We start from the raw sequence: 57,671 nt of genomic DNA on the forward strand, positions 1-57,671 counted from the left end.
CAAACAAATTCTAATTATAAATCATTAATCAAATGGTGTTGCACAAGCAATAACCGATAAAAGTCAGAATAATGAATTTATTTCTAGCTCTTTTAATCTGGGTATAATTTCTTTATGTTCGGTTTAATCATCAATTGTTAATTTTTAAACGATTGAAAATATAGCGCCCGTGCATTTAGTTGCTAAAGAACAACCTCTTCATCCATAAAATTATTGAACATACTTTTAAACACTAACTGATTATTTATCGCTTAGATTTGCTTAGTGAATTAATGCGATAGCCCATTAGTTAAGTAAAAATAAGGCGAGGGCACAAAAGGAAGATGATACATGGCAATTAGTCATGACCAATTAACGAAACAAGACAAGTCAGGCTGTAGGCAAAAATAGGCTGGTGCGCAAGAAAGTTGTAAAAAGATGAAATGCCTAAAATAGCATTTGGAAAGTAACTAACTATATGATAAATATTTAATTCTATTTTAGATAGCTAACAAAGAGATCGCCTAAAAAAACAACAAAAAAGTTGGTGGAATTTTACACTTTGCTATTTTAATTAATAAACAATAGGTTATAATTAGGGTGTTCCCTGTATACACAGGGATAAACCGCATATTCATTTACTGCAATTTTCTAAATCTATGTGTTCCCTGTATACACAGGGATAAACCGACGACCGAGGCGATCGAGACTGTTGCCAACGCGTGTTCCCTGTATACACAGGGATAAACCGCAAACACAATTCACAGTTGGAAAAGACGCGATGTGTTCCCTGTATACACAGGGATAAACCGCCCGATTATTGTGATTGTAGATGGAAATGAAAGTGTTCCCTGTATACACAGGGATAAACCGTGTTAAAAGAACCTGTTCCAGACAAGGACGTCGTGTTCCCTGTATACACAGGGATAAACCGATTTCGTTGACGCAATGATTAGTGTGCGTGATGTGTTCCCTGTATACACAGGGATAAACCGGGCATTTATTGGTTATTAGCTGGTGTATTTCGGTGTTCCCTGTATACACAGGGATAAACCGCATCGAGGTTTTTATAATCACCGCTACTTGTTGCGTGTTCCCTGTATACACAGGGATAAACCGGAATATGGAATAATAAAGAAGCACAGATTGAAGTGTTCCCTGTATACACAGGGATAAACCGCTCACAACATTACAAAATAGAAAATTGCGCCAGTGTTCCCTGTATACACAGGGATAAACCGTTAGATCAGTATGCATTACCATACATAGCGTAGTGTTCCCTGTATACACAGGGATAAACCGTGGCTAAAAGAAAATCTAAGCGAGGCTCAGGCGGTGTTCCCTATATACACGTAGGGATAAACCGAATAGAATTAAACGCCGAAATTCTTAGATGTGCGTGTTCCCTATGCACATAGGGATAAATCGTTCCCCTCAAATAGGGCTATCTTTAAAATTATCGTGTTCCTTAAATGTATAGGGATAGCCATCATTTTCAAAGATCTAAAAATTAACGCTTTGTTCAAACTCCTAATTATTTCTTCTGTTATCAAACTTCTAACTATTGTTATAACGTCAGTCTGCGAATTAATGGTTATAACATTCGGCATAAAGCCGAATAAAACAAGAAGCTAAAGGTAAGAGCAATATAAAGTCGTTCGTTAAAATCATCTAGCGAAAAAGTAACATGTTATCTTGTTCTCAAGAATTGCTCGGTGCGCAGTAAAAATTGCAAAAGAGTTTCCGTTAAAAAAACTCCATGATTGCAAGTAAGTATATGATAATTATAAAATTACATTCCTAATGTGTATTAAACTAAATCGCCTAAAAAAACAACAAAAAATCGGTGGAATTTTACACCTCCCTATTTTAATTAATAAACAATAGGTTATAATTAGTGTTCCCTATACGCATAGGGATAAACCAGACGGCGTCGCTTGTGTACCAGTTGTTAGATTAGTGTTCCCTATACGCATAGGGATAAACCGCAATGGGGTCTAACTGATGCTTCAATCTATTTGTGTTCCCTATACGCATAGGGATAAACCGAATTGTAGTCTGGATAAGGGTTTTTTCGTAGTGTGTTCCCTATACGCATAGGGATAAACCGAAATTAAATCCCATCTAAGAATTTTATAAGCTGTGTTCCCTATACGCATAGGGATAAACCGGAGTCTGATTTAATTGCGAGTGATGATCGTTCGTGTTCCCTATACGCATAGGGATAAACCAGATGTTCATATTCTTTTTTTAGCTCATCATATTGTGTTCCCTATACGCATAGGGATAAACCGTCGATTGTAACGTGTTCCACCACGTTGCGATCGTGTTCCCTATACGCATAGGGATAAACCGGCCATAGCTTTGCGTAAAAATCTAATTGCTAAAGTGTTCCCTATACGCATAGGGATAAACCGAGGATTACAGCCAAACAAAAATCGAGCAGATAGTGTTCCCTATACGCATAGGGATAAACCGACATGACGCCAATTACCCGAGGAGTGGCAGCTGTGTTCCCTATACGCATAGGGATAAACCAAATCGCACTAATTGTGTTAGCAGATAATTTGGTGTTCCCTATACACATAGGGATAAACCGCTTTCACGCCCTGTGAACGATAAATACCCGCCGTGTTCCCTATACACATAGGGATAAACCGACCGTGCTCATCAATTAACTCGTTAATTGCTGGTGTTCCCTATACACATAGGGATAAACCGTTACTGGAATACATGAATTTGCCAATTATTTAGTGTTCCCTATACACATAGGGATAAACCGGAGTAAATAACTAATGGAAATTAAAAGTACTAGTGTTCCCTAAACACATAGGGATAAACCGTAATTGCGTTTACAATCACCGCTAGAGGTGCAGTGTTCCCTATACACATAGGGATAAACCGGGCTCGGACGCCGGCGCGTGGTCGGGATTACAGTGTTCCCTATACACATAGGGATAAACTGTTCGCATGCGAACAAATATGGATAATCGGTAAGGTTTCCTTTATTCTTAAATAGTTCCAAGCAGGCATTTTGTGAAAATCCCTGCTTGGTGGGCGTAGATAGATGCCATATGGTTTTAAAACGTCTAAAAACTCATTTTTTGACAATGGCGTTTCTGCAACTTGTCGTTTATAATCCTTATTTTTTAAGTTTAAGCAATCTTAATGCATTGGCTGTGACAATCGCTGTTGTTCCCGAATCTGCTAATACGGCGAGCCAAAGTCCTGTAATACCAAAAAGGCTAGTAATTAAAAATATCAACTTAATGCCTAAAGCAATTGTAATATTCTGTTTGATATTACGGTTAGCAAAGCGCGTTAAACGTATCAATTTTGGTAAACTCAATAAACTATTTTTGGTTAAAGCCGAATCGGCTGTTTCGAGTGCGACATCTGTTCCGCTACCCATTGCAATACCTACAGTAGCGGCTTTCATGGCAGGGGAGTCATTAATACCATCGCCAACCATGGCAATAGCGGTTGTGGTTCTTATTTTTTCAATTTCATTTAATTTATCGGCCGGTAAAAGTTCCGCTCGGTAATCAATATTGAGTCGTTGGGCAATAGCTTTGGCTGCTCGTTCATTATCGCCTGTTAACATCAAGGTTTTTAAGCCTAATTGATGAAGTTGATTGAGTGCACTGACCGCATCTTGGCGAAGTACATCTTGCAAAGCAATGATACCCAGTAATTTTTGATGAGATACCACAACGACAACCGTTTTCCCTTCAGTTTCTAGCTGTTGTATAAGCTGTGTATCTTCTTTTGTTAATTGGGTTGAAAGGGTATCGAGCCTATTCGGAGCTACAACGTAAAAAGTCTCTTGATTGATATCCCCTTGAATACCGACCCCAGCAATCGCTTTACGATTATTGGCTTCAGTAAAAACAATCTTATTTTGTTTAGCATAGTCAAGGATAGCTTTGGCTAACGGATGATGTGAGCCACTTTCCACCGCAGCAACAACAGTTAACAAGTGTTCGGTTGTGATGTCACGATTGATAACATCGGTAACTTGAGGTTTGCCTTCGGTCAGGGTTCCGGTTTTATCAAAAGCAATCATTTTGATTGAACCTATATGTTCTAGGGCTGCACCGCCTTTAATTAAAACACCATATTTAGCCGCACTCGATAACGCAGAAGTAATAACAGCCGGTGTTGAAATCACTAACGCACATGGACAACCTATTAGTAATAACGTTAATCCACGATAAATCCATGTGTACCAATCAGTCTGAATCAATAGAGGCGGAATAACCATTACTAATAGCGATAATAGGGCAATAGCAGGGGTATAATAGCGACTAAATCGATCAATAAATCGCTCTATCGGTGCTTTGCGTTCTTCAGCATCTTCAATAAGTTGTAAAATACGGTCAACAGCGTTTTGTCCTGTTTCTGAGACAACTTTTAATTGAATGGTGTTATCTACTACTAGTGAGCCAGCTAAAATTTTATCACCATATAAATAGTTGACTGGAATCGATTCCCCTGTTAGTGCGCTTTCATCAATGCTGGCTTGCTCACTGATTAAGATCACATCTGCCGGTAATCGACCGCCTGATGATATTTCGATAATATCGTCCGGTTTAAGACTGTGACTTGCCACCGTTTTTCGATTTCCGTCAACAACAATCACGGTTTCTTCTGGCATTAATTCAACCAGTGAGGAAATCCCTTTTTTAGCTTTATTGCTGGCAATCCCTTCAAGCATTTCGCCAATCATAAACAAAAAAATCACCATGGTGGCTTCTTCTGCGGCACCGATAAATAGCGCACCAATAGCCGAAATACTCATTAGCGTTTCAATGGCAAAAGGAGTGCCGCTACGGGTTAATGTGATGGCTTCTTTGGCTATTGGAATGATGCCAATAATAGCCGTAACAATGAAGGCATACTTACCTATATCATGATTGATTAACAGGATGATATAACTTATTACAATTAAGATACCCAGCGTCACTAAAGGCAGTAGCGCTTTTTTATCCAAACTGTGTGAATGCTCATGATGATGATGTGGCGAAGATTCAAAAATAGGGGTATAACCTAATTCAACCACTTTATCTTCAATGAGTTTGATAATTTCTTTATTTTTGTTGGGCACAAATACCATGAGTTTTCCAGTTGAAAACGTCATTTTTATTTGATTGATATCGGGTAACGTTTTGATTCCATTTTCAATTTTTTGGGCGCAATGCGCACAATCCATGCCTTGAATTTTCCATGTTAATTTGACAGTTGGGCTTTGCTGGTCAGGTTCATCGGGTGGAGGATCAAGATCATTGGTTTGCGTTTCAATATGATCATGATTTTCACGTCCCAGATTGGATTGATGGTTTTTATTAATATTACGGGCATGAAGTGAATTATGTGCATGATTATGTGTGATGTTTTGGCAGCTATCATGGCAGTGATGATCAGCGTGCTGATGAGTGGATTTGTTATTATATAACATAACGTTACCTCGGCTAGTTGATGATTTTTATTGTACGCTTGTATCATTAAAAATAAATCATTTTTTTAATGATATTTGTCAAGGTTTGGTTTGTATTAATTAAAAAGGATTGAAAACAAGTCATGCGGGATTAAACCCGTATGCTTAACATGTTTTTTGTTATGCTTATTTTCAGTATATAATTATTTCATTCTATATACAGGAAATCACTATGCCGAGTACTTCATCTTTTCGACAATTAAAAGGGGTAATTTTTACTGCTTTTCTTGTTACTACTTTCATTATCGGAATCGCAGGCGCTTTACAATCTCCGACATTAAGTCGTTTTTTAACTGATGAAGTCAATGTTGATCCCATTCTTGTCGGTCTTTTTTATTCAGTCAACGCGATTGCCAGTATTGTGGGGAGTTTCTTATTGGCGAAATATTCGGATAAAAAAGGGGACAGACGACTCATTGTCATATTCTGTTGTTTAATGGGGGTTTTCAATAGTCTGGTTTTTGCCTTTTCTCGGCACTATGTCTTTTTGATTACGTTGGGCGTGTTATTTGCGGCATTATCCTCAGCGGCAATGCCACAAATTTTTGCGTTAGCACGAGAGTATGCGGTTAAAACGGGTCGTAATGTTGTGGCATTTAACTCACTTATTCGAGCTCAACTTTCATTGGCTTGGGTTATTGGTCCACCTTTGTCATTTACTCTAGCGATTGAGTATGGTTTTACTACCATGTATCTAAGTGCAATGGGGATGTTTTTTGTTGCGATGATCTTTGTTGCCATTTTTTTGCCTTCAGTCGAAAAAAATCCGGCTACACAGCAAACTCAAGCTATGAATCAGCAGGAGATAAATCAACCGTTATTCCAAAATAAAAATGTGGTTTTTTTATTTTTATCAACCGTATTTATGTGGACGGCGAATATGATGTATATCATCGATATGCCATTATATATAAAATCGAGTTTACATCTGTCGGATTCCTTGCCGGGTCAGTTAATGGGACTTGCTGCAGGAATCGAAATTCCGGTTATGCTAATTGCCGGTTTTTTAGTACCTTATTTAGGAAAACGTAATCTATTTTTTATTGCAATTGGCTGTGGTGTTCTGTTTTATATTGGCATCATCCTGTTCAAAAATGAAGTAGCACTATTTTCATTGCAAATTTTTAATGCACTTTTCATCGGTATTGTGGCGAATATTGGAATTATCTATTTCCAAGATCTTCTTCCTACCCGAATGGGCGTTGCTTCAACGCTTTTTAATAATGGTATAACGTGTAGCGTTATCATTGCCGGTCTGATTCAAGGTTTCGTCTCTAAAGCATTTGGACATGAAATGATATATTGGATCGCTTTAATTATGGTGACGGTTTCTTTCCTGTTTTGTGCTTTTGTTAACGAATCAAAATCAAATCCTTAATAGTCTTTGTACGTCTTTCGATATAGGAAAGACGTACGCATTAAGCATTAGTCAAAATTTAACGCATTTTGCAATGTGTTAAGACTAGGATAATGTGTTCTTTCATAACTCATAGGCGTGATTGCAACGTAGCCACTGTTTGCTATATCCAGTTCTTTGTCTTCATGGCAAGCGGTTTGATTTCGTTTAGCTCTGAACCAAAAATAGTCATGTCCTTCTGGATCTTTAGTCGGGGTGAGTATCAGTTCGCTTACATCCGGTTCCCCTTGTTTGGTGAGTTTATATCCTTTTATTTGATCAGCATTACAATCTGGAAAATTGACATTAAAACAGATGTTCTTAGGCATTGATAACCCATGCAATTTTCGAATGACGTTTTCAGCATGGTGAATGGCACAATGCCAATTTGTCGGTTGATTATCTTCACTGCTCACTTGGCTTAATGCCATTGCCGGTACGCCAAGGGTCATCGCCATTATGGCTGCCCCAACGGTACCCGATAAAATCGTTTCAAAGCCAACATTAGACCCATTATTAATACCGGATAAGACTAAATCAGGTAATTGGTCTGTCATTAGATGTTTTAATGCAAATAACATGCAATCTGCTGGCGTACCATAAACGGCGTATTCGGTATGAGAACGTTTAGAGACTCTGAATGGGGCTTTTAAACTGACGGAACAAGAAACGCCGCTTTGATCTATAATTGGCGCCACTACCCAAACTTCATGAGCCAGTTTTTCCGCCACATTTTTTAATATTTTGATACCTTGGGCATCGATGCCGTCATCATTCACTAATAAAATACGATTCACTAATTTGACATCCATTTTGTTTCCTTATATTGTTCGTTACTCAGTAAAAGTGTCACATTGTTCAATTGAACCACTATCAAACCCTCTTTTAAACCAAGCGTAACGTTGTTTCGACGTGCCATGAGTAAAACTATCGGGTACTACATAGCCATCACGTTGTCGTTGTAGGCGATCATCACCAATGGCTTCGGTTGTGTTCAGTGCTTGCTCGATATCACCAACTTCAAGTAAGTTCTGTTTTTGAACTGCATTTCCCCATAACCCTGCATAGCAATCGGCTTGCAATTCTAATCTTACTGATAATTGATTATCGCTAACATCGGAATATTGTTTAAATTGTTTTAGTTGATTAAATGTGCCGAGTAGATTTTGCACATGGTGACCGATTTCATGGGCAATGACATAACCTTGCGCAAAATCACCGCCACCGCCTAGTCGCTGTTTCATCTCTTGATAGAAAGAAGTGTCCAGATAAACCGTTTGATCAATACTGCAATAAAACGGTCCCATAAAGGTTTGACCGGTACCGCAAGAGGTTTGCGTTGAACCTGTATAAAGAACTAATTTGGGTGGGATATAAGTTTTGCCGAGACGTTTAAATTCCTGGCTCCAATAATCTTCGGTGCTGGCTAAAATGACCGACGTAAATTTCGCTGCTTGCGGATCATCAATCGCATACTCAGCGCTGTTTTGTGGAGTGCTATTAAGATCAATAACATCAGAATTGAGTAAACCCGTTAAATCAACGCCATAATAGCCGGCGATTAAAACAACAATGAATAGAACAACTCTACCTTTACCACCAATAGGAATTCGCGTTCCTAATTCACTTCCTGATTGTGAGCGGCGATCTTCAATATTATCACTCTCTCTTTGGTCTCTCCAGCGCATAGGAATTACCTCATCAGTTTTAGTAACGTCATTTTAAAGGATTATTTCATGGGATACTAGGTAAAGTTAAATTTGTTACAGGTGAACGATTTAGAAAAGAGTAGAACAGCTATTTTAAAAAAATTTAACCAGAATTGTGTCGAATATATTGACGTGAAACTTTCAACTATCAGATTGGTTGTAATTTTACAACCTGATCTTATGTTGCTATAATTAAAGCCTATTTTTTGTCAAACTAAACGTAATTATCAAACTTAATTGATTGATAGTAATAACGATAAATCGTTTAATTCTTTTTCTGTTCCTTGTATATCTTCAAAATTTAAGTAATCAATAAACCATTTGTTGTCACTAAAGCACTATAGCAAGTCTTTATCAAAATTGTATTCAACTTATTCCATAATTTGCATGAAAATAGGCGGTTTTTTATGAAGAAGGCAAAAAAGTCAATTACAAAACCTTTGAATATTAATGATATTACCATTATTGATGATAGTAAGCTTAAAAAAGCCATTACGGCTGCTGCACTCGGTAATGCGATGGAGTGGTTTGATTTTGGTGTTTATGGTTTCTTAGCCTATATATTAGGGCAGGTGTTCTTTTCAAATGCATCGCCCAGTGTTCAAGTTGTCGCTGCGTTAGCCACTTTTTCAGTCCCTTTTTTAGTGCGTCCATTGGGCGGTGTGGTGTTTGGTTTATTAGGTGACAAATTAGGACGGCAAAAGGTGCTGTCTATGACAATTGTGATTATGTCGTTAAGTACCTTTTGTATTGGCTTAATTCCTTCTTATGCAACTATTGGGATTACCGCACCAATCTTATTGTTACTGGCAAAATTAGCACAAGGATTTTCAATTGGTGGTGAATATTCTGGAGCGGCAACCTTTGTGGCTGAATATTCGCCTGATCGTAAACGAGGATTTATGGGGAGTTGGCTGGATTTTGGGTCAATTGCAGGCTTTTTAATTGGGGCAGGGTTGGTTGTCATTTTATCTACTTTATTAGGTGATGCCAAATTTCGAGATTGGGGATGGCGTATCCCGTTCTTTTTTGCGTTACCTTTAGGGGTAATTGGTCTGTATTTGCGTCATGCGCTTGAGGAAACGCCCACTTTTCAGCAACAATCTGAGTCTAATGAACAACGGTCTGAAAAACCAACTAAAATTACGTTAAAACAGATTTTAACCCAATATTGGAAGAGTTTTATGGTCTGCGTGGGCTTAGTGATCGTGACCAATGTTACCTATTATATGTTGCTGACGTATATGCCAAGTTATTTATCGCACGATTTAAATTATCATTCCGATCATGGTGTATTACTGATTATTGCGATAATGATTGGTATGCTATTTGTTCAACCTATGATTGGCTTAATAAGTGATAAAATTGGGCGAAAACCCTTTATTATTGGCGGTAGTGTGGGGTTACTTATTCTTGCTTATCCGGCCTTTATGATGATTAATAGTGATAATATTGGTTTAATCTTTTTGGGATTACTAATACTTGCCATTCTACTTAATTGCTTTACAGGTGTGATGGCATCTATTTTACCCGCTATTTTTCCTACCAATATCCGGTTTAGTGCGTTAGCTATCGCTTTTAATATCTCGGTATTAATTGCCGGAGCAACCCCAACAGTGGCAGCTTGGCTTGTCGAAGAAACCAATAACTTATATATGCCTGCATACTATTTGATGGTTGTAGCAATTGTTGGATTAGTCACTGGTTTAAAAATGCGAGAAACCGCAAATCAACCATTAAGAGGCGCCACACCAGCCGCTTCAAATCGTCGAGAAGCAAAAGAAATTTTATCGGATCATTTTGATTCAATTGAACAAAAAGTTGAAGATATTGACGAACAAATCGAGAATCTGCAAGAACAGCGTCAAGATTTGGTGGATCAGCATCCTAAACTAGATTAACGACGATAAACATTCGGATGTCAATCAGACTTTTTAAATAAGTGGTTTTGCTAATATTGAACACGCTCAAATCAAGAGAGGATAAGATAATCTTCTCTTGATGCGCTCATCTTCCCAAAAATTGAAAATTGTTGTTGACGATTTTACAAGTGATAATTGTCAAAGTCCCATTGCCAAGTATTGTAAGTGTTTATTTGCTTTGGGTTTGGTGGATACTTGCCGATTGTGGTCGTTCAATTCTCTTACTGAAAGTTTATTAAAAAGGAATTGTCATGATTGGATTGTAAACCCAAAAAATTAAACAGAATTTGATTTAAACATATAAGGTTGAGTGAGGCTCTCTTTAAATTCACATATATTTTTTAAATAAATAATAAGCCATACCGCCTAATAGTATGGTGATTGCATAGAGCTTCCATAGACTTTGCCAGATGATTGAAAAATTGACGTTTTTTAAATAAATCTGTTTAGTCAATTCGATAAAGTGACGCACTGGATTGATTTCAGTTAAATACTGTAAGCAGAGTGGCATGTTTTCGATTGGCGCAATAAAACCAGATAGTAAAATAGCAGGCACCATAAAGGTAATAATACCGATAAAGGCCTGTTGTTGAGTTGAGCAAAGTGCTGATATAAATAATCCAAATCCCACTAAAGAGAGTCCGTAACTCATCATACAGAGATAGTACCAAATAAACGAACCTTGAAACGGGATTTGATAAATAAAAATACTGGCAATAAGTACTATTGTTCCTTGTAATGTTGCCACAATGATTGCCGGTATCGCTTTACCAATAAAAATTTGCCATGTCATTAAAGGTGAAATACGTAGTTGGTCAAGCGTACCTTGTTCACGTTCTCTCGCTACTGATAACGAGGTTACGATCATAACGCCAATGGTGGTAATAAGTGCAACCAGCGAAGGTAAGATAAAATGTTTATAGTCTAAATTACTGTTATAACGGTGACGAACGATTAATCCGCCCTTATCTTGATTCATATTTTGTTGCTGATATTGCATAATAATTTGTTGAATATAGTTAGCGGCAATTTGGGCACTATTCGATTTACGACCGTCTAAAATTATTTGGATTTGTGGCGATTGTCCATTCAGTAACTTGCGAGAAAAATCAGCAGGAAATTGAACAACCACCAAGGCTTTTTGATGATTAATCGTGTCAGTAATGGCTTGCTGTGAATCTAATATCAATACGTTTGAAAAACTGCTGGCATGGGCTATACGATGGATTAACTCCGTCGTCGGTTTATCAATCGTGGGGTGATAAACGGCAATGGTCGCATTATTGACATTCAAGGTCGCAGCAAAGGGAAAGATAAAAATTTGTAGCAATACTGGCACGATTAAGATAATGCGTGTCTGTTTGTCTTGCCAAAGTAGGGCTAACTCCTTTTTGATTAGAGTTAATGTGCGGTAAAAGGCGATAGTGTTGAAAAATTTTAACATAGTATTACTCCTTTACCTTAATCTAATTGCATTCGGGTTTTTTTGGAAATCACCACAAATAACAGCAATAAACACATCAGTAAAAAGCCTGCATTAATTAGCATGACTGAAAAAATATCGCCCGCTAAAAAGAGGGTTTGTAGAATATTGACATAGTAACGTGCAGGAATGATATAAGTAACCAGTTGAATGATAGCAGGCATACTATTGATTTCAAATACAAAACCTGACAGCATAACCGCAGGTAAATAGGCCGCGTTTAACGCTATCATTGCGGCATTAAATTGATTCCGCGTAAGCGTGGATATTAATAAGCCAAGTTGCAAAATCACCAATAAAAATAGACTGCTGAGTAGTAACAATAACGTAAAGGATCCACGAAAAGGGACATGCATAATGCCTACGGTGACAATAAAACAGATAATTAAGGCTATTAAACCGATTAAGTAATAGGGAATCAATTTAGATAATAAGAACTCCAACTTGGTCATCGGGGTAGAGAGCAATGCTTCCATTGTGCCACGTTCCCATTCTCGAGCTATGACTAACGACGTCAATATCGAGCCAATTATCGTCATAATAATGGTTATTGCACCGGGCAAAATAAAATTTTTGCTGATTGCTGCGGAGTTAAACCAAACGTGCGAAGTCATGTCAATCATTGGTTGACTACTCATTAATTGTTGTTGACTGCGCTGCTGTAACCAGATTTGCCACACGCCGGTTAAATAACCTTGTACAAAATTAGCGGTATTCGGCTCACTTCCATCGGTAATTAACTGAATAGTAGCCTGTCGATTTTGCACTTGTTGAGCAAAATTAACTGGAATGATAAGCATACCTCGAATTTCGCCAGCATTTAATTTTGCCGATAATGCTGAACGATTATCCAGATATATGGGTTCAATATAAGGGGAACCATTTAATACTTGGACAAAATCATGGGCAGGTTGACTTTTTTGTTCAACTAATACCCCAACACGGATTTTATTGGAATCTAAACTAATACCATAGCCAAATAAGAAGAGTAATATTAATGGAATAATAATTGACATAATCCAACTGCTCGGGTCACGAATAATCTGTTTCATCTCTTTTTTACACAGGGTTAATGTTCGAGAGAGTGAAAATATCATTTTGTTGCCCCTGAGTTAGCGTCGTTCACCAATTTAATAAAGGCTTGCTCCATGGTGGCGTTGCTTGCGACCGATTGTTTAAGTTGGTTGGGGGAGCCTAAAGCAATCAACTTACCTCCATTAATTAAAGCAATACGATCACAATATTCGGCTTCGTCCATAAAGTGAGTGGTGACCATGACCGTAACCCCTTTTTCGACTAAACTGTTGATATGGATCCAGAACTCACGACGAGTGATAGGATCGACGCCAGATGTCGGTTCATCAAGAAACACAATATCGGGTTTATGCATTAATGCACAGGCTAAAGCTAATCGTTGTTTGAATCCTAAGGGGAGTGATTCTGGTGTTTTGTCTAAAATCGGCTCAAAATTAAATGCGGTTATCATCTCATCCATGCGCAGTGTTTGTTCACTGCCCATTAAGCCATAGATGCCCGAAAAGAAGTTTAAATTTTGCCGTACGGTTAATTTGTCGTATAAAGAAAACCGTTGAGCCATATAGCCAATGCGCTCTCGCACTTGAGTAACACTTTTTTTGAGGTCAAATCCCAATACTAATGCCTGCCCACTACTAATCGGTAATAAACCGCACATCATTTTAAATGTAGTGGATTTGCCGGCGCCATTGGGCCCTAATAAACCAAATATTTCACCACGCTTTATGGCAAAATTAACATGATCCGTTGCAATAAAATGACCAAAAGTTCGGGTAAGATCTTTTGCTTCTATGACAATATCGTTTAGCAGACCGGCAACCTGCGGCATAATTTTAGTTAATATTGATTCTTTTTGAGTTATTCCGCCTAATCGATCAATAAACGCATCTTCAAACCGTCCTAAGGTAGGTTGATAAGTGATGTTAAGTGTCCCAAGTTTTGCTATGACTTGTTCAATGGCGTGATTCGGCTTGAGTATTAAGCGAATACGATCACCTTCAATCACGCCGTCGCTGACTTCAGGGAGTTTTAAGGCCGTTTGTAATAACCGACGATGTGAAATTGGCGAAGTGAGCAGGTAAACTCGATCTTTGACACGTTCAGTTAAACATGAGGGTTGACCTTGAAAGAGTAATTCACCTTGATTCATCAGTAAAATTGTTTCACATTGCTCGGCTTCATCAAGATAAGAGGTGCTCCAGATAATTAACATCCCTTCTTTGGCTAGTTGATGAACCATGTGCCAAAGTTCTTGGCGTGAAATAGGATCCACGCCAACACCTGGCTCATCAAGTAATAATATTTGTGGATCGCCAAGCAAAGTACATGCTAACCCCAACTTTTGCTTCATTCCCCCCGATAACTTGCCCGCCAAACGTTGGGTAAATTTAGTTAAATCGGTGAATTTTAGGAGTTTGGCAAAAATTTGTTGACGTTCTTCTTGTTTGATATGTCGCAGATCAGCAAATAAATTAAGGTTTTCAATAACCGTCAAATCCTCGTAAAGACCAAACTTTTGAGGCATATAGCCTAAAATTGCGCGCAATTGATCCCGATCTTCAGTCGGATTATATTGCGCAACATTAATTTGACCTGCACTTGGCGAAAGCAAGCCTGCCAGCATACGCAATAGTGTTGTTTTCCCTGCACCGTCAGGGCCAACCAATCCTGTCACACCCTGTGCAAAAATTGTTGTCGATAAAGGTTTTAGTGCGACAGTGACTTGCTGATTTTTTTGCTTAAACACTTTGGTCACATGAGTGAGTTTGATTTGCTGGCGATTTTGTTTAGTCATAGCGATTATTCTGCAAATTTAATCGTTACCGGCATGCCTTGGCGCAACATATCATCCGCTTGACCGTCACCAGTTTGACGTATTTGAATACGTAAGCGGTAAACTAAATCTGTACGTAATACAGGGGTTTCGACGGTTTTAGGTGTAAATTCGGCCGTAGGCGATACAAAACCAATCTGTCCAATATAAGGTTTATCTGGCTGTGAATCGGTATAAACATAGACAGTTCTACCCGGAATGGCTTGATGTAAATTGACCTCGTCAATATAAGCACGTACCCAGACAGGTCTATCTATAGATATAGCATAAATAGGGGTTCCTGCGGTTAACATTGTGCCAGATTCTACTGCTCGAGTTAAAATGGTGCCGTCGGTTGGTGCATAAAGTTCGGTATCCGATAAGTTAAGTTCCGCTTGGTCTAACTCGGCTTTAGCCGCTTGCACGGTGGCTTGTGCAGCTTCAATTTCTTCTTTTCGGTAACCATTAGTAAGTTGATCAAGTTTTTGCTTTGCTGTTTGTAAATTAGCGTTAGCTTGATTACGTAAGGTTAAACTGTTTTCAAGTTGATCTTTAGAAATGGATGATGATTTCATCAATTTGACCATGCGCTGATAGTTATTCTCAGCATAATCATAACTCGCTTGGTACTGTAAAACTTGTGCTGCTGCTTGGGCAACTTCTTCTTTACGATATCCGGTTATCATTAAATCAAGTTGCGCCTGCTTTACCATTAGATTCGCTTTCGCTTTATTTAAAGCGATTTGATAAGGTTTTGCATCCAGTTTAGCCAATAGATCGCCTTGTTTAATCGAATCTCCTTCTTCGTGATTTAATTGTATTAAGCGTCCTGATACACGAAAGCTACTGTTTACCGTTCGGATATCCACATTACCATATAAAATCAGCGATGAAGGACTTTTATACATGAACCAAATCGCCCAAATTACTGCAATAATAATTAATATTAATAGGGCGATAAGCCCTTTTTGTTTCATGGATATTCTCATTTAGTTTACTCGGCAAGATGTTTTAAAAGTTTAGATAAGATTGTGCGTAACTGTTGACGTTCTTCTTGGGTAATAACTTGCCAAGCTTGAACCACTTTTTTTTCAATGGGCGGTATTTCATATTGAAAAAAATTGATGCCTTTTTTGGTTAAAATTAAGCAATGTGAGCGACGATCATGCGGATCAGCTTGGCGGGCGACTAAGTCATTTCCCACCAGTGTATCAACAAAACGGGTAACTTGTACGCGAGTAAAATTGGTTAATTCACTGATTTTCGATGGTTTTACCCCTTCAGGGTGAAAGGCGTTAATCACTAATAAAACCGCAGATAATTTATCATCTAATTGATAATGTCGGTAGGTTTGATTCAAATTTTCTAATAGTGCTTCGGTACTAAATTGCAATAAGCGACTTAAAAAAATCTCGTCATAGTTTGAAGAGAGTCCACGAGCTTTAAATTTTTCAATCAGTTTTTCAACGGTTGCTATCGGGATTGCCATCACATCACCTTATTTAGATAATTTCATTTGAAACTATATCAAATGAAATTACTTTTTACAACCATTAATTTAGTTAACTAGTTTTGTTGTTATCCGTCATCGGTAATAATTTACTATGATATTGGCGACGGTATTCGGTAGGGGTACGTTCAGTTTTTTTTCTGAAGATTCGACAAAAATAGTGACTATCTTTGAAACCTGATGCTAAGGCAATATCTTTGATATTGAAATCATAGTCTCTAAGGCGAGTTTTTGCATATTCCAGACGTACATGGGTAAGATATTCATTCAAACCTATTTTACCTTCTCGCTGGAATAGGTGAGATAGATAATTGGGTGAAATATAGAACATTTTAGCGAGAAAATCTCGGGTAATATCGTCACGAAAATGGCTATCAATATATTGCCGAATTGCCTCAAATAAGCTAGCTGTTTTGCTTGAGGTTTCGACATCAACATTCAGTAAGTCGAAGGTATGACTTAATAAGCTTTGAATAAGATGACAAGCGGTAGGAGCATGCTCGCAAGGCTGATGCTGCCAAGTTAGTTCAGCTAGCGCTTGAATGATAAACGCCCCAATACGTGCTCCTCGCCTAGGCACATTAATTTGATCATAAGATGTCAGTGCTTGACCGTCCCACTGGTTGATAGTCATGCTAATTTGTTGTTTATCATACAGGATGCTTAATGTGGTGAAGGGGGTTGTATAAGCGGGCTTGCTCCAACTTTGTGCTGTGATATATAAAAGATCGCTAGGAAATAACGTTTTTTCAATAATGTTTCCCTGATAGTCTGCCCATTGTATGGATTGTTTTCCCTCTATCATGATTTCTATTCTGGGTAAACTGACTTGATCAGCAAGTAGTGGTGCTGATTGAGCATAATTAGCAAAATAAATCTGATTCGTTTGTTGATGATTAAGGCATTTTGCTAACACTTCATTGATCGTTATCGCCATATCGCTATCTTCATAAAATAATATCGTAGATAAATCTAGTTTTGTATCGTAATCATGATTATATACTGCCAAATAGTATTTTAAAGTATCAAGTAAATCATTAATTTTATCAATAGATTATTCTTAAAGTGTTTTTAGTGTGATCTCACTCACATTTTCTTATCAAGCGTACAAATATCCAGTAAATCGCAGGATTGTCATCTAGGCTATCGGTTACAGATTACTTAGTATGGTACCAATACAGTGATTAATGATTTGAACATTCAGCAGGAGTTAACCATGGAATTATATTTAGATACCGCCGATATTGAAGCCATTAAACGTCTAGCCCCCATTTTACCGATTAAAGGCGTCACAACCAATCCAAGCATTGTGGCAAAATCCGGTCAATCACTCTTTACCTTATTATCGACACTGCATGATTTATTAGGCGCCGATAAATTACTGTTTGCACAGGTACTTTCAAGCGATGCATCATCCATGATAAAAGAGGCAGAACAACTCAGAAGAGTCGTCCCCAATATTGTCACTAAGATTCCTGTTAATGCAGAAGGACTGAAAGCGATTAGTGCTTTAACACAACAAGGAATCCCTACTTTAGGCACTGCTGTTTATGGCGCAGGGCAGGGATTATTAGGTGCGCTAGCCGGGGCTAAATATATTGCGCCTTATGTCAATCGAATTGATGCCCAAGGCGGCAACAGTAAAGATACCGTGCAAGAATTACAAAAACTGTTAGCGTTACATTGTCCTCAAACCATGGTATTGGCGGCAAGTTTTCGCACACCTAGGCAAGCATTAGATTGTTTGTTAGCCGGATGTGAATCTATTACCTTACCGGTGGATGTAGCTGAACTATTTATCTCCGATCCAGCTGTAGATGCAGCGATAGTAAAATTTGAACAAGATTGGCGTAATGCGTTTGGTTCACTGACTTATTAATTTAAACTGTCATCATCTGTTATCACATTCCGCCTAATTGTGTGGAGTGTGTTTGTCTGTGTTTCTGAGCAATAATTGAAAAGATACCCTAAAAATTTAAGTTTTGCTGTATGATAGTTAAAAATGAAATATTAGGTTAGCCATAATGACAGGAAAAAAACAAACATCTATTGTTAACGCACTTTTAACGGTATTGAGAATTGAAAGGTTATCGCATAGTTTTATTCGAATTAACTTTAGTTGTGATAAACAGCTGACGGTTAATCCTTTATGGATTTGTCCTCATTTAAAATTATTGTTTGCTGATCCTTCAACGGGAACGATAATTTTTCCACAATTAGACGACAATAATAAAATTCTGATAAATGACAAGATTCGTCAATTGGCTCGAAGTTATAGTATTCGTCATTATGATGAAACGACACAGCAATTAACGATTGATTTTGCCATTCATCAAGAGGGGTTAGCTTCGGTTTGGGCTCAGCAGGCTAAAGTCAATGATCAGATAGGTATTGTCGGCACAGCGGCAAAACTCATGTTTAATCAGCAAAATTTGGTGTTGATTGGTGATATAACGGCTGTGCCAGCTATTTGTTATACCGTAGAACACCTACCTAACAATGTTAATGTTCAAGCGTTTATCGAAGTTAATCACCCAACAGATATTATGGCTTTACCAAATAGTCTAAATACACATGTTAACTGGCTGATACAAGATGTTAATCAGCCAAATCAACTTGTTGAAACAATAAAAAAAGCGAATATTTTCCATAGTGATAATTTACTTATTTGGGGTGGAATGGAACGGGATTTAGCCCAGCAAATTCGACATGCGCTTAAAGATCATTATCCTCATTTACCCCCCGATGCATTTCATATTATTAGTTATTGGCGACAAGGTTTTGCTGAAGGGGAGTTTAAACATCGTGAATAGTAACGCGTAATTAAGATGAACATTCTGGCTCATTTACATCTTGCCACTTTAGCTAATAGCTCCTTAATTGGCAATAGTGTGGCTGATTTTGTTAAAGGGGATCCTTATCTCGTTTATCCGAAGACGATAGCCGACGGTATTATGTTACATCGTAAAATTGATAGCATGGTCGATGGTTTAACAGAAGTGAAACGAGCCAAAACACACTTTATCAAACCGCATCAACGTGTCGCACCGATTGCACTTGATATTGTATGGGATCATTTTTTATCTAAACATTGGACTGATTATGGCATGGGTCAATCAGTGTCTGAATTTGACCAATACACCAGACAACAAATTCAGCCCTTTATTCATCTCTATCCTGAACATTATCAGCATTTTATGCAGTCAATGTGGCAAGGCAAATGGTTAGAAAATTACGCAAATCTTGAATTTGTTGGAAAAGTGCTTAATGGTATGGCCACCCGACGACCAAAGTTATGGTTATTAAAAGAGACTATTTATGATATTAAGCAGCACTACAAAGAATTCGAAGCGCTGTTTTTTATTTTGTATCCTAAAATGTGTCGTTTAATAATAGCTGATCCTATTTAGTTATCATCACCGCTAGGACTACCTGTTATTAATGTAAAATTAGACTTAACAAATGTGAATTAATAACTTGGATGTGTCCTAAGCGGATTGCTAATTACCGTAGATACTAATTGGGTAATATAATTTTCCCGTTTTCAGTCGTGATTAAATCCTTTTGGTTTGGTGTTTGCGAAATAGGGACAAGCGTATTTTCGGTCAATTGTGGAGCAAAACCTATTTTACCACCTCTGGCTTTTGCACGAACAACTTGGCTTTCAGGTAAAGAGGCATGATTCGTTAAATGAAACCATAACCATTCCATGGCATCTTCCCCATAATAATCAATTGGTAAGAGCGAATTATCAAATGGATAAGTGCCATCCAAGTAGCTGGTGTTTTCAATCTCATAATAGCGCAGTTGCGAGGCGTTACCTTCTACTTGGCTATTTAATGCGACATAAGCACGTGCAGTATAATCAGGTAGCTGTTTAACGTTATGACGAGCATGAACGATAAGGGTTTTTGTGCCATGTAAATTTGCTGATGCACTCACTTGATTAATGCCAAATTTAACTCGAGGATGCGTTAATTTTTTATATAAACATATGGCGCCCTTAGCATTATAGTCAATGGCTTTTTTGTTATCTGAACCCGAAAAGAAATCGCTTCTTGGTGAATAGGCATCTTCATTATTAACCAGTGCTAAAGCCGTTGAATCATCCGTTAACCATATCGGTAAATGACCCGTTGCAAAAGACCATAGCTGTTGAAATGTCACTTCGTGTAAACTAGCAACTTTACCTTGATAATTTATCGGATTTTGTTGCGTACTTGCGACCGAGTAGCCACACATTCTATCGGTGACATCAAAATGACCATAGGCACTGATATATTGATAAGGCAATCCAATTGTTTCTTTATAATAAAAATAAGGGAGTTGGATATCCATTGATGGCGTCCAACCATAGCTATGTAATTTTTCAAGTGCTTCTTCAGGGGTACCTTTTGTTAATAAGTTTTCTTTTTTTAGCGCATCACAACGGTTTTGCGAATAAAGGTATTTGTCGGCAAACGGAATAGTGATCGTTTTGTGCTTAGCTACAATAGCAGGTATAGCACAAGGAATATACAGGGACGCATAACTACTGTAATCAGCAATTGATTTATAATCGATTTTTTGAGGAGCACTTTTATTATATTGAATGGAAACGGTGCTATTTTCAACATTGGGTTGAATTTGTGGATTAACCGCAACGATACCTTTAATGACATTGTCAGTATCAAGTTCACCTGCTTTTAATGCTGCACCGCCACCATCACTTGCACCATAAACTAAAACTATTGTGTTATCCTTATTAAAATGAAACTTAGAATCAGAAGGGAATTGTGTATTAAGGGCATAAAAAGCAAATTCAATGGATTTTAATACAAATTCGCCCCATCTTTCTTCAGAATTTAATCGTGAATGGAGTTGTTTTATTGCATAGCGATTTGGATATTTTTTAATAAATCTATCTCTATTGAAAATAGTGGGTTCGAACAATAAATTAGTAGATTGAGTTTGCCCATTTATGGCATAACCACGCTTATGCTCAATATCATAAATACCATTGCCTAAACCTTTATCATTATAAACAACCGCACAATTGTGCCGAAGTCCCCATAAACCACGAATTTGCACATCTTTTGCATTATATAACCCGTCTGAATCCGTCGCAGGCACTGCAACAATACATGGTTTATTTTTATCAAAATCAAGCGGGATTTGCAGTAACATGCCCACCTTTTCTTGTTCTAATTTTAGTGTTGCTAAAATTTCAAATCCCGGAATTTTGCCATCAAAAAGGGGACTTAATTCCTGGCGTCTAAATCCAAATAAGGAGCCTTCACCATTATTGATATTGATAAAACGATTGAGTTTTGCTTGCCGTAGCTCTTGAATGGTTGGCTGAGTCGGATCACTGAAATGTGGGGTATAAATTGACGTGGATAAGGTAGTAAATCCTAAACCTGCCGTAACGAGGTCATCACTATCACCATCATAATAAATGGCTTCTTCGGTAAGTAGCCAGTCGGGAGCTAAAATTGAGTAATTTTGAGAAGAATCGGTCTGAATATCTTGTTGAGCGTGCAAGGAAATTGGAATAAGTGTGGAGCTAAAAAGTAATAATGATAATAATGTTTTAACGTGAAAGTTGTGCAATTGCATTTCAAATATTCCTTTTTGATAGTCAGACTGTTAAATAGTTGCGTATCATTCATTGCAATCAAAAACATTAACAATCCTGTTAATGTTAGTTTTTGAATGACAAATCCATTATAAATTATTTTCTAATTTTTGGTATGATTTAGATTGGATAGGTTCCAAAATGCCGCGATAATTTTTTCGGATAATCGCCTTTTTTGGACACACATTCCTATGTCAAAAGGTTGCATTAAGTTGGTTGACCATTCAGTAATACGCTCTCTTATTCTTTCGGGACTGTTTTCCATCACAACTTTCGGTAATAGGGCAACACCGCAGCCTAATGCCACCATTGAAACAATGGCTTCATGTCCGGCAACGGTGGCATAAATTTTAGGGCTGGTAATTTTCTGTTGCTTAAACCAAAGATCAATACGTTGTCGGCTTGGGCCATGCTCAGGTAAAATGAAAGGGATATTATGCCAATCGGGCTTTTTTTGATGAAGTTTATCACTAAAGGTACTATTAAGTTTGGGTATTAACAAAACCATTTCAATTTCACCAAATTTTAAAAATTCAACACCAGCAGGCAATTGTTTCGGTTTGCCTGCGATAGCGAGATCCGCCTCGTTAGACTGGACTTTTTCAACGGCATCTGCCGCATCGCCAGTTGATAATTTAATTTCAATCAGTGGGTAATGTATACGAAACTGGTCTAAAATGTCGGGTAAATGGCTGTAAGCGGCTGTCACTGAACAAAAAAGTCTTAATTCACCAATGAGCTGTTGATTGGATAATTCTAACTCTTGTTTTAATTGCTGATGTTGACTAATAACTTGGAGTGCAAAACGTTTGACCTTTTCGCCAACTTGGGTGATTTGAACTTGCCGATTATCACGTATAAAAAGCGGATGACCAAAATAGTCTTCCATGCGTTGGATTTGCCGTGATAAAGTCGATGGGCTAACATGCATAGCATTAGCTGTCATACCAAAATGACACGTCTCACATAAATGTAAAAATAATTTCAAATCACGAATATTCATAGAAAGTTCCGTTTTGATAAAACTTTTGAGTAGTTCAGCGCTATTTTATACTGTAAATGTACAAATTGGCTAGGCTAGTGAAGATATTATGCAGAGATAATTAAATAAGGGAAATCACAGGTAATACATTCATGGCAATGCATAGCGATACCTGTTAAAATGCTCGATTATTTTTGTACAGGTTAATGAACGTTAATTTTATGACAGAACAAGCTTATTTAGACGAAGTTAATGCTCGTCGCACTTTTGCTATCATTTCGCATCCCGATGCCGGTAAAACCACGATTACCGAAAAGGTTTTGTTATTCGGTCACGCAATTCAAACTGCCGGAACGGTAAAAGGGCGTGGAGCCAATGCGCAACATGCAAAATCTGACTGGATGGAGATGGAAAAACAACGTGGTATTTCTATCACAACTTCTGTGATGCAATTTCCATATAATGATTGTTTAGTCAATTTACTTGATACCCCCGGGCATGAAGACTTTTCGGAAGATACCTATCGCACATTGACAGCAGTGGATAGCTGTTTAATGGTCATTGATGCGGCTAAAGGGGTGGAAGATCGTACTCGTAAATTAATGGAAGTGACACGGTTACGTAATACCCCAATTTTAACTTTTATGAATAAGTTAGACCGTGATATTCGTGATCCAATGGAGCTGCTTGACGAAGTTGAAAACGAGCTTAATATCCTATGTGCACCGATCACTTGGCCGATTGGTTGTGGTAAGTTATTTAAAGGCGTGTATCATCTGAAAAAAGATGAAACCTATCTTTATCAATCAGGTAAAGGTCACACTATTCAGGATGTACGTATTATTAAAGGGTTAAATAACCACGAATTAGATACAGCGGTGGGCGAGGATTTAGCTCTGCAATTGCGGGAAGAGCTGGAGCTGGTTCAAGGTGCATCAAATGAGTTTGATTTGGATGCTTTTTTATCTGGTGATTTAACCCCTGTCTTTTTTGGTACAGCGTTAGGTAATTTTGGTGTCGATCATATGCTTGATGGCTTAACTGCTTGGGCGCCAACACCACAACCTCGTCAAACGGATAAGCGAGAAGTGAAATCCTCAGAAGAAAAATTTAGTGGCTTTGTGTTCAAAATTCAAGCCAATATGGATCCAAAACATCGTGACCGAGTTGCTTTTATGCGTATCGTGTCAGGGAAGTATGAAAAGGGCATGAAGTTACGCCATGTGAGGATTGCCAAAGATGTGAATATTTCTGATGCCTTGACATTTATGGCAGGTGATCGTGAACATGTCGAAGAAGCTTATGCAGGCGATATTATTGGATTGCACAATCATGGTACGATTCAAATCGGTGATACGTTTACGCAGGGGGAAGATTTCAAATTTGTTGGTATCCCTAATTTTGCGCCTGAATTGTTCCGACGGATACGATTAAAAGATCCGCTTAAACAAAAACAGCTATTAAAAGGATTGGTGCAGTTGTCAGAAGAGGGGGCTGTACAGGTATTTAGACCCTTATCTAACAATGATTTGATTGTCGGAGCGGTCGGTGTTCTGCAATTTGATGTTGTGGTTGCGCGCTTAAAATCGGAATACAATGTAGAAGCCATTTATGAACCGGTGAACGTCACAACCGCCCGTTGGGTAGAATGTAGTGATGTGAAAAAATTGGAAGAATTTAAACGTAAATGTGAACAAAATTTAGCGCTGGATGGTGGCGATAATCTTTCTTACATTGCACCAAGTATGGTGAATTTGAATTTAACACAGGAACGTTATCCGGATGTTGAATTTAGAAAAACACGTGAGCATTAATGTAAACTTCATTTATCCGTTTTTGGTATAACCGATAATGCTAATTAAGAAGAGCTAGGTGACTAGCTCTTATTTAATCTTCTTCAACATCAAGCCCATTAATAGCAAAACCATCGAAAGAACTCCAGTTTGAAAATACTTCAGTCAAGGCATTAATCATGCCAAATAGCTCATCTTCATTACCTTCAAAGCTAATTTCTGTGAAGTCCACTATATGATCAGTTGAATTAACATTAGAATTCTCATCATTTGACCCTTCTTCGATTTCACTATTCGTTTGGTCATAGGAGTAATATTTTTCGAATTCTTCACTGAGTATACCATTTTCAAGGGCAATAACGATTTTATGAAGATTTTCATCTCCCCATGATAACCATTTAGCACTGATATCATAAATCAGTTCATAATCAGTACGATAAACCATAATAATATATTTTAAGGAATAAGGTTCAATAAACTGGATAATTTGCTTGCTTTGATTAATATCTTTTAACCAAAATGGGACTACAATCTCAATTTTTCCTCCCCAACTTTCACTCAATTTTTTTATCGCTTGCGCCCATTGTTGCCAAATCAGATCTTTATTTTGGTCATAATCACTTAATAAATAGGGTTCTATATCATATTGAATTCCAGCAAGACAAGGTTTATTTATACGTCGCTGACAGAATTGCTTAATTATCTGATTACGTTCAATCGCATTTTGTAAACCACTTTCAAGTATCATTTCTGCTGCTCCTTCAACAGCAATGATCTCAATACCATTTTGAAATGCGATGTCTAAAAGATTTATTAGCTGTTCTTCATATTCAATTTGCTGGTTTTCAATAAATAATTGTAAATAAATCTGATTGATCCCTTTTGATTTTATCTTTGTGATAAATTGGTTAGGTGAGTTATTCCATGTGGTTGCTTTCCAATTCCACATAGCAAGATTGCGGTTTTTTTCCGTATAAGTTAAGTTATTAACCAGTGTATTTGAATGTGTTGATTGTTCAATGTCCAGTTTTGGAACATTTGAACTATCTGGTTGAGCGGATGGATCAAGTGATAAGGGTTGATTTTGATCAATCATAATTGGAACCGAATCACTCATTGCTACCTGCTCAATAATTTGCGTTGTATTTACCACGGCGCTTAAAACCGAATCGCTATTAGGATTCGACAAATCATGTTGTAATGCCGTATCGTATTGGCTCGTTTCGGTGTTTTTAAGGTTGTTCAACATCGAAACATTACCCGCAAAAGCCGCAGGCAGGACAGTAATTAGAATAAATAGTACATTGCTTGATAGTCGTTTAATGTTATTTATCAAATTTAACTCTCTCCATTTTTCCCCAAGATAATTTACCTTTTTTCAAACGGAAGAAACCTTTAAATTTCCAATATAAACAGATTTGTCGATAGCCAAAATTATCAATTAGCGAAATAAAAAGTAGTGATACAAAATATCTGATTTTATCTAATCCTCTTAGCAAGAGGCCGTCAATGGCAATGGCAGTCGAGGTGATTAAAATATTGTAACTAATAACAAGTAAAAAATAGGATAAAATTAAATTACCATCGACCACATCAAAATAACAAAAAAGGGGTAATAATACATAACCTAATAATTCAGCAATCGGTCCTAAAATATCGGTTAAAATCGAAAAAGGTAAAAGAATAAAACTTAATCTTTTATATTTTAACTTAAAAGTAAACTCCCGAAAATGCAAATAAGTTTGCAATGCACCGATATGCCAACGTATTCGTTGATTCTTTAATACTTTCCATTTTTCGGGTACTTGAGTCCAGCATACCGCAGTTGGGACATATTCTATTTTATAATTGGCTTTGGTATCATAGATTAGTTTATGTAATTTTACCGTAAAGTCAAAATCTTCACCAACCGAGTCAGCCGAAAATCCACCAATTTTTATGGCTAAATCTCGACGGAACAAGCCAAATGCGCCTGATATAATCGGTAATATTTTAATATGATTCCAGGCCACTTTAGCCATTAAAAATGAACGCATATATTCCAATGCTTGTAATTGAACAATGTACTTTCGTGATAGTTTTATTTTTGTTACCACCCCTTTATTAATCAAACAACTGTTTGCAACTCGAACGGTTCCACCCACGGCAATAGTTTTAGGACTGTAAATAAAAGGAATAACCGCTTTAGTTAATGCATCGGGTTCTAAAATTGAATCAGCATCAATGAGACAAACGATAGGGGCTTGACTTAAATTGATTGCCGCATTATGTGCATCGGCTTTGCCTCCATTGACTTTATCTATCACGCGAAGACGGCTATCTTTTTGAGAGATATAAACCCCTCTTATTTTGGCATGAGATAGGTGATTTTGTTCCACATTATTTAAATGATGGGCGGTTTCTTGTAATCGAAAATGGTCATAAATTAATTGAAAAGTATTGTCGGTTGAGCCATCGTTAATCACAATAATATCAACATTAGGGTATTCCGTTGCGAGCATCGATTCAATACTATCGATAATGGTAACGCTTTCATTATAGGCAGGCATAATAATAGAGATAGCCGGTAAAATACCTTCATTCTTTTTAATATTCTGAATTTTTTTATCGTTATCTCGCGCTTTAATTAGGACATAAACAGAAATGATAAGTTGCAAAAAATAGATGAGCACTTGTAAAAGTCCGACAATCATTATGAGAATAACCAGCACTTCCATGCAAAGCTTGATTGCATAGTATAAATCATTGTTCATAAAGTTTACCCGTGTTTAATTTTGAAAATATTGTTGTTTTTATCGAGGATATGGACAAATCGCTTAGTCGTAAAATCAAAATATTCTGTTATCAATTCTTCAATACTACATATCTTTTCTTGATAGCAGAATTCATTAATGAAATTAAGTAGATAACAGCTGTGAATAATACCGGAAGAACTATTTTGTAAATCGATTAACGATTCATAAAACGCCCGCATATAATCGCGTCTATCTTCTTTAGCTAACATAGCGTAAGGCGTGATATAATTTATAGAAATTTGGGTTAAGATATTAGATAGATTATCAACAATTTTGCTAAATTGTTGATTTGCTAGTTCGGTTTCAAACTCTAAAAGCTTATAGGATGGAACTAATCGTAAAAAACAAAATAGACCATTTTGCGATATTGAATTAGACAATAAGATTATGAGTTCAGCAAGAGTTACGTTAGGATTACTGATCGCTAAACTCAGCGCTGCTGCAACAGCAACTTCTTGGTTATGGTTTTTACAAGCATGTTTCAACGCCGCAAAGGTTTGTGTGGAAGGGTAGTAAGACAACATGTTTGCGGCATCAATGCGTTCTTTCGTCGTTCCTTTTTTTAATAAAGTGCGCAATTTTTTTTGAAATACTTCATTTTCAAACAGCGGTAATACCGGTTCAAGCTCATTGAACTGTTTTTCAGCAAAAAAAGCGGCAATTAAGTCAACGGAATTTAATGCATATTTCGATATTTTGCTTGCATAAAAGGCGTTTACTTTACTTTTTTGTGCAATCAAATCGATTAATTTTAGTTTTAAATCATTAAATCTTTTCCGATGATATCTTCGATCAAGATAAATTATTGACGTGATAAAAACAATTATCAGACCAGCAAAAATCATACTGACATTGTAAATATTCATATACCGTATTAAAATGTCCATTTTATACCACATCCTAATGTTTTCTTGTTGTACAAATTACGGTTGCGGTTGGTGTCTTTTCGACCTTCAGCAGTGTAGTTAAATTGAAGACTTAATCTGTCAGACACATCATACGTTAGACCCACGAAATGTGCTTTCGCCTTGATTAATGAATGATTATAGCGGTTAGAACGATCTGATGTTTCTTGAGCATTTGAGTAACCGATAAATAGATGCAATTTTTCGATTGGTGTTGCGGTTAGCTTAATTAGAAAACCGTTGGTATGATTATTATCCTGATCATAAGTATTGTACCACTTACCGGCAATTGATAATCGGTCATTCAAGAAGTATTGCTCAATCCCTGGCGTAATACTTTTGATATTTCCGTCGTTGTAGTGGTCGAACTTTAAATCCAATGTGATATGAAGGGAATTAAAATATTTATTTGTTGATGATAATAATACATAGTCAGCACCACTTGCTAAGGTATAACGTGCAAAGAATTTTTTAGACGTCGCGGTAAAGCCTGATAAGTAGCCGTAAGCACGATCATTTAGCGTATGCCAAAATGTTGTACCAATTCTTTGATCATTCATATTAAAACGATGAGATTGAGCAACATGACCTGTAATCGTACTTGTTTTAGACAGTTTATAAGATAGCGCAAACTCCATTTCGTTCCAGTCTGCATAAGATTTTGTTAAATGACTATGAGTACCAGCAACATTGAGTGTCCAGTAATGAATCGATTTTTTGATGTCAGTGATTGTTTTTTTTAATGTTAACAATTGGGTATCATTGGGTGATTGCGTTAAATAGTGATTGAGTAGTAATTCAGCTTCACTTGGATTATCAATATTTTGTGCTAACACAACGCTGACCAATCCGTATTGGGCATCGACATAATTGGGGGCTAAGACTAAAGCCTTTTGAAACGCTTGTTTTGCTTGATCTAAGTTTTTCAGTGCATAATAGTTAAATCCAAGTTGGACAAGTATGTCTGAATTAGTTGGTGATAGTACAAGCGCAGATTCTAATTTTTGCGCAGCGAGATTAAAATTTTGCATTTTTTTTGCTTCAATGCTTTCATTTAATAATTGTTCTGCTTTGATTGCGTTATTTCCATAAATTGGGTTTGCTAATATAGTAGAACTGTAGGCAAAAAAACTTAGCATTAAGACTAACTTATAAGACATAAAACCACCTTAATTCAATATATTTCAAAATCTATGTTTTTATTTTTATTTGTGTATGAATCAAAGCACTATTGAAATGATGTAAATTAATCAATGAGTTGTTCTGAATCAGCAAAAAATAGAAATCTTAGGTAATATCACAGGATGATGTAATTTTAATTACATGGTTTAGGTTATCCAAACGCGTGGATTATATAAAATACATATAACAAAGAATAGAAATATTTGGTGTAGTTTTGTTTAGTTTGATAGCTATTGTTTATTTATGTTTTTTTGCCCTTAATTGTTGAATTAAGACTATAATAGTTTTTTAAATGGGAAAATTATATGAATAAGATGAAAATTAAATTGATTATTTTTACTGCGTTAGGATTCATTATTTCCAACTCTTCTAGCGCAATTGATAATAAGCTTGTTCACCCTGTATTATTGGAAAAGGTACAACAAAGTGAACGAGATAAACGTCAATATGAAGTGATTGAGTTACCAAACAAAATGCAAGTGTTACTGGTGTCTGATCCCAATGCAGTCAAATCGCTTGGCTCACTAGCACTACCGGTTGGTTCATTGCAAGATCCAAAAGCACAGCAAGGCTTAGCGCATTATACTGAGCACATGGTACTTATGGGCTCAAAAAAGTATCCTAAACCAGCAAGTTTTTCTAAATTTTTAAGCCGTCACACCGGCAGTTATAATGCAAGTACTGCCGCACATCGTACCGCATTTTATTTTGAAGTTGAAAATAGTGCTTTTGATAAAGCATTGGATTATTTAGCTGATGCCATTGCCGAGCCTATCTTAGATCCTAAATTTGCCGATAAAGAACGCAATGCCGTTAATGCCGAATTGACTATGGCACGATCCAATGATGGTTTTAGAATTGAACAAGTTAATGCTGAAACCATTAATCCCGAACATCCTGCATCACAATTTTCAGGGGGTAACTTAGAAACATTAAGTGATAAGCCAGACAGTAAACTACAAGATGCCTTAGTCAATTTTCATCACGATTATTATTCTGCCAATATTATGGTCGGGGTCATTTACAGTAATCAATCGATAAATAAATTGGCAAAATTAGCCGAAGATACCTATGGAAAGATTCCCAATCGCCATACTATTGCGCCAAAAATTGATAAGCAGGCAATGACGTCGGATACGTTAGGTAAACAAATTTATATGATTCCTGCACAACCTAAAAAGTTGTTGTTATTGCAATTTCCCATTGAAAACAATTTAGCTAAATTTGCCGATAAAAGTGATGAATATATCACTTATTTAATTAGTAACAGTAGCCAAAATACATTATCTGACCAACTTCAAAAACAAGGATTAATCGAAAGTATATCCTCCTCGATTTCACCAAATCGATATGGCAATAGTGGTATTTTTAGTATTAATGTCAGTTTAACCGATGCAGGGCTTAGTCAGAAAGATAAAGTTATTGGCGCTATTTTTAATTATTTGCAGTTAATTCAAAAAGAAGGTGTAACCGAAGCTTATTATGAGGAGTTTAAGAAAGTCTTAGATTTAGGATTTAAATATCAAGATATTGAACGGGATATGTCCTATGTTGAATGGTTATCGGATCAGATGTTGCTATATCCAATTCAAAATGTTCTTAATTCAGATTATATTGCAACGCATTTTGATAAGTCTGCAATTATCGCCCGACTAAAAAGTTTAACTGCCGATAATACCCGAATATGGACGATTTCACCGAATCAAGCAACCAATAAAACCGCTTATTTTGTTGAAGCGCCTTACAAAATTGATAACATTACTAAAGAAGAAAAATTAAATTGGACAGCGTTAGGTAAAGATTTCTCGTTTACCTTACCAGCGCTCAATCCTTATATCCCCGATGACTTTTCGATTGTAAAGCAAAGTGAAACTCCATTACCAGCCGTTGAGTTTAACAAACGGGGAAATCATATTCATTTAGCTAGTCAATATTTTAAACAAGATCCGAAAGCTGCCATAGTGGTTTCATTGCGCAATAACGAGGCATTTAAAGATGTAAAATCGCAGGTCATTTTTTATTTACTTGATTATATCGTCAGTCGAAATTTAGCGCAGTTAGAATTTCAGGCAGGTGTCGCAGGTATGTCTTTATCATGTTCGGGTGATAATGGACTAATGATCACTGCAACGGGCTTTAATCAACATCTGCCAGATATGATAACCGCTATCTTAAATAGCTATCGAAATGTTAATATTGATGAGCAAAGTTTAGCATTAGCGAAATCCTGGTATCTTCAAAAACTTGATGCCGCCGATCATGCTAATAGTTATTTATTATCGATGCAACCAGTTAAAGCTTTATCTTATATTCCTTACTTCGAACGCAGTGATAAACGCCGAATAACAGCGGATATCAGTGTGAATGATGTATTGGCTTATCGTGATAAGTTACTGTCGAAATCCGTTCCTTATATGATCAGTTTAGGGAATATATCGAACGATAATTCACTCAAACTTTATCAGGAAATACAAAAAACGTTGGATGCGAATATCGAGTTTGAACCAAAACCAACGATAAAAATAACATCGACGCAGACAGCAAAAATTACGCAACATGCAACTTCGAGCGACAATGCTTTAATGATTGGATATATTCCAGCGAATTATAGTGAAATCGAGGGACAAGTTTTAAGTTATACGCTGACCAAAATGATTGAACCTTCTTTTTATGAGCAGTTGCGCAGTAACGAGCAGCTTGGTTATGCCGTGTTTACCATTCCGTTTACCATAGGTGAATCGTCAGGATTAGGATTTTTAATTCAAAGTAATCAGTATGATCCTGATTATTTACTTAAACGCTATCAAGATTTTTATCCTAACATGTTAAGTAAATTGAAAGAATTATCCGATCAAGATGTTGAGCAATATAAAAAAGGCGTGCTCAATGAATTGACAATGCCGCCACAAACGCTAGAGGAAGAATTAAATCTTTATCTGTCAGATTATCGTTTATCACGCTTTAAATTTGATTCACGTGAGAAAAAAATCAATCAATTGAAAAAAATTACCCAACAAGATTTGATTAACTTTTATACCCATTCTATTATGGAGCATAAAGGTTTAGTACTAGCGTCGCAGGTACTGGGTAAACCATTAGAAGGTTCCAAAGTACCACAAGCTATTAATGGTAATGAGTTGACGGATTTTGACAATGCTTCAAGTTTACAACATTCTTTGTTAAGTGAAATGACTAAATAATTTTGATGTTAATAAGGTTTGTTAAAACAGAATGTAAAATCACATAACTGAAATAAAAATAAGGTAATTTTCACCGAAATTACCTTATTTTTTTATCTGAATTTTTAGTTAAATTGAATATTAATGGTAATAATCAATAGTATTATCTTCATTATGGTGGTCATTTGAACCCGGTATCGCTCGGGATCGTTCGATTGGCACGTAACTACCACTTGGCGTTTCAACTTGGCATTCACTTAAATAGATTGAGTATTTGGTGTTGGCATGCATACTTTCACCACGAAAATAACAGTGAACCGCACTAAATAAGTGATTTCTACACAATATTGCAATAGCAAGCCAAACCACAAGAATAGCAATAGCCACCCATTTTAAACGCCGCCAAAGAAACGACCAAAATCCTTGTTTACGAAAACGGCAATAAACAAAAATGAGGATAATAACGGCAACAAATCCTAACGCTTCAAATAACCAAAATAGCCACATACCATTTTCTCCTGAATTAGCTATAATTTGTGACTATTTTATACTAAGTTACAACCATGATCCATTGCGAATGATACCCACAGCTATGCCTTCAATAGCAAAATTTTGTTGCTCAAGATCAACCAAAATCGGAGAAAATTCACTATTTTCGGCAATCAAATGTACATATCGACCTTGACGAGATAAGCGTTTAACTGTCACTTCATCTTCAATGCGTGCCACAATAACTTGTCCATTTTTAACATCCTGAGTTTTATGCACCGCCAGTAGATCACCATCCAATATACCGATATCTTTCATTGACATTCCCTGTACACGTAATAAAAAATCGGCATTGGGTTTAAATAAATTGGGATCCACTTGATAATAACTTTCAATATGTTCTTGAGCAAGAATCGGTGAACCGGCTGCTACTTGACCAATAAGCGGTAGACCTTCCGCTTCATTTTTTTCATGATTTTCAAGTAACAGGCGGATACCTCTTGATGAGCCGGCAATCATTTCAATAGCGCCTTTTTTGGCTAAAGCTTTTAAATGCTCTTCTGCTGCATTAGCTGAACGAAAACCTAATATTTTAGCTATTTCTGCTCGTGTTGGTGGCATTCCGGTAGTCTGAATATTATCTTTGATTAAATCATAAATTTGCTGTTGGCGTTCAGTTAATGGTCTCATTCGATTTTCCTGTTTATTTATACAGATATATGTGATTATATACAGCTAAGTTAATAATGCCAACCCTTTCTTTCATTGATTTTTATTTTATTTCTGCTCAACAAGGTTTAATTGTGTTTATTAAGGTGAATGTTATCTGGCTTTTGTTACAAAATAACGGAGGTTGAATTTTAACCTGTATATCAACAATAAATGATAATAGTTTAAATATATTCATAATGTTATAAAAAATGATTGTGCGTTTAATTTTGTATATTGGATTGGACTGTTTTACGATGTGTTTTCCTTGTTTTGTTTCAGAGATTAAGGTTATATAATGAAGGTCAGTAGTATGATATACTACGCAAAATTGTTTTTTTTAATTGGAATTGTCTCATGCCTTATGTTGTTGCACTCAGTGGTGGAATTGCCAGTGGTAAAAGTACCATTGCACATCTATTTGCTGATTTAGGGGTTCCAATTATTGATGCTGATATTATTGCTCGCCAAATTGTAAAAAGTGGCACCTTAGCATTTTCTCAAATTGTAAAACATTTTAGTCAAGAAATTGTCTTACCTGACGGTGAATTGGATCGTCGTCAATTAAGAGAAATTATTTTTAATAATGACCATGAACGTCTTTGGTTGAACAGTTTATTACATCCGATTATACAGCAAGAAACCCAAGCTCAAATTGAAAAGCAAACTGCTGATTATGTCATTTGGGTGGTACCATTACTTGTTGAAAATAATTTACATCATTTTGCTGATCGCGTATTAATGATAGATATACCTGAATCATTGCAATTAGAACGTCTTATGAATCGTGATCATATTGTTGAGTCATTAGCCCGAAAAATGATATTTTCACAGGTTTGTTCTGGCAAACGTTTGTCGTATGCTGATGATATTATTATTAACAATGATGATTTAGATTCATTAAAACAGCAGGTTTGTAAATTACATCAACAATATTTAAAAAATTCAAAAATTAAGAATGGATAAGTATGAATAATATTATTTTTGAACATCCTTTAAATGAAAAAATGCGTACTTGGTTACGATTAGAATTTTTATTAAAACAAATTAATACGCATTGCCATTTGAATGAAAATAATGCGCTGCTCTTTTTCCATGCCTTATCTGAACTTCTTGAGATAATAGAGCGTAGTGATGTCAGAGGGGAACTCATTAAAGAAATTGAATCACAAAAACAAAAACTGATTTCATGGATGAATATTGATGGTGTTGATAAGGATCTAATCAGTGATTTAATCCTCCGATTCGATTCGTTTTTAGTCAAATTTAATGCAACCGCTCGTTTAGGGCAGTCATTAAAAGACGACCGTTTTATTACGTCAATAAGGCAACGTTTAACCATTCCGGGTGGGTGTTGTAGTTTTGATCTGCCTTTCTTTTATTTATGGTTGAAACTGTCTCAAGAAACACGAAACCTTCAGGTAAGAAATTGGCTGCAACAGTTGTCTTTATTAGATGAGGCATTATCTTCTTGTATGCAACTTATAAGACAGCTGGGCGAGTTTAAAAAATATCATTGTAGTAACAATTTTTTTCAAGAAACTAACGGAGAAATTAACTTAATTCGTGTTCGTGTTTCATTAGATAAAAATGTTTATCCTCAAGTATCGGGGCATATGTCACGGTATAGTATCCGTTTTTTACCCCTTGAATCTTGCGAAAACACAACACATGATTCGATTGAATTTGAACTAGCTTGTTGTTAGTTATGGTAAAGTCTATTTTGAAGAAACTGAAATGAGTAATCAAACACACACTTTTGTAAATTGTCCGACTTGTCAAAAACAAGTCGAATGGTCAGACGTTAGTCCTTATCGACCTTTTTGTAGTAAACGTTGCCAACTTATTGATCTCGGTGACTGGGCAACGGAAGAACACCGTATTGCTAATAAAGAGATAAGCGAACAAGATCGTTGGAGCGAAGATGATAAATTCAACTCTTCAGGTAATCAGTAATGAAAATTTTGGGTATTGAAACATCTTGCGATGAAACAGGGGTGGCGATTTATGATGATCAACATGGATTGCTTGCCAATCAACTTTATTCACAAGTCAAGTTACATGCTGATTATGGTGGAGTGGTACCGGAACTTGCATCACGTGATCACATTCGTAAAACCGTACCACTGATTCAAGCGGCCTTAAAAGAAGCTAATTTAACTTCGCGCGATATTGATGGTGTGGCTTATACGGCTGGGCCCGGATTAATTGGAGCATTAATGGTAGGAGCCTCGATTGGGCGATCACTCGCTTATGCGTGGAATGTGCCTGCGATTGCCGTCAATCATATGGAAGGTCATTTACTTGCCCCTATGCTTGAAGATAATCCGCCAGCGTTTCCTTTTGTGGCTTTATTAGTTTCAGGGGGACACACTCAACTTTTCAGTGTGACTGGAGTAGGGGAATATCAGCTACTTGGCGAATCCATTGATGATGCAGCAGGTGAAGCATTTGATAAAACTGCTAAATTGCTAGGGATTGATTATCCTGGAGGAGCGAAATTATCAAAATTAGCTGAGCAAGGCTTATCTTCTCGATTCCATTTTCCTCGACCGATGACAGATAGACCAGGTTTTGATTTTAGTTTTTCTGGTCTTAAAACAGCCACAGCCAATACCATTCATCAGCATAGTCAAGATAATGCGATTGATGAACAAACCAAAGCCGATATTGCCCGTGCTTTCGAAGATGCGTTAGTCGATACTTTGGTCATTAAATCCCGACGAGCACTTGATCATACGGGATTTAACCGTTTAGTCATTGCTGGTGGTGTGAGTGCCAATAAGCCTTTGCGTGACAAATTAACACAATTAATGCAACAGCGAAAAGGACAAGTTTTTTACCCTAGAGTTGCGTTTTGTACCGATAATGGTGCGATGATAGCTTATGCTGGTATGATTCATTTGCAATCTAAAGAAGGTAATGAACTGGCTATTGAGGTAAATCCTCGATGGGCTTTAAATATATCCAACAGTTAGTGTTGGATATATTTAGTTGGTTTAGAAAAGAGCATGTTTAATTATCTGAATTAGTGAGTTTATTGGTGTTTTCAGATTGCATTGCAACGAGTTTTTCTAGATTTCTATTGATGCTAAAAGTCACACAGATTAATTCGAAGCCAATACGTGTAACAATAGCCCCGCTAATTAAACAGAACAATCCATAAAAAAAATTACCTTGGAATATATTGAATAAACAACTCAGAACGACGCAAGCTAACGATAACCAGTACAGAATGGTTAATATACTTGGCATGATTAAACGATTAAAGAAAAGTAAATCTATAAGTTTAAAATCTTTCATATCTTTCCCCAATGTAGTTTCACATAAATTTAGGTTATTAAAGCATATAAAAAGCTAAACTATAGGATGATTATCTAAAATAATCGTTGTATATTAGAGTACATTTTTTAGAGGAAATCAATGCAATTAAAGATTAAATATTTATGAAAACTTATATTACTGGCAAAGATGCCGCCCTTGAAGATTCAATCCACTATTTCCATCAACAATTAGCTAAATATCAATTAGACGTTAAAGAGGCGTCTTGGCTTAATCCCGTTGCTAATGTTTGGTCAGTTCATATACAAAATACCCAATGTCCTTTATGCTTTGCTAATGGTAAAGGCGCAAGTAAAAAAGCCGCACTTGCATCGGCTTTAGGTGAATATTTTGAACGGTTATCAACTAATTATTTCTTTTCCGATTTTTATTTGGGAAAACAAGCAGCAACGGCTAATTTTGTTCACTATCCAACGGAAAAATGGTTTGCAGTGCCTGAGGATAATACTTTGCCAGAAGGCCTGTTATCGGAAAAATTATTACAATTTTATGATCCAGAACAAGAATTAAACGCAACCGATCTCATCGATTTACAGTCAAGTAATCGTGAACGTGGTATTTGTGCTTTACCATTTGTTTCTCAAACAGATCAAACAATTGTTTATGTTCCAGTAAACTTAATTGCTAATTTATATGCTTCAAATGGTATGTCTGCCGGTAATACACGTAATGAAGCCAGAGTGCAAGGTTTATCTGAAATTTTTGAACGCTACGTTAAAAATAAAATTATTGCTGAAGCAATCAGTTTACCGACGATTCCAAAAGAAGTGATTGATCGCTACCCAAGTGTGTTAGCATCAATTGAATCACTTGAAAATGAAGGATTTCCACTTTATTGTTTTGATGCGTCTCTCGGCGGTAAATATCCTGTGATTTGTGTGGTGTTGTTTAATCCTCACAATGGCACTTGTTATGCTTCTTTTGGTGCTCACCCTAATTTTGGTGTTGCACTAGAAAGAACGGTGACCGAACTATTACAAGGCAGAAGTTTAAAAGATCTTGATGTTTTCTCACCACCAAGTTTTGATAATGATGAAATTGCGGATTTAAGTAACTTAGAAACCCATTTTATTGATTCAAGTGGTTTAATATCATGGGATTTATTTAAACAACAAGCCGATTTTGAATTTGTAGATTGGGATTTTTCGGGAACAACGGAACAAGAATTTAATAATCTTATGGCTATTTTCCATGAACAAAATACCGAAGTATTAATTATGGACTATGAGCACTTAGGGGTATATGCTTGCCGTATATTGGCGGTCGGTATGTCCGAAATTTATCCACCTGAAGATCTTTTAATTGCCAATAACAACATGGCGATACATCTTCGTGATCTTATTTTATCACTACCAGTAAAAAACTATTCTGCTGAACAATATCTTGCCATTATTGAACAATTGGATGAAGAAGGATTAGATGATTTTGCACGAATTCGTGAACTGCTTGGTATCGCTACAGGCAAAGATAACGCTTGGTTAACATTACGAGTTGGTGAGCTAAAAGCAATGCTTGCATTAGCCGCTCAGGATTTAGAACAGGCTAAACTATGGATTGATTGGACGATAGAAATGAATGAATCTATTTTGTCAGCTGAAAGAAATCATGATTATCGTTGTTTACAAATGTTGGTGAATTTTATTCTTCAACGTGATGCAAGCCAATTCCGTGATTATCAAAAGGCCTTTAATAAAATGTATGGTCAAGCTTGTGTTGATAAAATGTGGCAATATGCCCTTGGCGAAAAAACATTTTACGGTCTAAAAGACGCTTTAGTGACCGCTAAATCAGTTGATGATGATGTTGAACAATTTGCCATGCATCAAAAATTATTAGCTGTGTATCATAAATTGCATCAAGCTATGCAATAAAGTGCTATAAAGTTAATTAATTCATCCACCCAATTAAATTGGTGGATGAATTAAACGTTAAGCTTGTCTGGCAAAGTCGGCAGCTTGCTTAACCAGTTCTTCACTCGGTCTTACTCCCGTATATAAGTAAAACTGTTCAAGGGCTTGTAAAACTGCAACATCTGCGCCTGAAATCCTTATTTTGTTTAATCGATAGGCATAACTCATCAAAGGTGTTTCAACCGGCATGGCAACCACATCAAAAACAATATCGGCATGGTTAATCATGCTGTCTGGAAAAGCTAAATGATTTTCCTCATTTCCGCCCTGCATCCCGATAGGCGTGACATTAATTATCAATTTTGCTTGTTCGGGTGAAATTTCAATTTCATCTTTTACCCAACGATAATTGTATCGTTTTGCTAACGCTTCTCCTTTTTCTTGATTACGTGCAGCAATAATTCCATGGGTAAAACCTGCATCGAAAAAGGCGCCAATCACGGCATTAGCCATACCACCACTGCCTTTTAATACAAATGGGGTCGTGTTATCAATATGATGTAAAGCAATCAGTTTTGCAACAGCGATATAGTCTGTGTTATAGCCTTTCAAATGATAGTCAGTATTCACAATAGTGTTAACTGAATGGATAGATTTAACGGATTCATCGAGTTCATCAAGAAATTCAATGCAGGCTTCTTTATAAGGCATAGAAATGGCGCATCCACGAATTGCTAACGCTTTAATGCCATATATTGCATCTTTTAAATTATTAGTCGTAAAAGCTTTATAAAGATAATTGAGATCGAGTTTCTCATATAAAAAGTTATGAAATCGAGTTCCAAAATTGCTTGGTCTGGCAGCCAATGACATACAAACAATCGTATCTTTATTGATAATTCTTGCCATTTTTATTGTTCCTTGTGATCATATTCATCTATTTTTTAATTTTAACACTTTCTCGATTTAGACGTATTGAATTATGGTAGCAAATAATACAGGCCCTAACATACAACAAGAAAAAGCCACCGTTAGCACAATGATTTATCTTTATTGCCACAAACAGCATCATGTTCCTAACAATCAGCTATGTGATGAGTGTAATGATTTATTAAAATATGCAATGCAACGCTTAACCTTATGCCGATTTGGTGAGGATAAAACAACCTGTGAACGTTGTCCAAAACATTGTTATCGTAAAGATTATAAACAAAAAATAAAGCAAGTGATGCGTTTCTCAGGCCCAAGAATGATGATTTATCATCCTATTATGGCCCTCAAACATCTTTATAAAAATTTGACTAAGCAATAATTTTCGCAATCAATTTTGCGACATCATTTAAGGTCACAAAGGATAAATGTGAAGGCGCTATTATAAAAATTAAAAAACGTTAAAATCCATATTTACCATTAAACAGGTTTAAATTTATATCCGTCTGTTTTAAAAAGTAAAAATTGGTTATAATGGCACACTATATTATATTGTTCAGATAACTCGTAAAATATCGTCATTATGATAATGGGTGTTCACAATTAAAAGTAGAGATAGTCATAAATAACTATTATCTGTTTTATTTAATGACATAAAACATAAGGATGATGAATATTTAAACATTTTGATCCATACGCAAATGAATGCGCTCACAATCAAAGTTATCGGTGATCATTTCATTAGCTATTAAAAAGTTTAAATATCTAAAGCCCTTTTTTAAGGTAATTTAATAATGAAGAAGATATCAATAATTTTTATATTATTAGCACATTTGTCGTTTGTTATTCAAGCCCAAGAGTATCAATATAATGATTTTGGTATCACCAAATCCTTTGAATTTGGACCAAGTAATTCTAAAAATTCATCAAATCAGCAACGTGATATTATAGAAGCGATCTATTTTGAGAAAGGTGTACAATTATCATGGAACAGTAGTATTGACGATTTTGATATTGATTTCTTTTTTGTTAATAATAAAAACGATAAAAAAACGGTGGAAATTCTGGTAAATAATATCCAAAATACAGAGTGGGTTTATTTACCAACCAAATTGAAATTAAATGAATTAACTAAGGGAGATATTGCTTTTTTGTATCTTATACAACTTAAGAATATCGAGCCGAATAGTTGTTTGCATCACTATTTTGATGTTTACGGTTATTCAAACTCAAAGTATCCTGAAGGAATTTTGGATTATTTAGATTACAATCGTTTAGAAGTTCAAAATAAAATGCGTATTTGTTTATCAGATAAAGGCTATTTGTAGTCAAGTTTAACTAAATATTGATAAGTCATTGTCTCGGTATGCTCAAAAAGAGAGCGAAATCTTGTACCGTCAATAAGTCGCACCATTTAATGAATTTTTTGCCTTTCCTTGATAACCTAAATTTTTTAAAGTGCAGTGCCTTTAGTGGGTATCGTTAGTTTTAGGGTATCAACGCCTTCTAGTTGCAGAAGTTTAATTTTTTTATCAATACCACCTGCATAACCGGTTAAACTGCCGTTACTGCCAATGACTCGATGACAAGGAATAATAATGGATAGTGGATTACGCCCAACTGCACCGCCGACAGCTTGGCTTGACATACTTGCAAGTTGATTGGTTTTCGCAATTTGTTTAGCTATATCGCCATATGTGATGAGTTCACCATAAGGAATTTTACAAAGAATATCCCAAACTTGATGACGAAAAGACGTACCAATCGGGGCTAAATCAAGTTGATTGATAGCCGGATTTTTTCCTGAAAAGTAGTGATCAAACCATTTTTTTGTGTGGTTAAAGATGGGTAAGTTAGGTTTGCTTTCAAGGGGAGCATTGACGGTATCACCAAAATATTTTTGTCCTTCAATCCATACAGCAACAAGTTGATTGTTTCGGCTTGCCAGCGTAATTAACCCTAATGGTGAAACGTAATCGGATGAATAAAACATATAAACCTTAAAATTTGGAGCTCAACATTGAAATTAAATTATGCTTGTTTATTCACTAAATTTCTAGTTTTTTGTTGATATTGCCAATTACATTTTGTTATTTGGCTTACCTAAGCAAGCCAAATAAAATTAAGACGTTATTTTGTGCTTTGTTTTCCTTTTTCGACATAACTCATATCGCCAAAACTTTCGACAATAAATTTACCTTCATCGGTATAACGAATTTTGGTAACACTGGCATTGCCTAATGGAGAGGTGATTGGAGCATCAAGCAGATCTTCTACCATAGACATAATCGCAATACCATGTGAAACAACTAATACGTTACCACCACCTTGTGCTTTTGCTGATTCAGCAATGGTTTTTAATGCGACTTCCATTCTTTTTTTAACTTGCTGATAATTTTCTGCTTGTCCTGATTTTTCAACCGCAGCCACGGCATCTAACATTTTTTGTAGTGTTATTTTACCTTTAGCAAGATCAGCCATTAAATCCTTGTCAGAAGGATATCCTAAATGTTGCGCAGCAGGAGTCCACATATTGGGATCTAGATCGCCTTCAAAATCGCCAAAGCAGGCTTCACGCAGAGCTTCCATTTCATTAATTGCCAACGTATCACCTTTACTTTCTAAGATAATACGTGCAGTTTGTCGTGCACGGCCTAAATCACTTGAATAAGCAGTAATAAATTCGACATCTTTTAAGCCTTGTCCTAATTGTTCAGCAACTTCTATACCAGACTGAATTAATGGTGTATCAGACCATCCTTGAGCACGATGAACGTTGTTAAACATGGTTTTACCATGACGGGTTAAATAGATAGTCACTTCACTGGCAAAAGTTTGTGAAATTGATATGACCATAACAAAAAGTAGGCTAATAAATTGAATTGATTTTTTCATGTTTCATCCTTTATTTAACAAAATTTTAAAATAAATTAAATCGATAATCGATGACAGTTTCCGCTGATAAGGTTGGGGAACGTTGTGCTCTTCCATGTTTGAGGTTTGGTGTCGCATCTGAGGCACTCATCGTTTTGTAAGACCATCCATAACCAAATTTAGATAAAATCGAGAGATTTTTAAACATGCCAGAACTCGGTTTCCAAATATTGAAAATATTGATTTCACCATTTTTTAATCGGTCATGCTTATAATTAAATTTAGCATAGTTCATATACAATCCAGTGGTATTATCCTTAATAAAATCATAATTTAATACGGCGGTGAAAACAAGTTCCCCATCGCGCATGTAATCTGCTGCTGCGGCGGCAAGTCCATTAAAACGACCACGGTTATTTTTACCGATATGGCGTCCATAATACCCAATAGCGTTATGTTTATTTGCATCGGTATAGGCGAGCCCCACTTTGATGCTCCAGTCTTCTTCTTTCCATTCAATGTCGGTTGCATAGTGCCATGCATGGGAATCGAACTCTTTTCTATTTTGTTTCATGGCATCATAATTTTTCATCGCATAGCTACCATAAAATTGTGAACCCAAAGTTAAATTTTTAACGGGTTTATAAGATAATTCAATTGCATGCCGTCTTAAATAATCTTTGGCGACACCATAAGAATAGTCGATTTTGGTATCACTATCTTTATAAGCCATTTCAACTGTTGAGATGTGATCAATGACTTTTTTACGATCGTTTGTTAAAAAGTGAACTTTTTGGGCGGATTCACGGGGTAGGGCACTGTCTAAACGACCAAATGAAAAAGCAAAGTCATCATATTTTAATATGCCACTAAATCCGAGATAGCTGTTTCGTGTTAAATGTTGTGAAGAGCTAATGATGCCTAAATCTTTTACACTATGCCAGCCCACTTTACCGTTAAAATTTATCTTATCATCACCCAGTTTTATTTTTATATAACGCTGAGTAAATTTATTAAAGCCATGCGCATTGTGTTTACTATAACCTTTACCGTGGTTATAAAGTAGATTACGGGTTGCGAAATAGTCACTTGCACCCAGTTTTATTGCATTGTCATAAGTGACATCCAATCCAAGTGTATCAAACAGATAACCCGATTTATAATTGAACGTGAAAACTTGTCCCCAAGCACTGTGCACTTCTTTTGGTTGAGCGGCATTTTCTTTTAAATATTTCCAATGATTACGGGTAGAAAAATCAAGTTTACTATCGGTAATAAAAGCATTCTCTATAAAGCTAGGTTGTAAATGATTATTGGATATTGGGTTTGCGAGAACGGAATAAGACATGACATTAAATAATGCGAAGGTTAAATATCTTATTTTCATTTTTATATCCTTTTTTTAATTATCAAAAACCTAAATAGCCGGTTAAGCAAAGTTATCTCTAATGCTATTTAGGTTTTGCCTGCTGTAAGCAGTAACTTTCCAATTTTAGGTGTGACACAAAAGTTAAGATTTTAAAACTTCGCCTTTTGATGCAATCACCGCTTGATACCAGTAGAAACTTTTCTTTTTATAGCGTTTTAGCGTTCCCGAGCCGTCTTGGTTTAAATCGACGTAGATAAATCCATAACGTTTAGTAACTTCGGCTTTTGAAGCACTAATCAAATCGATTGGTCCCCAACTGGTATAGCCCATCACTTCGACACCATCATCGATAGCTTCACGAATTTCCACAAGATGATCGTTCATATAGTTAATACGATAATCATCATTTATCGTGCCATCTGCTTCTAATTTATCTTTTGCGCCTAAACCATTTTCAACAATAAATAATGGTTTTTGGTAACGTTCATAAAGCATATTTAATAGATAACGGATTCCTGTTGGATCGATTTGCCAACCCCATTCCGATGCTTTTAGATAAGGATTTGGTACCATATCTAAAATATTGCCTTTTGTTTTTTGTGATTCATCTGAAGTTGCGCAACAACTCATATAGTAACTGAACGATACAAAATCGACCGTTTCTTTAAGATCTTGTCGATCTTGTTCGGTAATCGTTAAATTAATATTGTTTTCTCTGAAAAAACGTTTCATATAAGTCGGGTAATAACCTCGAACTTGAACATCACCAAAAAATAGCCAACCATGGTTTTCTTGAAGTGTAGCCCAAACATCTTCAGGCTTAGGTGTTAAAGGATAAGCAACAGCGCCTAATAACATGTTACCTATTTTGGCATCGGGAATAATTTGATGACATAGTTTTACCGCTTGACTGCTGGCGACTAACTGATGATGAATGGCTTGATAGATCTGTTCTTTATTACTGTGTCTATCCAATCCGACACCGGTAAAGGGTTCGTGTAATGACATATTGATTTCATTGAACGTTAACCAATATTTTACTTTATTTTTATAGCGTTCAAATACGGTTTTGGCATAACGAGTAAAAAATTTGATGACTTTACGATTTCCCCATCCACCATATTGTGTGACAAGGTAGTAGGGCATTTCGTAATGCGATAAGGTGACAAGTGGGGTGATGTTGTGTTTTAACATTTCGTCAAACAGTTTGTCATAAAACGCCAGTCCTTTTTCATTTGGTTGTTCTTCATCACCATTTGGAAAGATTCGAGTCCAAGCAATTGACGTTCTTAAACACGAAAATCCCATTTCAGCAAATAAAGCGATATCTTCAGGATAGCGATGATAAAAATCAATAGCACGATCTTTAATGCCGGTAATTGTGTTTTTATTACGATCGATGATGTCACCAAATAAACCGTTGGGTGTACAATCTGATGTAGATAAACCTTTGCCATCTTCACGATAGGCTCCTTCAACTTGGTTGGCAGCAATTGCTCCGCCCCAAAGAAAATCATTCGGAAATTGTGTTAACATGTGTTACTCCTTATTTGCTGATAACGTCAATAAAACGTCACCCTTTTCAATAGTCTCTGATTGATGAATAGTCTGGATCTTCTGATAGTCATCACTGTTAGTAATGATGATCGGCGTGGTAACTTCAAAGCCTGTTTGTTTGATTGCCTCGATATCAAAACTGACGAGTAAATCGCCTTTTTTGACTTGGCTACCGGCTTGAACATGTGCTTGAAAGTGTTGACCGTCTAATTTAACCGTATCGATCCCGATATGAATTAATATTTCCACGCCAGAATCAGTTTGAAATCCGATAGCGTGTTTGGTTCTGAACAGTGATACGACTTCACCGTCATCAGGGGCATAAGCTTTCCCTTCTGTTGGAATAATAGCAATGCCTTTACCCATTAGTTCGCTGGCAAAGGTGGGATCATTGACTTGATTTAATGGTATTATTTTTCCTGTTAACGGACTGAAAATCGTGACAGGATGCAGATTAACCGGATTAGAAGGGTTAGGATTGTTTGTTGCTACAGCATCATCTTGAACTGTCGGTTTTGTTTTTGGCATACCAAATAAATAGGTTGCAATCAGCGCTAAAGTGAATGACAAAATACAACCAACGACGACCGCATAAAATTTTTCATCTATACCTGTTGGTGGAATGAGTTGTAAGAAGGAGAAAATATTAATAAAACTAAATGAATAAATGACGCTGTGATAATAACCAACAATGCCTCCACCTACAGTTGCTGCAAGACAACCAATAACAAATGGTCTTTTTAATGGTAAATTGACACCATAAATTGCCGGTTCGGTTACCCCAAAAATCCCGGATAATACCGACGAACTTGCTAATGCTTTGAATTCCGGATCTTTGGCTCGAAATCTTACCGCTAATACGGCACCAACTTGTGCGAACACAGCAGGGAACAGAATCGGTAACATAAAGTCATTTTGATAAACTGATAAGTTATTTAAGGCAAATGGAACAAGTCCCCAATGAATACCAAATATTACCATGACTTGCCAAAGTGCCGCTAAAACCATGGACGCTATAACCGGACTGAGTTCATACATGAAGATGATACAACTTGCGATAGCATTACTGACATACGTTACCGCAGGGCCAATTACCGCAAAAGTTAATGGAACAGTGATAAGAATTCCGAGCAGGGGAGCGATAAATTTTTTAAATGAATCATGCATGATTCTATTGAAAGTTCGTTCTAGTAAAGAATAGAACCAAGCTGCCAAAATAATCGGGAAAACCGATGATGCATAAGGAATTAATTGTATTGGTATTGAAAACATTTCGGTTTCTAACGAAAATTGACCGCTAGGTATCATATTGGCGATACTTGGATGAACTAAGGCTCCACCTATCGCCATTCCAACATAGGGGTTGCCACCAAATTTTTTTACCGCAGAAAAACCTAAAATAATAGGTAAATAATAGAGTGGGGCATCAGCAATGGCATACAAGAATTCATAGGTTGGTGTTTGTGCACGGACAATATCCAAAATTTGTAATAAAGAGATTAAACCTTTTAAAATCCCACCGGCAACTACTACGACTAGAACAGGAATAAAAATGCCGGAAACGAGATCAATTAATTTCGATAAAAAACCTGATTTTTTATTTGGTTGTGCCTCGGCATTGGATTTCTCATTGATGTTGGTTAGTTGCATAATATTGTTATATACATCTGCAACATTATTACCGATGACAACTTGAAATTGTCCACCACTTTGTACAACTGTTATCACCCCTTTTTGTTTTTTGAGGATATCTGCATTGGCTTTATTATCATCTTTTAATGCAAATCTTAAACGAGTTGCACAGTGTACCAGACTGATAATATTGTCTTGACCACCAACATATTCAATAATTGATTCGGCAAGTTGTTTGTTTTTCATACCTTATCCTTTTTTAAATGCAAAAAAAAACCTAACCACCTCAAGTTGAGGTGATTAGGTTTTGCTTACACAACATAAAATGCTATGCAATAACAATCCAAAATTTATTCGCTTAGGCTAGCATAAATAAAAGATAGTGAATATGATTTCTCATTTTAATATGTTCAAATTGTGAACTACATCACATTATTTTTTGAGCTCAGTGCGTAGTCGTTCGATATGAATGGTTAAATACAGACTTTCATCATCGGTAAGTGGATGTTGATATTGTTGAATTAAATGGAGATCAATCTGTTTTGTGCATAGATATGCCTGCTCATACTTTTTACGAATTAATTCATATAATGAGGCATCTTGTTGAACCGGTTGAGTTTGACTCAAAATGCGTTGTGAGAAGAATTTTAAGTGTGTCACAAAGCGTTGATAAGACAGACAGTCTTCATCATACTCAAAATTAAAATGGTATTTGACGATATTAAGAATTTCACGCATGATTTTCGTCATTTTGACAATATTGGGCATCGTATCATTAAGTTGAGCATTAATAATATGAAAGGTAATAAAACCCGCCTCATCTTCAGGTAATTCAATGGATAAACGTTTTTTGATGACCGATAAAGCATATAAACCAACTTGAAACTCTTTAGGATAAAGTTTTTTTGTTTCCCATAAAAAACTATTTGGAATATCAAATCCTTGTTTATGGCGCTCTATAGCAAAATGAATATGGTCAGTGAGTGAAATGTAAATACTGTCTTGCAGTTTGCCATTCAGGACTTGCTTGGCGTGATTGATGATGATTTCTGAAGTAGTGAATATTTCAATGGGTATTTCGGATAGTAATTCAGCAAATCTTGGTAGCGTTTCTTGGTTGTTGAGGGAAAATTGTTTTTCAATCAGTTTAGGATCAATCAAGTCTCCCTCACGTTTTTTAAATCCAATGCCACGACCAGTGACAATGAGTTCATTGCCTTTGGAATCAAGTGTAACGACTACATTGTTATTAAGAATTTTATAAACTTTCATCTGTCACCGTCTGATTGAAAACTTTAGGTATTATGAATAGACAGTAGAAAATGAAAAGAAGAAATATAAGAAAATGTGATAGGCATCATATTTTTAGTAAATTTCGATTACCTAACTTAAATAAAAGTTAACAAAAAACCCGATATTACTATCTAATATCGGGTTTTACTATTTATTGATTATTCTGCAAGCAGTTTATTCATGGTTTGAATAAATTTACTTGGATCACTTAATGATCCTTTCTCTGCCAATAATGCTTGATCTAATAATAATTCAATCCAGTCGCTAAATGCCGTTTCGTCTTGTGTATCAGCAATACGTTTTACTAACTTATGATCAGGGTTGATCTCAAACGTATATTTGATTTCAGGCGCTTTTTGACCGGCAGCCGCAAAAAGTTTTGCCATTTGCGTGGTCATTTCATCCGCTGCAGTAGTCACTATTGCAGGTGTATTGGTTAAACGATGCGTTAATTTAACTTCTTTTACTTTATCACCTAACACTGCTTTGACACGTTCAATAAATGGTTCAAGCTCTTTTTCTGCTTGTTTTTGTTCTTCGCTATTTTGATCGGCAAGTTTTTCAATCGATTCGTCAGATTTACTGATTGATTGGAACTGTTTTCCTTCAAATTCAGTTAAATTACTCATCATCCACTCATCAACACGATCAGATAATAGTAAGACTTCAATGCCTTTTTTGCTGAATAATTCCAAATGTGGGCTATTTTTAGCCGCACCATAACTATCAGCGGTAATGTAGTAGATCTTATCCTGACCTTCTTGCATACGACTAATATAATCGTCTAAGGAGATGGTTTGCGCATTGCTATCCGAATGTGTAGAAGCAAAACGGAGCAATTTCGCGATAGCTTCACGGTTAGCATAGTCCTCACCCGTTCCTTCTTTTAACACTAAGCCAAATTCGCTCCAGAACTGTTGATATTGTTCTTTATCATCTTTAGCCAGTTTTTCTAACATTTGTAATACACGTTTTGTACATGCATTGCGTAAACTTTGGGTAATTTTGTTATCTTGCAATATTTCACGTGATACATTCAATGGAAGATCATTAGAGTCAATTAAACCTTTTACAAAGCGTAAATAGTTTGGCATAAATTGCTCTGCATCATCCATAATAAAGACACGTTGTACATAAAGTTTTAGACCGTGTTTGTTATCACGATTCCACATATCCCAAGGCGCTTTTGACGGAATATAAAGTAAACTGGTGTATTCTTGTTTACCTTCTACTCGGTTGTGGCTCCAACTGAGTGGATCGGCAAAATCATGAGAAATATGTTTATAAAACTCTTTGTACTCTTCGTCGGTAATTTCAGATTTACTCCGAGTCCAAAGGGCTTGAGCCTTGTTTACTTTTTCCCATTTTACGTCTTTGCTTTCTTCGTCGATGGTTTGTACTTCAACAGGGAGTGAAATATGATCAGAATATTTACTGATAATTGAGCGTAAACGCCAATCATCTAAAAACTCTTTTTCATCTTCTTTCAGATGTAAAATAATTTCAGTACCACGTGTCTCTTTATTATCATCAGAAATCGTATATTCACCTTCGCCAGCCGATTCCCACATAACCGCTTCATCAGCGTTAGCAGTTGCAGCACGAGTTTTGACGGTGATTTTATCTGCTACAATAAATGCAGAGTAAAAACCAACACCAAATTGACCAATTAGTTGGCTGTCTTTAGCTTGATCGCTACCGATTGATTCCAAAAATGCTTTGGTGCCAGATTTGGCAATCGTACCTAAATTTTCAATAACTTCATCACGTGTCATACCGATACCATTATCGGCAATGGTTAAAGTTCCTGCTTCTTTATTCACAGAAATACGTACGCCAAGCTCAGCATCACCAGCATAAAGACTAGGATTTTCAAGTGCTTTAAAACGTAATTTATCAGCCGCATCGGATGCGTTCGAAATTAACTCTCGTAAAAATATTTCTTTATTGGAATATAAAGAATGTATCATTAAATGAAGAATTTGTTTAACTTCGGATTGAAATCCACGAGTTTCTGTACCTTGCTTACTCATTGACTAGTTCCTCTAATATATTTAACTGATTCAATTAACAATTTATACCGATAACCTTAATTAATAAAGCTATCCATGCTTTCAACGTCTGCAAGAGCAGATTTGATTGCAAAAGGGTATAACTGTTAAATGAATAACACTGTCATAATAGTTTGATTTATTGTTGTATTGTTATATGGGAATGAAAATGAGGTTTTCAATAGAGATTAAGTAATTTTGGTAATTGTTTGCTGTTTTTTTGTTAGCTTGGTGGGAAGAAAGCCTTGAAAATATCAAGGCTTTGCAGATGATAATTAACTATTTCCCTTCTGGAAAAAATCCAAAAACAAGAATAGCAACAATTGCCACTGGAATAATAAAACGGGTTAAGATTGTCCAAATGTTAAACCAGAAAGCGTTTAGATTAAGTTCTTCACGAATTCGTTTTTGATTCATCATCCATGCAGCAAAAATAATGGTACCTAAACCGGTTACTGGCAACATGATTTTACTGGTTAAGTAATCAAGTAAATCAAAAATATTTTTATCAAATAATGTGACATCTGCCCATTTATTAAATGAAAGAATACAAGCAATACCTAAAGCCCAAATAATAATACTGGTGACAATGGTTGCCGTTTTGCGTCCCATATGGGTTTTTTCTTCGAGTAACTCTACAGTCGGTTCTAATAATGAGATTGACGAGGTTAATGCAGCAAACGTTAAGAATATAAAGAATAATATGCCTAAAATTGAACCGCCAGCCATATTGCCGAATGCAATTGGTAGTGTCACAAAGATGAGACCAGGGCCAGAACCCGGTTGTAAATCATTAGCAAAAACAAGCGGGAATATTGCTAATCCTGATAAAACCGCCACAATCACATCCAAAATGACCACTGTTCGGGCTGTTGAGAGTAGATTGACATCTTTCCCTAAATACGAGCCATATGCCATCATAATTCCCATACCTAAAGATAGACTGAAAAATGCGTGACCTAAAGCAGCTAATATTGCCGTGCCATTTAAGGCAGACCAGTTAGGTGTAAATAAGAAATCACAAGCCTTCCAGAAAGAAGAACCGCTGGCATATGCGGCATACCCAACCAGCACTAAGAGTAATATACCTAAACCAGGCATCATAATCTTACAGCCACGTTCCAAGCCAGCTCCAACGCCGAGAGCGACAATAAAGGCCGTTGCAAACATAAATACTGTATGCCAGATTAATAAACTATTTACATCGCCCAGAAAATTAGTAAAGAGATTTTCAGTTATTCCACCATTCGCACCTTCAAATGTGCCTTGCGCTGCTAGAACGATGTAATCTGTTGCCCAGCCACCAATCACACTATAAAAGGAGAGAATTAAGAATGAACCAAGTACCCCAATTATCCCTACCCAGCCCCATAATTTTGAACGACCTTCAGAAACGGCCACATCTTGCATGGTATGAATCGGATTTTTTTGCCCTCGGCGCCCGATCAACCATTCTAAAACAAGGATAGGTAGCCCAATGATAAACATAAAGAGTAAATAGGTGAGCACAAATGCTGAACCACCCATTTCACCCGCCATATAGGGAAATTTCCAAATATTACCTAAACCCACAGCAGAGCCAGCTGCTGCTAGCATGAATCCCATGCGTGAGCTCCATTGGGAATGACTTTTCTTCATAGTACCTGTACTCATGAATTTTCCTTTGATTCTTAATAAATAGTTTAATTTGCGTTTAGTAAAATTATGTCTTAATTAAAACTTTAAATCATGCCATGAAATCAAACTATTCACAAGAAATCATTACAGTCATTGACAATATTGTTTAAAAATTTAACTAGAATTGGCGTCAATCATTAAAATGAATCAAATGATTCGATTATTATTAGATCCAACCGATGAGTTTCAATATACCGATAAGGTTAAAAAGTAACCAGGAAGGTAATATCATAATCCAAATACTGATACCAAAAAAGAAGGCTAAAATGAAGTTATAAACGCCTACTATAAAATATATTATATTTGTTTGGAGATCTTGATAACTGTATCCAAAAGCACCATCGGTTATCATTAAAATAAACATTGGAATCAGTGCAAAAATAAACATGATAAAACTGCCTATAATTGGTATATCCATTATTTTTATTAAACTAGGTCGATTTGTTCTTAGCGCGATTATCATAATTCTTCTTCCTTATATTATATTTATACCGTTTTTATGAATTAAATTAATTGTCTATTTTTTATTGGTAACAAGTATATCATTTGAGCGATTAAACTAAGTGGATTTTTTTGTTAATAAAAAGCGGGCAGTGTAAGCTATTTTATTGATAATTGATTGGAGTTAGCATATAGTAAACCCCATTTTTTACACTTTAAAAACGCCAGCATGTCACAAAATATCGATATTAACGAAATAAATAAATTCTCACAATTAGCCGCACAATGGTGGGATCCAAATGGTCAATGTAAACCTTTGCATATCATTAATCCATTACGTGTTGATTATATATTGCAGCAATGCGAATCTCTTACTGGCAAAAAGGTGTTAGATGTCGGGTGTGGTGGTGGCATCTTATCAGAAAGCCTTGCTAAACTTGGTGCGCAAGTGACCGCTATCGATCTGGCGGATGAGTCTTTAAACGTTGCTAAAGTGCATGCAGAGCAAAATGGTCTTTCTATCGATTACGAAAAACAAACCGTTGAAGCGCATGCAGAAGAACGATCAGAATATTATGATGTGATTACTTGTATGGAGTTATTAGAGCATGTCCCCGATCCATTCTCCATCATTAATGCTTGTGCTAAGTTGCTAAAACCCAGTGGCAAACTATTCTTATCGACAATCAATCGAAATACCAAAGCAAAGTTATTACTTATTTATGGTGCTGAATACATTGCTCGGCTTGTCCCAAAAGGAACACATGATTTTAATCGCTTTATTCGACCTTCAGAATTAATGGACTTAGTCGAGCAATCTAAATTAGCGGTTGAAGGCATTATTGGTATGGAATATCATCTTTTAAAAAATCAATTCAAATTAGGTCACAATGTGGATGTAAATTATATTTTAATGGCGCAAAAAGAAGTTTAAATTTAAAAGTGTGATCTTATTCTCATTTCTAATAAATAGTGTAAATTTTCCTCTAACATTCCCACATATATCGATACTATGTGGGTAAATACTTATTGTTAATTTATTCGTACTTACCCATAAAATGCGATGTTTTCAAATCTTAATTGAATTGCAATTTTCTAATTATGTTTAAAGTATTTAAGTCTAGCTGTGTCAATTTAACCAGATTGGATGTTGTTGATTAAGAGGAGTTGATTATGCCATTAATCATTATTGCTTTTGGTGTCTTGATGTTATTGATTCTCATGTTACCTTTACGAGTTAATGGTTTTATCGCATTAATTTTGGTGGCACTTAGTGTCGGTGTTCTGGAAGGGATGCCCGTTATGGAGGTCATCAAATCAATTAAAAATGGTGTCGGTGGCACGCTTGGCAGCTTAGCATTAATTATGGGATTTGGCGCAATGTTAGGCAAATTACTCGCCGATTGTGGAGGTGCACAGCGGATAGCAACAACGCTCATTGCCACTTTCGGCGATAAAAAGATTCAATGGGCAGTGACGCTTACGGGATTTATTGTTGGATTTGCTCTGTTTTATGAGGTTGGTTTCGTTTTATTGTTACCCTTGATTTTAACTATAGCAGCAACCTTAGGTATATCTCCGCTATATATTGGTATTCCCATGGCGGCGGCTTTGTCGGTTACACATGGTTTTTTACCGCCTCATCCTGGACCAACAGCGATTGCACAAATATTTAAAGCCGATATGGGAAAAACCTTACTTTATGGCACAATTATAGGTATTCCATCCGTCATACTAGCTGGGCCTATTTTAACTAAATTACCTTTTATTCGTGCGATTAATCATCCTGTTGAAGAAGGCTTATATAATACTAAAACATTTACTGAACAGCAGATGCCTAGTTTTCGTGTCAGTCTTATTACCGCATTGATTCCAGTTATATTAATGTCAATCCGAGCCATAAGTGAAATGACGTTAAATAATGGGCATTGGTTGCTACCCTATGTTGAATTTTTTGGGGATCCAGTCATTGCAACGCTGATATCAGTATTAATAGCCATATTCACTTTTGGTTTATTACGTGGCCGTAGCATGTCAGACATCAATACTAGCTTAGTTGATTCAATTAAAATTATTGCAATGATGCTATTGATTATTGGGGGTGGTGGGGCATTTAAACAAGTTCTTGTCGATAGTGGCGTGAAAGTTTATATCGAACAGATAATGCATGGATCGACTGTTTCCCCCATTGTTATGGCGTGGCTAATTGCAGCCTTATTAAGATTAGCCTTAGGGTCGGCAACGGTTGCAGCACTAACGGCAGGTGGGATTGTTTTCCCATTAATTGCTTCAACGGGTGTTAGCCCAGAATTAATGGTTATTGCAACGGGTGCGGGTAGTGTCGTTTTTTCGCATGTAAATGATCCTGGCTTTTGGTTATTTAAAGAATATTTTAATCTGAGCATTACCGAAACATTGAAATCATGGTCTTTACTCGAAACAGTGATATCTGTCAGTGGATTAATCGGCTGTTTGATCATTAATCTTTTTTTATAAGGTTAGTTTGTATGAGATATAATTATTTTTGATGAAATAATAAGAAGGATAACTGTTCAAACTATTTCAAGAATCAAAATACCGCTGGTCTTTTATCGCAAAAGTCAGTAGAATACATCGGCAATATTTTATCAACAATTCAACTCAATGGTGAATATTGTCATGTCTCGTATAGTTAAAGAAGCACTTACATTTGATGATGTGTTATTAGTTCCTGCCCACTCCACGGTATTACCCAACACTGCTGTTATTTCTACTCAGCTAACCCAAACAATTAAACTCAATATTCCGATGCTGTCAGCTGCAATGGATACGGTGACTGAATCCGATTTAGCCATCGCCCTTGCGCAAGAAGGCGGAATTGGTTTTATCCATAAAAATATGTCAATCGAAGCTCAGGCTAACCATGTAAAAAGGGTGAAAAAGCATGAAAGCGGTATCGTCCAAGATCCCGTGACCGTTTTACCTACTGCCACGATTCGAGATGTTATCGAACTTGCTAAAGAATATGGTTTTGCCGGTTTCCCTGTGGTTACTCAATCTCAAGAGTTAGTCGGGATTATTACCGCTCGAGATGTTCGTTTTGCGACTGATTTATCGTTACCGGTAACGGCAGTCATGACACCAAAAGAACGACTTGTTACGGTAAAAGAGGGCGAACAACGTGAAATTGTGCTGAAAAAAATGCATGAACACCGTGTTGAAAAAGTGTTAGTTGTTGATTCCAAATTTCACCTTAAAGGAATGATAACGGTTAAGGACTACAATAAAGCAGAACAAAAACCACATGCTTGCAAAGATGAAAAAGGGCGTTTGCGCGTAGGGGCAGCGGTGGGCGCTGGTGCAGGCAATGAAGAACGGATTGCGGCATTGGTTGAAGCAGGTGTTGATGTTTTATTGATTGACTCATCTCATGGACATTCAGAAGGTGTATTAGAGCGTATTCGTCAGACAAGGCAGGCGTATCCGGAATTACAAATTATTGGGGGGAATATTGCTACTGCGGAAGGTGCAAAAGCATTAATCGATGCAGGGGTAAATGCAGTTAAAGTCGGTATTGGTCCAGGTTCTATCTGTACTACGCGTATTGTGACAGGTGTTGGTGTGCCACAAATTAGTGCCATTATGGATGCAGTTGAAATGGCTCAACGACATAATATTCCTGTTATTGCTGATGGTGGTATTCGTTTTTCGGGTGACATTGCTAAAGCCATTGCCGCAGGTGCATCATGTGTTATGGTTGGCTCAATGTTTGCTGGAACAGAAGAAGCCCCTGGTGAAATCGAATTATATCAAGGTCGAGCTTATAAATCTTATCGAGGTATGGGATCACTTGGCGCAATGGCGAAAGGTTCATCTGATCGTTATTTCCAATCTGATAATGCCGCTGATAAATTAGTTCCTGAAGGTATTGAAGGCCGTATTGCCTATAAAGGCCCATTAAAAGAAATCATTCACCAACAAATGGGAGGATTACGTTCTTGTATGGGATTAACTGGCTGTGCCACTATCGATGAGTTAAGAACGCAATCTAAATTCTATCGAATAACCGGCGCTGGCATGAAAGAAAGCCATGTTCACGATGTGCTAATAACCAAAGAGCCACCAAATTATCGAGCTGGATCTTAATTTTTTATCAATATTAAAGCGTCGTTAATCATTGACGCTGTTCAGTAATAGTAAAAATCCCTACAATTTCAGCGTTGTTGGGATTTTTAATCTTTAAAGGGAATAGTTTGCTTTAAAAACTTGGTTTATAACGTTTTGCGTTAATTACTCAAGTCCCAGCACTTTACGTCCATTCCGAGTGGCGACGTTAACCACATTATCTAAATCGGTATATCGACATCCGGTTACAAGCAGTTTTAGCTCTTCCCACATATTACCCGTTGAAAAGGGGAGCATATAATCACTGACATTATCAGTACCAATCGCAACAGGAATTCCTGCTGCGGCTAATTCATCAACAGGGGTTAAGGAGTTACGGGTTGGGCCTTGTTCTTCACGCCTTGGACTGTCAATCCACGCAAACGGGCAGGCAATCACCATCATTTGGGCTTCTTTCATTTTTTGGTATAATTTTTGACGATATTCTAAGCTATGGGCAGTAATTGAAATACTATGAATTGCCACTACACGACCATGCATTGCATGTTCTAAGGTTT

General features: G+C 36.4%; 45 protein-coding genes and 2 CRISPR repeat arrays (1 of these 47 running past the window's edge). Of the genes, 17 read left to right on the forward strand and 28 right to left on the reverse strand.

Features of this window, described 5'->3' with window-relative positions:
• Positions 1-579: 579 nt before the first annotated feature.
• A CRISPR array of direct repeats spans positions 580-1,282; the repeat unit is 29 nt; unit sequence GTGTTCCCTGTATACACAGGGATAAACCG.
• 594 nt (positions 1,283-1,876) lie between these two features.
• Positions 1,877-2,944: a CRISPR direct-repeat array (repeat unit 29 nt).
• Positions 2,945-3,121: 177 nt separating this feature from the next.
• Positions 3,122-5,437, reverse strand: coding sequence for a zinc/cadmium/mercury/lead-transporting ATPase (locus J3U36_RS10085; protein WP_267377755.1), 2,316 nt, complete (start codon positions 5,435-5,437; stop codon positions 3,122-3,124).
• 211 nt (positions 5,438-5,648) lie between these two features.
• Between J3U36_RS10085 and J3U36_RS10090 the strand changes: the two genes are divergently transcribed.
• A complete protein-coding gene (locus tag J3U36_RS10090) occupies positions 5,649-6,854 on the forward strand; it encodes an MFS transporter (protein ID WP_267377759.1) in 1,206 nt (401 codons plus the stop codon).
• Between the two features lie 47 nt (positions 6,855-6,901).
• Here J3U36_RS10090 and surE read toward each other — a convergent pair whose 3' ends face one another.
• Together surE and J3U36_RS10100 are read right to left on the reverse strand one after the other, a co-directional pair.
• Positions 6,902-7,684 (reverse strand): 5'/3'-nucleotidase SurE, encoded by a 783-nt coding sequence (gene surE, locus J3U36_RS10095; protein ID WP_267377760.1) that lies wholly within the window; start codon positions 7,682-7,684, stop codon positions 6,902-6,904.
• 21 nt (positions 7,685-7,705) lie between these two features.
• The gene (locus tag J3U36_RS10100; RefSeq protein ID WP_267377762.1) at positions 7,706-8,560 is read right to left on the reverse strand and encodes a neutral zinc metallopeptidase; all 855 of its coding nucleotides are present in this window, start codon (positions 8,558-8,560) and stop codon (positions 7,706-7,708) included.
• Between the two features lie 428 nt (positions 8,561-8,988).
• Between J3U36_RS10100 and proP the strand changes: the two genes are divergently transcribed.
• Positions 8,989-10,482: a glycine betaine/L-proline transporter ProP gene (proP, locus tag J3U36_RS10105; RefSeq protein ID WP_220215338.1), complete on the forward strand. Its 1,494-nt coding sequence runs from the start codon at positions 8,989-8,991 to the stop codon at positions 10,480-10,482.
• Between the two features lie 349 nt (positions 10,483-10,831).
• On the opposite strand, the gene J3U36_RS10110 is transcribed toward proP, so the two are convergent.
• From J3U36_RS10110 to J3U36_RS10135, 6 genes are all read right to left on the reverse strand, one after another.
• Positions 10,832-11,947, reverse strand: a complete 1,116-nt coding sequence (locus J3U36_RS10110) for an ABC transporter permease (RefSeq protein ID WP_267377766.1) — start codon at positions 11,945-11,947, stop codon at positions 10,832-10,834.
• Between the two features lie 17 nt (positions 11,948-11,964).
• A complete protein-coding gene (locus tag J3U36_RS10115) occupies positions 11,965-13,083 on the reverse strand; it encodes an ABC transporter permease (RefSeq protein WP_267377768.1) in 1,119 nt (372 codons plus the stop codon).
• Positions 13,080-14,816 (reverse strand): ATP-binding cassette domain-containing protein, encoded by a 1,737-nt coding sequence (locus tag J3U36_RS10120; RefSeq protein ID WP_267377770.1) that lies wholly within the window; start codon positions 14,814-14,816, stop codon positions 13,080-13,082. The genes J3U36_RS10115 and J3U36_RS10120 overlap by 4 nt, the downstream gene beginning before the upstream one ends.
• A gap of 5 nt (positions 14,817-14,821) precedes the next feature.
• Positions 14,822-15,811, reverse strand: coding sequence for a secretion protein HlyD (gene hlyD, locus J3U36_RS10125; RefSeq protein WP_267377772.1), 990 nt, complete (start codon positions 15,809-15,811; stop codon positions 14,822-14,824).
• Between the two features lie 17 nt (positions 15,812-15,828).
• Positions 15,829-16,323 carry a MarR family winged helix-turn-helix transcriptional regulator gene (locus tag J3U36_RS10130; protein ID WP_267377774.1) on the reverse strand — a complete coding sequence of 165 codons (495 nt, stop codon included), beginning with the start codon at positions 16,321-16,323 and terminating at the stop codon, positions 15,829-15,831.
• Between the two features lie 73 nt (positions 16,324-16,396).
• Positions 16,397-17,281: a helix-turn-helix domain-containing protein gene (locus tag J3U36_RS10135; RefSeq protein WP_267377776.1), complete on the reverse strand. Its 885-nt coding sequence runs from the start codon at positions 17,279-17,281 to the stop codon at positions 16,397-16,399.
• A gap of 279 nt (positions 17,282-17,560) precedes the next feature.
• Between J3U36_RS10135 and fsa the strand changes: the two genes are divergently transcribed.
• The 3 genes from fsa (at position 17,561) to J3U36_RS10150 (ending at position 19,754) form a co-directional block, all read left to right on the forward strand.
• The gene (gene fsa / locus J3U36_RS10140; RefSeq protein WP_267377778.1) at positions 17,561-18,223 is read left to right on the forward strand and encodes a fructose-6-phosphate aldolase; all 663 of its coding nucleotides are present in this window, start codon (positions 17,561-17,563) and stop codon (positions 18,221-18,223) included.
• A gap of 145 nt (positions 18,224-18,368) precedes the next feature.
• Complete coding sequence (locus tag J3U36_RS10145) at positions 18,369-19,157, forward strand: siderophore-interacting protein (protein ID WP_267377780.1); 789 nt, start codon at positions 18,369-18,371, stop codon at positions 19,155-19,157.
• A 15-nt stretch (positions 19,158-19,172) separates the two neighbouring features.
• Positions 19,173-19,754, forward strand: coding sequence for an ACP phosphodiesterase (locus J3U36_RS10150; protein WP_267377782.1), 582 nt, complete (start codon positions 19,173-19,175; stop codon positions 19,752-19,754).
• A 106-nt stretch (positions 19,755-19,860) separates the two neighbouring features.
• Here the strand turns inward: J3U36_RS10150 and J3U36_RS10155 are convergent, their stop codons facing one another.
• Together J3U36_RS10155 and ilvY are read right to left on the reverse strand one after the other, a co-directional pair.
• Positions 19,861-21,942 carry a 3-hydroxybutyrate oligomer hydrolase family protein gene (locus tag J3U36_RS10155; protein WP_267377784.1) on the reverse strand — a complete coding sequence of 694 codons (2,082 nt, stop codon included), beginning with the start codon at positions 21,940-21,942 and terminating at the stop codon, positions 19,861-19,863.
• Positions 21,943-22,064: 122 nt separating this feature from the next.
• Positions 22,065-22,964, reverse strand: a complete 900-nt coding sequence (gene ilvY / locus J3U36_RS10160; protein WP_267352206.1) for an HTH-type transcriptional activator IlvY — start codon at positions 22,962-22,964, stop codon at positions 22,065-22,067.
• A gap of 200 nt (positions 22,965-23,164) precedes the next feature.
• Here ilvY and prfC point away from each other — a divergent pair, with 200 nt between their 5' ends.
• A complete protein-coding gene (gene prfC / locus J3U36_RS10165) occupies positions 23,165-24,757 on the forward strand; it encodes a peptide chain release factor 3 (RefSeq protein WP_267377786.1) in 1,593 nt (530 codons plus the stop codon).
• A gap of 73 nt (positions 24,758-24,830) precedes the next feature.
• On the opposite strand, the gene J3U36_RS10170 is transcribed toward prfC, so the two are convergent.
• The 4 genes from J3U36_RS10170 to J3U36_RS10185 are packed head-to-tail and all read right to left on the reverse strand — an operon-like array spanning position 24,831 to position 29,596.
• Complete coding sequence (locus tag J3U36_RS10170) at positions 24,831-26,072, reverse strand: hypothetical protein (protein ID WP_267377788.1); 1,242 nt, start codon at positions 26,070-26,072, stop codon at positions 24,831-24,833.
• Entirely contained in the window at positions 26,062-27,489 is a 1,428-nt protein-coding gene (locus J3U36_RS10175) for a glycosyltransferase family 2 protein (protein ID WP_267352203.1), read from the reverse strand. Before J3U36_RS10175 ends, J3U36_RS10170 begins: the two co-directional genes overlap by 11 nt.
• Positions 27,490-27,494: 5 nt before the next feature.
• Positions 27,495-28,418, reverse strand: coding sequence for a hypothetical protein (locus J3U36_RS10180; RefSeq protein WP_267352202.1), 924 nt, complete (start codon positions 28,416-28,418; stop codon positions 27,495-27,497).
• Positions 28,406-29,596 carry a YaiO family outer membrane beta-barrel protein gene (locus tag J3U36_RS10185; RefSeq protein WP_267377790.1) on the reverse strand — a complete coding sequence of 397 codons (1,191 nt, stop codon included), beginning with the start codon at positions 29,594-29,596 and terminating at the stop codon, positions 28,406-28,408. Before J3U36_RS10185 ends, J3U36_RS10180 begins: the two co-directional genes overlap by 13 nt.
• A gap of 327 nt (positions 29,597-29,923) precedes the next feature.
• Between J3U36_RS10185 and ptrA the strand changes: the two genes are divergently transcribed.
• The gene (ptrA, locus tag J3U36_RS10190) at positions 29,924-32,818 is read left to right on the forward strand and encodes a pitrilysin (RefSeq protein WP_267377792.1); all 2,895 of its coding nucleotides are present in this window, start codon (positions 29,924-29,926) and stop codon (positions 32,816-32,818) included.
• A gap of 120 nt (positions 32,819-32,938) precedes the next feature.
• Here ptrA and J3U36_RS10195 read toward each other — a convergent pair whose 3' ends face one another.
• Together J3U36_RS10195 and lexA are read right to left on the reverse strand one after the other, a co-directional pair.
• The gene (locus J3U36_RS10195) at positions 32,939-33,304 is read right to left on the reverse strand and encodes a hypothetical protein (protein WP_267352199.1); all 366 of its coding nucleotides are present in this window, start codon (positions 33,302-33,304) and stop codon (positions 32,939-32,941) included.
• 48 nt (positions 33,305-33,352) lie between these two features.
• Positions 33,353-33,976 (reverse strand): transcriptional repressor LexA, encoded by a 624-nt coding sequence (lexA, locus tag J3U36_RS10200; protein ID WP_267352198.1) that lies wholly within the window; start codon positions 33,974-33,976, stop codon positions 33,353-33,355.
• A gap of 375 nt (positions 33,977-34,351) precedes the next feature.
• Between lexA and coaE the strand changes: the two genes are divergently transcribed.
• From coaE to tsaD, 4 genes are read left to right on the forward strand one after another with little or no spacing between them, the layout of a single operon-like run.
• Complete coding sequence (gene coaE / locus J3U36_RS10205; protein WP_267352197.1) at positions 34,352-34,960, forward strand: dephospho-CoA kinase; 609 nt, start codon at positions 34,352-34,354, stop codon at positions 34,958-34,960.
• 2 nt (positions 34,961-34,962) lie between these two features.
• Positions 34,963-35,700, forward strand: a complete 738-nt coding sequence (gene zapD, locus J3U36_RS10210) for a cell division protein ZapD (RefSeq protein ID WP_267352196.1) — start codon at positions 34,963-34,965, stop codon at positions 35,698-35,700.
• 31 nt (positions 35,701-35,731) lie between these two features.
• Positions 35,732-35,950 (forward strand): DNA gyrase inhibitor YacG, encoded by a 219-nt coding sequence (yacG, locus tag J3U36_RS10215; protein WP_267377795.1) that lies wholly within the window; start codon positions 35,732-35,734, stop codon positions 35,948-35,950.
• Positions 35,950-36,972, forward strand: a complete 1,023-nt coding sequence (tsaD, locus tag J3U36_RS10220) for a tRNA (adenosine(37)-N6)-threonylcarbamoyltransferase complex transferase subunit TsaD (protein WP_267377797.1) — start codon at positions 35,950-35,952, stop codon at positions 36,970-36,972. Before yacG ends, tsaD begins: the two co-directional genes overlap by 1 nt.
• Before the next feature lie 37 nt (positions 36,973-37,009).
• Here tsaD and J3U36_RS11435 read toward each other — a convergent pair whose 3' ends face one another.
• On the reverse strand, positions 37,010-37,297 hold the full coding sequence (locus J3U36_RS11435) for a DUF4282 domain-containing protein (RefSeq protein WP_416379811.1): 288 nt from the start codon (positions 37,295-37,297) through the stop codon (positions 37,010-37,012).
• 143 nt (positions 37,298-37,440) lie between these two features.
• Here J3U36_RS11435 and ycaO point away from each other — a divergent pair, with 143 nt between their 5' ends.
• Positions 37,441-39,207, forward strand: coding sequence for a 30S ribosomal protein S12 methylthiotransferase accessory factor YcaO (gene ycaO, locus J3U36_RS10225; protein ID WP_267377799.1), 1,767 nt, complete (start codon positions 37,441-37,443; stop codon positions 39,205-39,207).
• A 57-nt stretch (positions 39,208-39,264) separates the two neighbouring features.
• Here the strand turns inward: ycaO and J3U36_RS10230 are convergent, their stop codons facing one another.
• Positions 39,265-40,086 carry a shikimate 5-dehydrogenase gene (locus J3U36_RS10230; RefSeq protein ID WP_416379812.1) on the reverse strand — a complete coding sequence of 274 codons (822 nt, stop codon included), beginning with the start codon at positions 40,084-40,086 and terminating at the stop codon, positions 39,265-39,267.
• 82 nt (positions 40,087-40,168) lie between these two features.
• Between J3U36_RS10230 and J3U36_RS10235 the strand changes: the two genes are divergently transcribed.
• Complete coding sequence (locus J3U36_RS10235) at positions 40,169-40,498, forward strand: nitrous oxide-stimulated promoter family protein (RefSeq protein ID WP_267352192.1); 330 nt, start codon at positions 40,169-40,171, stop codon at positions 40,496-40,498.
• A gap of 412 nt (positions 40,499-40,910) precedes the next feature.
• A complete protein-coding gene (locus J3U36_RS10240) occupies positions 40,911-41,444 on the forward strand; it encodes a hypothetical protein (protein ID WP_267377804.1) in 534 nt (177 codons plus the stop codon).
• A 125-nt stretch (positions 41,445-41,569) separates the two neighbouring features.
• Here J3U36_RS10240 and J3U36_RS10245 read toward each other — a convergent pair whose 3' ends face one another.
• The 8 genes from J3U36_RS10245 to J3U36_RS10280 all read right to left on the reverse strand — a co-directional run bounded on the left by J3U36_RS10245 (position 41,570) and on the right by J3U36_RS10280 (position 52,545).
• Positions 41,570-42,109 (reverse strand): methylated-DNA--[protein]-cysteine S-methyltransferase, encoded by a 540-nt coding sequence (locus tag J3U36_RS10245; protein ID WP_267359279.1) that lies wholly within the window; start codon positions 42,107-42,109, stop codon positions 41,570-41,572.
• Positions 42,110-42,246: 137 nt separating this feature from the next.
• Positions 42,247-43,011 carry a histidine phosphatase family protein gene (locus J3U36_RS10250; protein ID WP_267377806.1) on the reverse strand — a complete coding sequence of 255 codons (765 nt, stop codon included), beginning with the start codon at positions 43,009-43,011 and terminating at the stop codon, positions 42,247-42,249.
• Between the two features lie 25 nt (positions 43,012-43,036).
• Positions 43,037-44,377 carry an OprD family outer membrane porin gene (locus J3U36_RS10255; RefSeq protein ID WP_267377808.1) on the reverse strand — a complete coding sequence of 447 codons (1,341 nt, stop codon included), beginning with the start codon at positions 44,375-44,377 and terminating at the stop codon, positions 43,037-43,039.
• A gap of 123 nt (positions 44,378-44,500) precedes the next feature.
• Positions 44,501-45,895, reverse strand: coding sequence for a glycoside hydrolase family 1 protein (locus J3U36_RS10260; protein ID WP_267377810.1), 1,395 nt, complete (start codon positions 45,893-45,895; stop codon positions 44,501-44,503).
• 3 nt (positions 45,896-45,898) lie between these two features.
• Positions 45,899-47,794, reverse strand: coding sequence for a beta-glucoside-specific PTS transporter subunit IIABC (locus J3U36_RS10265; RefSeq protein ID WP_267377812.1), 1,896 nt, complete (start codon positions 47,792-47,794; stop codon positions 45,899-45,901).
• 186 nt (positions 47,795-47,980) lie between these two features.
• Positions 47,981-48,820, reverse strand: coding sequence for a BglG family transcription antiterminator LicT (gene licT / locus J3U36_RS10270; protein ID WP_267377814.1), 840 nt, complete (start codon positions 48,818-48,820; stop codon positions 47,981-47,983).
• A gap of 179 nt (positions 48,821-48,999) precedes the next feature.
• Complete coding sequence (gene htpG / locus J3U36_RS10275; protein WP_267377816.1) at positions 49,000-50,874, reverse strand: molecular chaperone HtpG; 1,875 nt, start codon at positions 50,872-50,874, stop codon at positions 49,000-49,002.
• A 297-nt stretch (positions 50,875-51,171) separates the two neighbouring features.
• The gene (locus tag J3U36_RS10280) at positions 51,172-52,545 is read right to left on the reverse strand and encodes a sodium-dependent transporter (RefSeq protein WP_267359292.1); all 1,374 of its coding nucleotides are present in this window, start codon (positions 52,543-52,545) and stop codon (positions 51,172-51,174) included.
• A 694-nt stretch (positions 52,546-53,239) separates the two neighbouring features.
• Here J3U36_RS10280 and ubiG point away from each other — a divergent pair.
• The 3 genes from ubiG (at position 53,240) to guaB (ending at position 57,135) form a co-directional block, all read left to right on the forward strand.
• A complete protein-coding gene (gene ubiG / locus J3U36_RS10285; RefSeq protein WP_267377818.1) occupies positions 53,240-53,944 on the forward strand; it encodes a bifunctional 2-polyprenyl-6-hydroxyphenol methylase/3-demethylubiquinol 3-O-methyltransferase UbiG in 705 nt (234 codons plus the stop codon).
• A 239-nt stretch (positions 53,945-54,183) separates the two neighbouring features.
• The gene (gene gntT, locus J3U36_RS10290; protein WP_267377820.1) at positions 54,184-55,506 is read left to right on the forward strand and encodes a gluconate transporter; all 1,323 of its coding nucleotides are present in this window, start codon (positions 54,184-54,186) and stop codon (positions 55,504-55,506) included.
• Positions 55,507-55,668: 162 nt separating this feature from the next.
• Positions 55,669-57,135: an IMP dehydrogenase gene (guaB, locus tag J3U36_RS10295; RefSeq protein ID WP_220215297.1), complete on the forward strand. Its 1,467-nt coding sequence runs from the start codon at positions 55,669-55,671 to the stop codon at positions 57,133-57,135.
• Between the two features lie 144 nt (positions 57,136-57,279).
• Here the strand turns inward: guaB and J3U36_RS10300 are convergent, their stop codons facing one another.
• A protein-coding gene (locus J3U36_RS10300) for an amidohydrolase family protein (RefSeq protein ID WP_267377822.1) crosses the window boundary here: on the reverse strand, positions 57,280-57,671 show its 3' end. It continues 625 nt past the right edge of the window; 392 of the gene's 1,017 nt are visible here — the last part of the coding sequence; its start codon lies beyond the right edge, outside the window; its stop codon occupies positions 57,280-57,282.

It is taken from the genome of Gilliamella sp. B3817 (assembly GCF_026536705.1).
In the GTDB taxonomy this organism is placed as follows: domain Bacteria; phylum Pseudomonadota; class Gammaproteobacteria; order Enterobacterales; family Orbaceae; genus Gilliamella; species Gilliamella apicola_I.

Excerpts from the sequence above, each read along its gene's own strand:
- J3U36_RS10085 (WP_267377755.1), bottom strand. The coding sequence starts at position 5,437 with ATGTTATATAATAACAAATCCACTCATCAGCACGCTGATCATCACTGC.
- J3U36_RS10090 (WP_267377759.1), top strand. The coding sequence starts at position 5,649 with ATGCCGAGTACTTCATCTTTTCGACAATTAAAAGGGGTAATTTTTACT.
- surE (WP_267377760.1), bottom strand. The coding sequence starts at position 7,684 with ATGGATGTCAAATTAGTGAATCGTATTTTATTAGTGAATGATGACGGC.
- J3U36_RS10100 (WP_267377762.1), bottom strand. The coding sequence starts at position 8,560 with ATGCGCTGGAGAGACCAAAGAGAGAGTGATAATATTGAAGATCGCCGC.
- proP (WP_220215338.1), top strand. The coding sequence starts at position 8,989 with ATGAAGAAGGCAAAAAAGTCAATTACAAAACCTTTGAATATTAATGAT.
- J3U36_RS10110 (WP_267377766.1), bottom strand. The coding sequence starts at position 11,947 with ATGTTAAAATTTTTCAACACTATCGCCTTTTACCGCACATTAACTCTA.
- J3U36_RS10115 (WP_267377768.1), bottom strand. The coding sequence starts at position 13,083 with ATGATATTTTCACTCTCTCGAACATTAACCCTGTGTAAAAAAGAGATG.
- J3U36_RS10120 (WP_267377770.1), bottom strand. The coding sequence starts at position 14,816 with ATGACTAAACAAAATCGCCAGCAAATCAAACTCACTCATGTGACCAAA.
- hlyD (WP_267377772.1), bottom strand. The coding sequence starts at position 15,811 with ATGAAACAAAAAGGGCTTATCGCCCTATTAATATTAATTATTATTGCA.
- J3U36_RS10130 (WP_267377774.1), bottom strand. The coding sequence starts at position 16,323 with ATGGCAATCCCGATAGCAACCGTTGAAAAACTGATTGAAAAATTTAAA.
- J3U36_RS10135 (WP_267377776.1), bottom strand. The coding sequence starts at position 17,281 with ATGGCGATAACGATCAATGAAGTGTTAGCAAAATGCCTTAATCATCAA.
- fsa (WP_267377778.1), top strand. The coding sequence starts at position 17,561 with ATGGAATTATATTTAGATACCGCCGATATTGAAGCCATTAAACGTCTA.
- J3U36_RS10145 (WP_267377780.1), top strand. The coding sequence starts at position 18,369 with ATGACAGGAAAAAAACAAACATCTATTGTTAACGCACTTTTAACGGTA.
- J3U36_RS10150 (WP_267377782.1), top strand. The coding sequence starts at position 19,173 with ATGAACATTCTGGCTCATTTACATCTTGCCACTTTAGCTAATAGCTCC.
- J3U36_RS10155 (WP_267377784.1), bottom strand. The coding sequence starts at position 21,942 with ATGCAATTGCACAACTTTCACGTTAAAACATTATTATCATTATTACTT.
- ilvY (WP_267352206.1), bottom strand. The coding sequence starts at position 22,964 with ATGAATATTCGTGATTTGAAATTATTTTTACATTTATGTGAGACGTGT.
- prfC (WP_267377786.1), top strand. The coding sequence starts at position 23,165 with ATGACAGAACAAGCTTATTTAGACGAAGTTAATGCTCGTCGCACTTTT.
- J3U36_RS10175 (WP_267352203.1), bottom strand. The coding sequence starts at position 27,489 with ATGAACAATGATTTATACTATGCAATCAAGCTTTGCATGGAAGTGCTG.
- J3U36_RS10180 (WP_267352202.1), bottom strand. The coding sequence starts at position 28,418 with ATGGACATTTTAATACGGTATATGAATATTTACAATGTCAGTATGATT.
- J3U36_RS10185 (WP_267377790.1), bottom strand. The coding sequence starts at position 29,596 with ATGTCTTATAAGTTAGTCTTAATGCTAAGTTTTTTTGCCTACAGTTCT.
- ptrA (WP_267377792.1), top strand. The coding sequence starts at position 29,924 with ATGAATAAGATGAAAATTAAATTGATTATTTTTACTGCGTTAGGATTC.
- J3U36_RS10195 (WP_267352199.1), bottom strand. The coding sequence starts at position 33,304 with ATGTGGCTATTTTGGTTATTTGAAGCGTTAGGATTTGTTGCCGTTATT.
- lexA (WP_267352198.1), bottom strand. The coding sequence starts at position 33,976 with ATGAGACCATTAACTGAACGCCAACAGCAAATTTATGATTTAATCAAA.
- coaE (WP_267352197.1), top strand. The coding sequence starts at position 34,352 with ATGCCTTATGTTGTTGCACTCAGTGGTGGAATTGCCAGTGGTAAAAGT.
- zapD (WP_267352196.1), top strand. The coding sequence starts at position 34,963 with ATGAATAATATTATTTTTGAACATCCTTTAAATGAAAAAATGCGTACT.
- yacG (WP_267377795.1), top strand. The coding sequence starts at position 35,732 with ATGAGTAATCAAACACACACTTTTGTAAATTGTCCGACTTGTCAAAAA.
- tsaD (WP_267377797.1), top strand. The coding sequence starts at position 35,950 with ATGAAAATTTTGGGTATTGAAACATCTTGCGATGAAACAGGGGTGGCG.
- J3U36_RS11435 (WP_416379811.1), bottom strand. The coding sequence starts at position 37,297 with ATGAAAGATTTTAAACTTATAGATTTACTTTTCTTTAATCGTTTAATC.
- ycaO (WP_267377799.1), top strand. The coding sequence starts at position 37,441 with ATGAAAACTTATATTACTGGCAAAGATGCCGCCCTTGAAGATTCAATC.
- J3U36_RS10235 (WP_267352192.1), top strand. The coding sequence starts at position 40,169 with ATGGTAGCAAATAATACAGGCCCTAACATACAACAAGAAAAAGCCACC.
- J3U36_RS10240 (WP_267377804.1), top strand. The coding sequence starts at position 40,911 with ATGAAGAAGATATCAATAATTTTTATATTATTAGCACATTTGTCGTTT.
- J3U36_RS10245 (WP_267359279.1), bottom strand. The coding sequence starts at position 42,109 with ATGTTTTATTCATCCGATTACGTTTCACCATTAGGGTTAATTACGCTG.
- J3U36_RS10250 (WP_267377806.1), bottom strand. The coding sequence starts at position 43,011 with ATGAAAAAATCAATTCAATTTATTAGCCTACTTTTTGTTATGGTCATA.
- J3U36_RS10255 (WP_267377808.1), bottom strand. The coding sequence starts at position 44,377 with ATGAAAATAAGATATTTAACCTTCGCATTATTTAATGTCATGTCTTAT.
- J3U36_RS10260 (WP_267377810.1), bottom strand. The coding sequence starts at position 45,895 with ATGTTAACACAATTTCCGAATGATTTTCTTTGGGGCGGAGCAATTGCT.
- J3U36_RS10265 (WP_267377812.1), bottom strand. The coding sequence starts at position 47,794 with ATGAAAAACAAACAACTTGCCGAATCAATTATTGAATATGTTGGTGGT.
- licT (WP_267377814.1), bottom strand. The coding sequence starts at position 48,820 with ATGAAAGTTTATAAAATTCTTAATAACAATGTAGTCGTTACACTTGAT.
- htpG (WP_267377816.1), bottom strand. The coding sequence starts at position 50,874 with ATGAGTAAGCAAGGTACAGAAACTCGTGGATTTCAATCCGAAGTTAAA.
- J3U36_RS10280 (WP_267359292.1), bottom strand. The coding sequence starts at position 52,545 with ATGAGTACAGGTACTATGAAGAAAAGTCATTCCCAATGGAGCTCACGC.
- ubiG (WP_267377818.1), top strand. The coding sequence starts at position 53,240 with ATGTCACAAAATATCGATATTAACGAAATAAATAAATTCTCACAATTA.
- gntT (WP_267377820.1), top strand. The coding sequence starts at position 54,184 with ATGCCATTAATCATTATTGCTTTTGGTGTCTTGATGTTATTGATTCTC.
- guaB (WP_220215297.1), top strand. The coding sequence starts at position 55,669 with ATGTCTCGTATAGTTAAAGAAGCACTTACATTTGATGATGTGTTATTA.